Annotated in this window: 38 protein-coding genes and 1 tRNA gene; 25 read left to right on the top strand and 14 right to left on the bottom strand. The window is 67.7% G+C overall.

Translation table 11 applies throughout. From position 1 onward, the window contains the following. Positions 1-134: 134 nt before the first annotated feature. Positions 135-1,916 carry a M3 family oligoendopeptidase gene (locus QNJ67_10525; GenBank protein ID MDJ0609400.1) on the bottom strand — a complete coding sequence of 594 codons (1,782 nt, stop codon included), beginning with the start codon at positions 1,914-1,916 and terminating at the stop codon, positions 135-137. Positions 1,917-2,052: 136 nt separating this feature from the next. Between QNJ67_10525 and QNJ67_10520 the strand changes: the two genes are divergently transcribed. The 5 genes from QNJ67_10520 to QNJ67_10500 all read left to right on the top strand — a co-directional run bounded on the left by QNJ67_10520 (position 2,053) and on the right by QNJ67_10500 (position 10,719). Continuing rightward, on the top strand, positions 2,053-3,849 hold the full coding sequence (locus QNJ67_10520; GenBank protein ID MDJ0609399.1) for a long-chain fatty acid--CoA ligase: 1,797 nt from the start codon (positions 2,053-2,055) through the stop codon (positions 3,847-3,849). 87 nt (positions 3,850-3,936) lie between these two features. Continuing rightward, the gene (locus QNJ67_10515; GenBank protein MDJ0609398.1) at positions 3,937-5,901 is read left to right on the top strand and encodes an FAD-dependent oxidoreductase; all 1,965 of its coding nucleotides are present in this window, start codon (positions 3,937-3,939) and stop codon (positions 5,899-5,901) included. A gap of 215 nt (positions 5,902-6,116) precedes the next feature. Continuing rightward, positions 6,117-6,872, top strand: a complete 756-nt coding sequence (locus tag QNJ67_10510) for a substrate-binding domain-containing protein (protein ID MDJ0609397.1) — start codon at positions 6,117-6,119, stop codon at positions 6,870-6,872. A 91-nt stretch (positions 6,873-6,963) separates the two neighbouring features. Further along, positions 6,964-8,649, top strand: a complete 1,686-nt coding sequence (locus tag QNJ67_10505; GenBank protein ID MDJ0609396.1) for a methyl-accepting chemotaxis protein — start codon at positions 6,964-6,966, stop codon at positions 8,647-8,649. 375 nt (positions 8,650-9,024) lie between these two features. Beyond that, positions 9,025-10,719, top strand: coding sequence for a tail fiber domain-containing protein (locus tag QNJ67_10500; protein MDJ0609395.1), 1,695 nt, complete (start codon positions 9,025-9,027; stop codon positions 10,717-10,719). Positions 10,720-10,973: 254 nt separating this feature from the next. Here QNJ67_10500 and QNJ67_10495 read toward each other — a convergent pair whose 3' ends face one another. After that, positions 10,974-11,768 (bottom strand): potassium channel family protein, encoded by a 795-nt coding sequence (locus QNJ67_10495; protein MDJ0609394.1) that lies wholly within the window; start codon positions 11,766-11,768, stop codon positions 10,974-10,976. A gap of 255 nt (positions 11,769-12,023) precedes the next feature. Here QNJ67_10495 and QNJ67_10490 point away from each other — a divergent pair, with 255 nt between their 5' ends. After that, the gene (locus QNJ67_10490) at positions 12,024-12,371 is read left to right on the top strand and encodes a hypothetical protein (GenBank protein ID MDJ0609393.1); all 348 of its coding nucleotides are present in this window, start codon (positions 12,024-12,026) and stop codon (positions 12,369-12,371) included. A 28-nt stretch (positions 12,372-12,399) separates the two neighbouring features. On the opposite strand, the gene QNJ67_10485 is transcribed toward QNJ67_10490, so the two are convergent. Next, on the bottom strand, positions 12,400-12,951 hold the full coding sequence (locus QNJ67_10485; protein ID MDJ0609392.1) for a hypothetical protein: 552 nt from the start codon (positions 12,949-12,951) through the stop codon (positions 12,400-12,402). A 46-nt stretch (positions 12,952-12,997) separates the two neighbouring features. Continuing rightward, entirely contained in the window at positions 12,998-13,423 is a 426-nt protein-coding gene (locus QNJ67_10480; protein MDJ0609391.1) for a hypothetical protein, read from the bottom strand. A gap of 424 nt (positions 13,424-13,847) precedes the next feature. Between QNJ67_10480 and QNJ67_10475 the strand changes: the two genes are divergently transcribed. Continuing rightward, positions 13,848-17,336, top strand: a complete 3,489-nt coding sequence (locus tag QNJ67_10475; protein ID MDJ0609390.1) for an indolepyruvate ferredoxin oxidoreductase family protein — start codon at positions 13,848-13,850, stop codon at positions 17,334-17,336. A gap of 4 nt (positions 17,337-17,340) precedes the next feature. Here QNJ67_10475 and QNJ67_10470 read toward each other — a convergent pair whose 3' ends face one another. Together QNJ67_10470 and QNJ67_10465 are read right to left on the bottom strand one after the other, a co-directional pair. Then, a complete protein-coding gene (locus tag QNJ67_10470) occupies positions 17,341-17,727 on the bottom strand; it encodes a type II toxin-antitoxin system VapC family toxin (protein MDJ0609389.1) in 387 nt (128 codons plus the stop codon). Beyond that, positions 17,724-17,951, bottom strand: a complete 228-nt coding sequence (locus QNJ67_10465; protein ID MDJ0609388.1) for a type II toxin-antitoxin system Phd/YefM family antitoxin — start codon at positions 17,949-17,951, stop codon at positions 17,724-17,726. The genes QNJ67_10470 and QNJ67_10465 overlap by 4 nt, the downstream gene beginning before the upstream one ends. A 290-nt stretch (positions 17,952-18,241) precedes the next feature. Between QNJ67_10465 and QNJ67_10460 the strand changes: the two genes are divergently transcribed. After that, entirely contained in the window at positions 18,242-19,132 is an 891-nt protein-coding gene (locus QNJ67_10460) for an S-methyl-5'-thioadenosine phosphorylase (GenBank protein MDJ0609387.1), read from the top strand. Between the two features lie 120 nt (positions 19,133-19,252). Further along, positions 19,253-20,368 (top strand): S-methyl-5-thioribose-1-phosphate isomerase, encoded by a 1,116-nt coding sequence (mtnA, locus tag QNJ67_10455; protein ID MDJ0609386.1) that lies wholly within the window; start codon positions 19,253-19,255, stop codon positions 20,366-20,368. Between the two features lie 456 nt (positions 20,369-20,824). On the opposite strand, the gene QNJ67_10450 is transcribed toward mtnA, so the two are convergent. Then, on the bottom strand, positions 20,825-21,208 hold the full coding sequence (locus QNJ67_10450; GenBank protein ID MDJ0609385.1) for a hypothetical protein: 384 nt from the start codon (positions 21,206-21,208) through the stop codon (positions 20,825-20,827). A 355-nt stretch (positions 21,209-21,563) separates the two neighbouring features. Here QNJ67_10450 and QNJ67_10445 point away from each other — a divergent pair, with 355 nt between their 5' ends. Further along, the gene (locus QNJ67_10445) at positions 21,564-22,013 is read left to right on the top strand and encodes a polymer-forming cytoskeletal protein (GenBank protein MDJ0609384.1); all 450 of its coding nucleotides are present in this window, start codon (positions 21,564-21,566) and stop codon (positions 22,011-22,013) included. 307 nt (positions 22,014-22,320) lie between these two features. Here the strand turns inward: QNJ67_10445 and QNJ67_10440 are convergent, their stop codons facing one another. From QNJ67_10440 to QNJ67_10430, 3 genes are all read right to left on the bottom strand, one after another. Further along, positions 22,321-22,839 (bottom strand): hypothetical protein, encoded by a 519-nt coding sequence (locus tag QNJ67_10440; GenBank protein MDJ0609383.1) that lies wholly within the window; start codon positions 22,837-22,839, stop codon positions 22,321-22,323. A 106-nt stretch (positions 22,840-22,945) separates the two neighbouring features. Beyond that, the gene (locus QNJ67_10435; GenBank protein ID MDJ0609382.1) at positions 22,946-24,247 is read right to left on the bottom strand and encodes an outer membrane protein transport protein; all 1,302 of its coding nucleotides are present in this window, start codon (positions 24,245-24,247) and stop codon (positions 22,946-22,948) included. A 33-nt stretch (positions 24,248-24,280) separates the two neighbouring features. Beyond that, on the bottom strand, positions 24,281-26,407 hold the full coding sequence (locus tag QNJ67_10430; GenBank protein MDJ0609381.1) for an alkyl sulfatase dimerization domain-containing protein: 2,127 nt from the start codon (positions 26,405-26,407) through the stop codon (positions 24,281-24,283). A gap of 190 nt (positions 26,408-26,597) precedes the next feature. Between QNJ67_10430 and QNJ67_10425 the strand changes: the two genes are divergently transcribed. Genes QNJ67_10425 through QNJ67_10405 form a run of 5 tightly spaced genes read left to right on the top strand, consistent with a single transcriptional unit; the run spans position 26,598 to position 30,997 of the window. Continuing rightward, positions 26,598-27,503 (top strand): NAD(P)-dependent oxidoreductase, encoded by a 906-nt coding sequence (locus QNJ67_10425; GenBank protein MDJ0609380.1) that lies wholly within the window; start codon positions 26,598-26,600, stop codon positions 27,501-27,503. 18 nt (positions 27,504-27,521) lie between these two features. Continuing rightward, on the top strand, positions 27,522-28,349 hold the full coding sequence (locus tag QNJ67_10420; protein MDJ0609379.1) for an N-acyl homoserine lactonase family protein: 828 nt from the start codon (positions 27,522-27,524) through the stop codon (positions 28,347-28,349). Between the two features lie 9 nt (positions 28,350-28,358). Next, on the top strand, positions 28,359-29,387 hold the full coding sequence (locus QNJ67_10415; protein ID MDJ0609378.1) for a 2OG-Fe(II) oxygenase family protein: 1,029 nt from the start codon (positions 28,359-28,361) through the stop codon (positions 29,385-29,387). After that, positions 29,384-29,512, top strand: a complete 129-nt coding sequence (locus QNJ67_10410; protein ID MDJ0609377.1) for a hypothetical protein — start codon at positions 29,384-29,386, stop codon at positions 29,510-29,512. Before QNJ67_10415 ends, QNJ67_10410 begins: the two co-directional genes overlap by 4 nt. 15 nt (positions 29,513-29,527) lie before the next feature. Further along, complete coding sequence (locus QNJ67_10405) at positions 29,528-30,997, top strand: aldehyde dehydrogenase (protein MDJ0609376.1); 1,470 nt, start codon at positions 29,528-29,530, stop codon at positions 30,995-30,997. Positions 30,998-31,165: 168 nt separating this feature from the next. Here the strand turns inward: QNJ67_10405 and QNJ67_10400 are convergent, their stop codons facing one another. Further along, on the bottom strand, positions 31,166-31,711 hold the full coding sequence (locus QNJ67_10400) for a DUF924 family protein (GenBank protein MDJ0609375.1): 546 nt from the start codon (positions 31,709-31,711) through the stop codon (positions 31,166-31,168). A gap of 28 nt (positions 31,712-31,739) precedes the next feature. Next, positions 31,740-32,369 carry a glutathione S-transferase family protein gene (locus tag QNJ67_10395; GenBank protein MDJ0609374.1) on the bottom strand — a complete coding sequence of 210 codons (630 nt, stop codon included), beginning with the start codon at positions 32,367-32,369 and terminating at the stop codon, positions 31,740-31,742. A 208-nt stretch (positions 32,370-32,577) separates the two neighbouring features. Here QNJ67_10395 and QNJ67_10390 point away from each other — a divergent pair, with 208 nt between their 5' ends. Both QNJ67_10390 and QNJ67_10385 read left to right on the top strand, forming a co-directional pair. Then, positions 32,578-34,017, top strand: a complete 1,440-nt coding sequence (locus QNJ67_10390; GenBank protein ID MDJ0609373.1) for an NAD-dependent succinate-semialdehyde dehydrogenase — start codon at positions 32,578-32,580, stop codon at positions 34,015-34,017. A 21-nt stretch (positions 34,018-34,038) separates the two neighbouring features. Further along, positions 34,039-35,697 (top strand): alpha/beta-hydrolase family protein, encoded by a 1,659-nt coding sequence (locus QNJ67_10385; protein MDJ0609372.1) that lies wholly within the window; start codon positions 34,039-34,041, stop codon positions 35,695-35,697. 84 nt (positions 35,698-35,781) lie between these two features. On the opposite strand, the gene QNJ67_10380 is transcribed toward QNJ67_10385, so the two are convergent. Beyond that, a tRNA-Gln gene (locus tag QNJ67_10380) sits at positions 35,782-35,858 on the bottom strand. A gap of 226 nt (positions 35,859-36,084) precedes the next feature. On the opposite strand from QNJ67_10380, the gene QNJ67_10375 reads away from it, so the two are divergent. Then, complete coding sequence (locus tag QNJ67_10375; protein ID MDJ0609371.1) at positions 36,085-36,606, top strand: TIGR02281 family clan AA aspartic protease; 522 nt, start codon at positions 36,085-36,087, stop codon at positions 36,604-36,606. 331 nt (positions 36,607-36,937) lie between these two features. Here the strand turns inward: QNJ67_10375 and QNJ67_10370 are convergent, their stop codons facing one another. Continuing rightward, complete coding sequence (locus QNJ67_10370) at positions 36,938-38,326, bottom strand: PLP-dependent aminotransferase family protein (GenBank protein MDJ0609370.1); 1,389 nt, start codon at positions 38,324-38,326, stop codon at positions 36,938-36,940. Between the two features lie 93 nt (positions 38,327-38,419). Here QNJ67_10370 and QNJ67_10365 point away from each other — a divergent pair, with 93 nt between their 5' ends. From QNJ67_10365 to QNJ67_10335, 7 genes are all read left to right on the top strand, one after another. Continuing rightward, positions 38,420-38,662, top strand: a complete 243-nt coding sequence (locus QNJ67_10365; GenBank protein ID MDJ0609369.1) for a DUF1127 domain-containing protein — start codon at positions 38,420-38,422, stop codon at positions 38,660-38,662. Further along, a complete protein-coding gene (locus QNJ67_10360; GenBank protein MDJ0609368.1) occupies positions 38,659-39,585 on the top strand; it encodes a DMT family transporter in 927 nt (308 codons plus the stop codon). Before QNJ67_10365 ends, QNJ67_10360 begins: the two co-directional genes overlap by 4 nt. 22 nt (positions 39,586-39,607) lie before the next feature. Further along, the gene (locus tag QNJ67_10355) at positions 39,608-40,393 is read left to right on the top strand and encodes a PhzF family phenazine biosynthesis protein (protein ID MDJ0609367.1); all 786 of its coding nucleotides are present in this window, start codon (positions 39,608-39,610) and stop codon (positions 40,391-40,393) included. Between the two features lie 14 nt (positions 40,394-40,407). Further along, positions 40,408-41,214: a glutathione S-transferase family protein gene (locus QNJ67_10350; GenBank protein ID MDJ0609366.1), complete on the top strand. Its 807-nt coding sequence runs from the start codon at positions 40,408-40,410 to the stop codon at positions 41,212-41,214. Next, positions 41,211-41,711 carry a GNAT family N-acetyltransferase gene (locus QNJ67_10345; GenBank protein MDJ0609365.1) on the top strand — a complete coding sequence of 167 codons (501 nt, stop codon included), beginning with the start codon at positions 41,211-41,213 and terminating at the stop codon, positions 41,709-41,711. Before QNJ67_10350 ends, QNJ67_10345 begins: the two co-directional genes overlap by 4 nt. Before the next feature lie 270 nt (positions 41,712-41,981). Further along, the gene (locus tag QNJ67_10340) at positions 41,982-42,647 is read left to right on the top strand and encodes a hypothetical protein (protein ID MDJ0609364.1); all 666 of its coding nucleotides are present in this window, start codon (positions 41,982-41,984) and stop codon (positions 42,645-42,647) included. A 246-nt stretch (positions 42,648-42,893) separates the two neighbouring features. Further along, positions 42,894-44,459 (top strand): phosphoenolpyruvate-utilizing N-terminal domain-containing protein (locus QNJ67_10335; protein ID MDJ0609363.1); only part of this gene is annotated, 1,566 nt, incomplete at its 3' end.

The following is a 44,459-nucleotide window of genomic DNA, read 5'->3' as shown; positions in this document are numbered from 1 at the left end:
TTCGGGACGGGGCGCATTTGCGCCGGGGCGGCGTCGCGGAAGGCCTTGTGGGGCCCCACCCCACGGCGCCTCCCGCTCCTGGCCCCGGCGCAAATGCGCTCCCGCCAGGAGCGCGCCGTGAATGTCAACAGGCCCTAGTCCATCGCCTCGAGCTGGTCGATGAAGCCCTCGATGACCGAGAGGCCCTTGTCCCAGAACGCCGGGTCCGAGGCGTCGAGGCCGAAGGGCGCCAGCAGCTCCTTGTGCCGCTTGGTGCCTCCGGCTTCGAGCAGGGCCAGGTACTTCTCAGCGAAACCCTCGGCGGCCTGCTCGTAGACCGCGTAGAGCGAGTTCACCAGGCAGTCGCCGAAGGCGTAGGCGTAGACATAGAACGGCACGTGGATGAAGTGGGGCACGTAGCTCCAGAAGACCTTGTAGTCATCGTCGAACGCGAAGGCCGGCCCTAGGCTCTCCTTCTGGGTCTCCATCCAGATCTCGCCGATCTCCTCGGCGGTCAGCTCGCTCTCGCGCCGGCGGTCGTGCAGGCGCCGCTCGAACTCGTGGAAGGCGATCTGCCGCACCACGGTGTTGAGCATGTCCTCGACCTTGCCGGCCAGCATGGCCTTACGCCGCTTGGGATCGGTCTCGGCCTTGAGCAGCGCGCGGAAGGTCAGCATCTCGCCAAACACGCTGGCCGTCTCCGCCAGGGTGAGCGGCGTCGAGGCCATGAGCTGGCCCTGGCCGCCGGCCAGCAGTTGGTGCACGCCGTGACCCAGCTCGTGGGCCAGGGTCATGACGTCGCGGGTCCGGCCCTGGTAATTCAGCAGCAGGTAGGGGTGCGCGCTCGGCACCGTCGGGTGGGCGAAGGCGCCGGGCGACTTGCCCGGCCGGGTCGGGGCATCGATCCAGCTCCGCTCGAAGAAGCGCCGGCCCAGCTCGGCCAGCTCGGGCGTGAAGGCGCCGTAGGCCTCGAGCACGGTGCGCTGGGCCTCCATCCAAGGGATCACGCGGTCGTCCTGATCGGGCAGGGGCGCGTTGCGGTCCCAGTAGGGCAGGCGCTCGACGCCGAGCCAGCGCGCCTTCAAGGCGTAGTAGCGGTGCGATAGGCGCGGGTAGGCCGCCTTGACCGCCGAGACCAGCGCCTCGACCACCTCGTCCTCCACCAGGTTGTCCAGGTTGCGCGACGAGACCGGGGCCTTGAAGCCGCGCCAGCGGTCTTCGATCTGCTTGTCCTTGGCCAGCGTGTTGGTGATCAGGGCGATGGTCCGGACATTCTCGCCCAGCACCCCGGCGAGCGACTTGGCCGCCGCCTTGCGTACGGCCCCGTCCGGGTCGGTCAGCTTGTGCAGGACCTGGGCGCTGGTCAGCTCTTCGCCGTCGAGCGGGAAGCGCAGGCCCGCCATCGTCTCGTCGAACAGCCGCATCCAGGCGGCCCGGCCGGCCACGTACTTCTCGTGCAGGAGCTCCTCGAGCTTGTCGTCGAGCTGGTGGGGGCGGGACGCCCTGAGGTCGCGCAGCCAGGGACGGTAGCGGGCGAGCGCGCCGCTCGCCTTCAGCTTGGCTTCGAGGGCGTCCTCGTCGACGCGGTTGAGCTCCAGCCCGAAGAACAGCAGCTCGCTGCCGATCACGGTCGTGCGTTCCTGGAGGGTCTGATAGAAGCGGCCGATCTCGGGATCGCTCATGTCGCCGGCGTGGACCAGCTGGGCGTAGCTCATGGCCCGTCCGAGAATCTCGCGAATCGCCTCGTAGCGGCCGATCGCGCCTGCCAACGTGTCCCCCGCGAGGCCGGCGAGCCGGCCCTCGAAGTCCGCGCGGAAGGCCCGCGCCTCGGACTCGGCCCGGTCCAGGTCGTCTTGCAGTTGCTTGGAGTCACGCCCGGGGTAGAGGTCGTCGAGGTCCCATTCCGGAAGCGATTTGAGCGCCGTGTCAGCCGTCACCACTTTCTCCCTTGGCTCTTTTGGATTGCCGCCGCGTCTTGACCCCGGGGATATAGGGGGCATTTATGTGGCCACCAATACGAAAGGCGCCGGAGCCGCACCGTGTCGGCCACTATTCCCGGCCAGAGGGGAGATCATGGCTTTCAAGGACTGGGCGAGCCTGACCGAGCTCTTCTTCGAAAAGGCGCGCGAAGGAGGCGACTCGCCTTTTCTCTGGGTCAAGCGCGACGGCGCCTACCGCCCCCTGACCTGGCGCGAGACGGCCGACGCGGTCAGGGAACTGGCGCGCGGCCTGATCGACCTCGGCCTGCAGCCGGGTGAACGCATCGTCCTGGTCTCGGAGAACCGCCCCGAGTGGCTGATCGCCGACATCGCGATCATGGCGGCCGGCGGCATCACCGTGCCGGCCTACACCACCAACACGCCCGAGGACCACAATCACATCCTGACCAACAGCGGTGCCAGCGGCGCCATCGTCTCGACCCGCGCGCTCGGCCGGCGCCTGCTGCCGGCGGCGCTCGAGGCGCCGGACTGCAAGTGGGTGATCTCGATCGAAGATCAGGACCTGGAGCAGAAGGTCGCCTTCGACGTTCACCGCTGGGACGACGTCCTGGCACGCGGTCGCGGGCTGTCCGACGGCATCGACGAGCGCGTGGCCAAGACGGACCGCGACGACATCGCCTGCCTGATCTACACCTCGGGCACCGGCGGCACGCCGCGCGGTGTAATGCTGAGCCACAGGAACATCCTCTGCAACTGCCGGGGCGCCTACGGCCTCCTGACCGAGGTCGGGCTCGGCGACGACGTCTTCCTGTCCTTCCTGCCGCTCAGCCACGCTTACGAACACTCGGGTGGCCAGTTCTTCCCAATCGCCGTCGGCGCGCAGATCTACTACGCCGAGGGCGTCGACAAGCTGCTCAACAATCTGGCCGAGGCGCGCCCGACGATCATGACCGCGGTGCCCCGGCTCTACGAATCCATGCACCAGCGGATCGAGCGCGGCGTCCAGAAGCAGAGCAAGCTCAAGCAGCGGCTCTTCTCGCTCGCGGTCAGCCTCGGCACCAAGGCCTACAAGGACCCGGCCAGCATGAGCGTGGTCGACCACGTCCTGAACGGCATCGTCGAGGTCCTGGTGCGCAAGAAGGTGCGCCAGCGCTTCGGCGGCCGGCTCAAGGCCATGGTCTCGGGCGGCGCGGCGCTCAACACCGACATCGGCATCTACTTCGTCGCGCTCGGCCTGCCTGTGCTCCAGGGCTACGGCCAAACCGAGGCGGCGCCGGTGGTCTCGGCCAACCGGCCCTCGAAGTTCAAGATGGAGACCGTGGGCCCTCCGATGGACGGCGTCGAGGTCAAAATCGCCGAGGACGGCGAGCTCCTGGTTAAGGGCGACCTCGTGATGAAGGGCTACTGGCAGAACGAGGAGGCGACCAAGGCGGTGCTCAAGGACGGCTGGCTCTACACCGGCGACATCGCCGAGCTGGACGAGGACGGCTACATCAAGATCACCGACCGCAAGAAGGACATCATCGTGTTCTCCGGCGGCGACAACGTCTCGCCTGCCCGGGTCGAGGGCTTCCTGACGCTGGAGCCCGAGATCAGCCAGGCCATGGTCTACGGCGACAAGCGGCCCAACCTGGTGGCGCTGCTGGTGCCGGAGGAGGAGTTCGTCAGGTCCTGGGCCCAGCAGCATGGCACGGCGCACGACCTCTCGGTGGTGGCCCAGGACTCGGGCTTCCACACCGCCATGGCCAAGGCGGTCGACCGGGTCAACCGCAAGCTCTCGAACATGGAGCGGGTGCGCCGCTTCGCGATCGCCCCGGAGGCCTTCTCGATCGACAACGGCATGATGACGCCGACCCTCAAGGTGCGCCGCCACAAGATCGTCGAGGCCTACCGCGACAAGATCGAGGGGCTCTACGAGAAACGGGGGTGAGGAAGTCATCCGAAGCGCGCTAGGATAAGCTCCGTCCTTGCCCGGTTTCAAAAGCCGGCACTTGGGCACAGGGAGCGAAGATCGAGCATGAGCAGCGCGCTCTTTCCCCATCTCTTCTCGCCGATCACCATCGGCGACCTGGAGCTGCGCAACCGCATCGTCTCGACCGGGCATGAGACCCACCTGAACGACCGCGGCATGATCGGCGAAGCCATGATCGCCTATCACGAGGCGCGGGCGCGCGGCGGCGCCGGGCTGATCGTCACCGAGGTCGCCTTGGTCCATCCCAGCGCCGTTTTCGTCGCCGAGCCGATCCGGGTCGACACCGACGACTGCATTCCTGGCTACCGCGCCCTGGCCAAGGCCCTGCACGGCCACGGCTGCGGCCTGATCGCCCAACTGTTCCACCCGGGGCGCGAGATGCTGGCCTCGGAAGACGGCACGGCGCCGGTCTCCTACAGCGCCTCGGCGACGCCCAACGAGCGCTTCCACGTCCTGCCGCGGCCCATGCCGATCGAGCTGGTCCGGGAGGTGATCGCCTATCACGGCGACGCCGCCCGCCGCATGGTCGAGGCCGGCTTGGACGGCGTCGAGATCGTCTCGTCCCACGGCTACCTGCCGGCCCAGTTCCTCAACGCCCAGGTCAACCGGCGCGACGACGTCTACGGCGGCTCGCTGGAGAACCGCACCCGCTTCATCCGCGAGATCGTCGCCGACATCCGGGCCAAGGCGGGCAGGGGCTTCGTCATCGGCCTGCGGCTCTCGGCCGACGAGCTGAGCCACGAGGGGCTGGAGGCGGGCGAGATGCTGGAGGCCTGCGCGCTGATCGCCGAGCCGGGCGAACTGGACTACTTCAGCGTGGTCGCCGGCTCCTCGGCGACGCTCGCCGGCTCGATCCATATCGTGCCGCCCATGTTCGAGCAGCCGGGCTACACCGCGCCCATGGGCCAGCGGATCAAGGCGCGCTGCGGCCTGCCGACCTTGGTCACCGGGCGGATCAACCAGCCCCAGGAGGCCGAGAAGATCCTCGCCGCGGGCCAGGCCGACCTTTGCGGCATGACCCGGGCCATGATCTGCGACCCCGAGATCGGCAACAAGGCCGAGGCCGGCCGGGTCGACGACATCCGCGCCTGCATCGCCTGCAACCAGGCCTGCATCGGGCACTTCCACGCCGGCTATCCGATCTCCTGCATCCAGAATCCGGCGAGCGGCCGCGAGCTGAAGTACGGTGCCCTGCCGCCGGCCGCTGTTAAGAAGCGGGTCATGGTGGTGGGCGGCGGCCCCGGCGGCATGAAGGCCGCGGCGGTCGCGGCCGAACGCGGCCATACGGTCACACTCTTCGAGCAGAGCCAGCAGCTCGGCGGCCAGGCGAAGCTGGCCCAGATGCTGCCCCACCGGGCCGAGTTCGGCGGCATCGTCACCAACCTGACCCGGGAGATGGCGCTGGCCGGCGTCGAGGTTCGCAAAGGCGCGGCCGTGGACCGGGCGGCCATCGAGGATTTTGCGCCAGACAGCGTGATCGTTGCGACCGGCGCCACGCCGCGCTGGCCCGAGATCGAGGGCCGGGACGAGGCCCACGTGGTCGACGCCTGGCAGGTGCTCCAGGGGCAGGTCAACGTCGGGCAATCGGTCGTCGTGGCCGACTGGCGGGCCGACTGGATCGGCATCGGCATCGCGGAAATGCTGGCCGAGCAGGGCTGCGCCGTGAAGCTGGCGGTCAACGGCACCATGGCGGGACAGACCATCCAGATGTACGTGCGGGATTCCAGCATCGGCCGCCTGCACAAACTGGGCGTCGAGACCATCCCCTATGTCCGCCTCTACGGCGCCGATTCCGACACGGTCTATCTCCAGCACCTGATGAGCGGCGAGGCCGTGCTTTGCGAGGGCGTCGACACCCTGGTCCTCTGCCAGGGCCACAACCCGGCGAACGCGGTCGAGGCCATCCTGCGCGACCTCGGCCTCGACCACCACCTGGTCGGCGACTGCATCTCGCCGCGCACGGCGGAAGAGGCGGTGCTGGAAGGCCTGAAGGCGGGGGTGGCCGTTTAGGCGCGGGCCAAAAGAGTCGGGCGGACGGCCGTCGCGGCGTTTCCCGTACCCCACACATTACGACTGGAGACGCCCGCGCTTCGCGGCGGGGGCCGATTTCTTCAGAAAACGATAACATCTTTAGACTACGCCTAAAAAGCTATCACTGCGTCAAAGGCCTGAGTTCGGCGAGTGGCCGACCCATGCCGCTACCACCGCACGGGAGACTTATGACGATGATTGGAAGAACCTTCTTTGGACTTGCCCTTGCCGCGACGCTCGGTCTGGGCATCGGCACGGACGCCCGCGCCGTCGAGATCTCGGTCCATGGCTCGACCACCGTGGCCAGCAACATCATGCTGCCGCACAAGTCCGATATCGAAAAGCAGTCCGGGCAGTCCTTGAAGGTCGTCGCCAACGGCAGCAGCCGGGGAATCATGGACCTGGCCGCCGGCAACGCGAGCATGGCCATGATCTCGGCTCCGCTCGAGACGACCGTCAAGAAGGTCAACAAGAAGAAGCCCGGGGCCACGGACGGGCTGAACCTCATGGCCCACAGGGTCGGCACGACCCGCGTCGCCTTCGTGGTGCATCCTTCGAACCCGGTCAAGAACCTGAGCCTCGCCCAGATCGCCGACATCATGTCCGGCAAGATCAAGAACTGGCAGGAGCTCGGCGGCAAGGCGGCGCCGATCCTCGTGGTCATGGAGACCAAGGGCGGCGGCGTCCGCTCCATGGTCGAGAAAGAAGTGATGGGCGGCGGCGAGATCACGGCCAATGCCCGCGAGCTGCCGGGTGCCACCCAGGTCGTCAGCATCGTCGGCCAGGTGCCTCAGGCGATCGGCATCGCGGTCAACAATACGGTCAACAATAAGGTTGCCGTGGTCGGCACCGACCGTTCGATCGAGCAGCCTCTGATCCTGGTGACCGCCGGTCAGCCGACGGCCGAAATGGCCAAGGTCATCGAAGCCGCGCGCAAGTTCGGCGGCTAACTGAGAACACGGCAACCGGGACGGAAGGCGGACCCTTCCGTCCCGTCTGTCGCACCGGGACATGAGTTGCCCGGTTGAAAGGATCCGAGACGTGGTCAAGGTATTCGGTACGATCGGAGCCAAGCTCTATCTGATCATCGGACTAGCGGCGGTCGGCATCGTCGTGCTCGCCGTAGCCGCCCAGATCGGCGCTTCGCGTATGGCAGCGTCGGGCAAGGTGCTCCACGAAGTCGGGCTCCAAGGCACGTCGCAGGTCGCCCGAATCGAGCTGCTTCTGGAGCGCAGCCGCGGCTTGGTCGCGGGCGCGCCGGCAGAGCTGGATCTGGAAAAACTCGCGCGGAAGCGGCTCGAAAATGACGCTTTGCTGGCCGAGATCGACACGGCGATTGAAACCTACCAGCAGGGCGCCGACCAGTTCGGCTACGAGACCAGCGAGGCGCTGCGGGGCGACTTGGCACTGGTCAAGGAGGCGGCGGGTCAGGTCTTCGACTTCGCGGGAAGCTTCGCGCAGGCGCAGGCGATCGAAGTGCTGACCGGAGCCTTCGCCGCGGCGGATGCCGAGGTCACCAAGCGCATCCGTGCTCTGGTGGACCACACGGGCGAGCGCGCCCAACAGGAAATGGCGGCGCTAGAGGCGGCCGGAAGCGCGATGTCCCTGATTGTCATCTTCGTGGGCTTGGCCGCGCTTGCCAGTGCCGGCGGCGCCGGATTCGCGATCAGCCGCAACATCACCTCGCGCACCAAGTCGCTGACTCAAGCCATGACCGCCCTCGCCAACAACGATATCGAGATCGAGATCCCGGCTACCGGTTCGGGCGATGAGATCGGCGCGATGGCGCGAAGCGTCGAGGTCTTCAAGGGAAACGCGATCGAGAAGCGGCGTCTGCAGGCCGAACAGGCGGAAAACGAGAAGCGCGCGGAGGAAGAGAAGGCCCGGGCGATGCGGCAGATGGCGGACGAGCTGGAGGCGAGTGTCAAGACCGTGGTCCAAAGCGTAGCCCGGGCTGCCGGAGAGCTTCAGTCGACGGCCAAGGACATGTCGGGCAACGTCGATCAGACCAACCAGCAGTCCAACGCCGTGGCCAGTGCGGCCGAGCAGGCCTCGGCTAACGTTCAAACGGTGGCCGCGGCGGCCGAGGAGATGTCGAGCTCGATCAATGAGGTCAGCAACCAGGTGTCGCGTTCGACCGAGATCGCGTCCGAGGCGATCGGCACGGCGGAGAAGACGAATACGACGATGCAGAGCCTGGCCGAGATGAGCCAACAGATCGGCGAGGTGGTCAGCCTGATCAACGATATTGCCGAGCAGACCAATCTCCTGGCGCTCAACGCGACCATCGAGGCGGCGCGCGCCGGGGACGCCGGAAAGGGCTTCGCCGTGGTCGCCTCCGAGGTCAAGTCGCTGGCCAGCCAAACCGCCAAGGCCACGGAGCAGATCGCCGCTCAGATCGGCGAGATACAGTCGGTTTCCCAGGAGGCGGTGACCGCTATCGACCAGATTCGCAGCGTGATCGGCCGGATGGGCGAAATGGCCACGGCGGTCGCGGCGGCGATCGACCAGCAGAGCGGAGCGACCCAGGAAATCTCGCGAAACGCCCAGCATGCCGCGACCGGAACCCAGGAGGTGACGGACTCCATTTCCGGCATCCGCGAGGCCACCGAAGCGACGGGGCAAGCCACAAATCAGGTGGTGGGCGCCGCCGACGCTCTCAACGGCATGGCGGACGAATTGAGCGGGAAGATCGACAGCTTCGTCGCCGGCATTCGGGCGGCCTAGATGTGAGCCTGCAATGGGTTGTCTATTCAGCCCTTGCCGATAAAGCTGACGAGGCTGCCGCGCGCGGCCCTGAGGCAAGCGGCTGATTGCAGTCAATCAAGGCTTGGGTTATATATTCCTGTTGTTGAAAAAACGGCCCTCAGAGCGATGAGCCTGACCATAGGAGCAGGCAGCGAGTAAACTTCTCATCTCCGGGCCGCTGAGAAACAAATTACAAGACAGGCAGTCATCATTAGCCCAAACGGGTTAAGGCGATGGCACACAACTTTTTCGAGAGATCTCAACTGACGGGCCCCGCCCGCCATCGGGACCACGTGTGCCGAGAACCCCGACGGATTCTCTTTTCAGCAATGAATTCAATCCAGGGAGACTATCATGATCAGAAATCTTGCAGCCGCAGGGCTCTTGTTCCTCGCGGCCGGGTCCGAGCGCGCTCAAGCCCAGATCATCGACTGCGATAATCCAGCGACCTCGCCCACCGCCCTGCAGGACGCCATTCATTCCGGATTTTACCTCATCGAGTTCACCGGTACCTGCGACGAGTTTGTGTGGATCTACAGAGACGACGTGCATCTTCGGGGCACGAACATGGATCCAAACCTGAACGTGATCAATGGCGAGGTGAGCGTTTCGGTGGCGCAGGACATCAAGCTCGACAACCTCAGGATCCAGGGCGATGGCTTGTTCATCACGAACGAGGCCTTCGTTCGGATGTGGGACATGGTCGTCGAAGACACCGATTTCGGAGTTTTCATTGCGCGGAACTCCGGGGCGATCATGGACAACGTGACCATTGGCCCCGCGCTGATCGACGACGGCAGTCAGTCCTGCACCCCGTTTTGTATCGGCGAGAACAGCTACGTGCGCATGTTCAACAGTACGGTAAACGGCGCGACGAACGATGTGCGCAACGGTGGAGCGGTCGTCGTCTACCGCGGCTCCACCCTTCTGCTGCGCGGCGGCAACACGATCACCAACTCCGGCGATCAACCGGCCCTGGCCGCCTTCAACAACTCCCTGATCCGCCAGGACGACCCCGACAACATTGGCACCGGCTCGATTGCCGCGCTCGGCACCGGCCTGGCGGTTTCGGCGTACCGAATGTCCACCTTCGACACCCGGGAAGCCGTGATTACCGGCGATATCGAGGTCGGACAGCATGCCTTCATGAACGTCAGCAGCGATGCGCTCTTCAGCGGCGACCCGAACCTCATGACCATCAACGGCGATATCGAGCTCAGCCAGGACTCGGCGCTCACCGTGTCGAGCCCGCTGGTCACGATCAACGGCGCGATCACCTGCGCCGACGACGAGTCCAGCGCCGCAGGCAGCTTCGCGGGCAGCGGCACCAACAGCTGCTCGGGCTTCGACGCCGAGGTGGTGCGCGACGACGGCACGGCCCAGTTCCTGGTCGACGAGAATGCGGTCGGCACCGCTTCGCGCCAGCTGCTGCGGCTGGAGAACAACGGCAACCCGCAGATCGAGCTGACGAACGCGGCCACCGGCGTCAACTGGCGCGTCGGCATGGGGCCGGCCAACTCCTTCTTTGCCAAGAAGGGCTCGCGCGAGCTGCGCTTCACCCAGGGTGGCGGCCTCAAGGTGATCAACTCGGGCAATCAGGTCTTCAACCTGCTGCCCAACGGCAACCTGGTGATCGACGGCAACCTGACGCAGCTCTCCGACGCCGGGGCGAAACATGACGTCACGCCGCTCGACGAGGCCGAAGTGCTGGCCCAGGTGGCTTCGCTGCCGGTCTCGGCCTGGTCCTACAAGGACGACGACACCGGGGCGCGCCACGCCGGGCCCATGGCCCAGGACTTCCACGCCGCCTTCGGGCTGGGAGAGGACGACACCCATATCTCGCCGATGGACGCCGCCGGTGTGGCGCTTGCCGCGATCAAGGCGCTGCAGGAGGAGTCGCGCCAGAAGGATACCCAGAACGAGGAGCTGATGCGCCAAAAGGACGCCGAGATTGCGACGCTGAGGGAGCGTCTCTTGACCTTGGAAGATCTGGTGGCCGGCCTTCGCGGCGATCGGAAGATGGTGACCGATCTGACCGACCACAGATAGCGGAAGCGATCGACCGCAGTGTTCAATGCGATGGTCGCGACCCTTCTTGCGTCGGACGGGCCGGTGTCTCCGTTCGGCAAGGAGCGGGCGTGACCATCACAAGCTATCTCGGCTTGGCGTAGAGGCTGAGCTTCCGCGCCACCTCTATCGGAGGACACCAGGAGTGAACCCGCTGCAACATCGACCGTGGAAGTCCTTTGTCACGGCCGGCTAAGGCCCAGGCGGCGCCTGCCCCCGTAGCCCGCGGCCCTCGCCTAGTCGCCTTCGGTCTCGATGAAGACGGTCGCCCCGCAGTGCTTGCAGTGGGTGGCGTCCGGGTCGTGGCGCGAGAGTCCGCAGTCGCCGCAGGTGTAGCGGACCTTCTGGGGCCGGAAGATCGTCTGAATGAGGCGCAGGAACAGGGCGACGCCGACCACCATGATGACCACCGCCAGGAGCCGGCCCGGCGTGCCGGTCAGAGTGATATCGCCGAACCCCGTGGTGGTCAGCGTGGCGACCGTGAAGTAGAGGGCGTCGACGTAGGTCCCGATTTCCGGATGGATGTCCTTCTCGACGACGTAGACGAAGGCCGTCACGACGAAGATGAAGACCACCAGATTGAGCGAGCTGACCAGGGTGTCCTCGTTGCGGGCGAAGAACTTGTAGCGCCCCCTGAGATCGCGCAGGACGTGGTAGGACCGCAGCAGGCGCAGCGCCCTCAGCACCCTGAGAAAAGCCCAGTCCTGGATGAACGAGGCGGCCAGAAGGGTGGCGATCACCACGATGTCGGCTAGCGTCGTGATGTCGGCGAGGAAGCGCAGCTTCCGGGGCGCGATCCACAAGCGGCTCGCGAGATCGGCCGTGAGGACGACGGCGATCGCCGCCTCGACGCCCCACACCCAGGGCGACGGCTCGATGACCGTGGCGAGCAGGAAGAACAGGATGGTGAAGAGGTCGAAGGTTAGGAGCGCCAGGCGGAATCGCGTCGCGCGCTTGCTGCGGCCGGTATAGAGCCTGGTCAGCGTCGTCTTGAGCCGCGGCGCCGCGGATTCCGATCTCTGGGCGTTCATGGCGCCATCCTTGAGCCTCGATGACCGGCCTGTCCAGAGCGCGAAGCGGCCAAAATCTGAATCTTCGAGGAACTGCTCCAGGCGGGCCTCATGCCCTGACGCCGCTTGATCCGCGCTAGGCCGGTCAACGCAAATCGGCGCTTTACCGCCGCCGCCGGGAGCCTATGCTGGTTCAAGCGCAGGTTACGCGGAAACGGCTCGCGGATGCGGGCTCGGCAAGCCTCAACAAGGACCGGGGAAAGCACAATGGCATCCGTGACCAGACTCTTCATCCTTATCCTCTGCCTCGCTTGGGTGCCGGCGGCCAGCGCCGGCCAGTCGGACCGGGATGATCCCGTCGAGCTGATCAAGAGCACCGACTGCGCCCAGGCCTTCCGGCGCTACGACACGGCTTACGACCCGCGTCACTTCGTCATATCCGAGGACGGCCGTGCCTGCGCCTTCACCTACTGCATTTCGGGCTGTGCGCGCACGGCCACGCCCTACGCCGCGCTCGAGGCCTGCAAGAGCATCAGCAACGGCAGCCCCTGCGGGCTCTTCGCCTATCGCGGCCGGGTCGTGTCGGATACGCTCAAGATCCCGACCAGCGGTTCCGAGCAGTAGCAAATCCTGCGCCGCGGCAGGACGCCGCTTAGTCCGGCGCGGACCGCGCGCGGCCGGGGATCCGAACGAACTGCTCTTCCGAGTACAAGCATCCGGCCGCGATCGTGGCGAAGACGATCACGGCCGTCGCGACGTGGAGGAAAGGCGGCAGGAACATGGCCCCGGTCAGGACCAGCGCCAGGAAGCCGAACGCCAGGGACCAGACCAGGCTGATCTTTCGGTGCACCGGACGGAACCCGGGCGCGCTCCAGGTATCGGGGTGCACGCGTTCCCGGCCGTAGGCAAGGGTGAAGGGGCGCCCGACGACGACGGAACCGGCCGCGAAGACCGCAAGACCTGCGTAGACCAGGATTCCGGGCCACACGCCGGGCGCCCGACCGAACACCAGGTCGAAGACGGCGAGCGCAGCCAGTATCACGAAGACCGCGAGCTCGAAGGACCTGAAATTCCCCCGCAGCGCGCCATTCGCCACGATGACGCCGGCCAGGCCTAGGCCCGTCAGGAGCGCGGCCTCCCAGTCGACCAGATAGCCCAGCAGCCAAATCGCGATCAGGGGCAGAAAGCCCCGAAGCATCATCATCGCCCGCGTCCGCGAAACCAACGGCGTGTCGCGCTCTGATAGTGGTTCAGGCGGGTTGCCTTGTCGATGGCAACCCCTGGGGCGTGCTGAGCCCGGTACTCTCGGTCTCGGTCAGACAGAGCAGGATCTCGATCAAGGCATCGGCGCGCAGGACCGTGTCCTGGTGGTAGCGCAGCTCCGCGCCCAGGGCGCCGGCGGCGATCCGTCGCTCGGCGTCGGCGCGGGTCGCCTCGGCGATGGCGAAGGCGCGCTCGATCCCGCCCATGAATTCGAGGATCTGGGCGATGGGCATCCGGATCGCCGCGCGTTGCTGCTCGTAGAGCAGTCCGTCTTCCGGCCGGGTCTGTAGCAGGGGCGCCACGAACTCGCGCGTTTCGGGGCAGAACCCGGGGCCGGGGTCGCGCGGCGCCTGGGCCGTATCGGCCCAGGCCGCAACCGAAACGAAAAGCGCCAGTGACAGCTCGAGCAGCATCGCCGCTTCCTTTCCCGGTCAGTCCCACCCTAGAGCGGATCATGTTTTGACGGAAACGCTTCGCGGTTCCGGCAAAGACATGTGAATCCGCTCGATATCAATATTGTTAGAGCAGCAACGGGTTTGTCGGATCGCCTCTGGCGATTCGTCAAACACGGATCTGCTCTAGGTGGAGGGCAAGCTAACAGGCTCTTGGCCGAGATTCCGTTCACAACTCGGCGAGCCCGCGTCGCGTCCGTTTGCCCTCTCTGCTAGAATTCGTGCGAGCCAGATTGTTCCAAAGAGATACGGCTTTTCGGAAAGGAAGCGTCGGGCCGGCCCGCGATCGCGTTGCATCCTTGCTTTTTGCGCGCCTGCCATTGCTGAAAAGGTCAGCAATTGATACCTTTTTTAGGCAGCTCCCAACCCTGCTGAGGTGACTTCCATGGCACTGGCGGCGGTCTCGCTCGAAGACAAGTACGCGCTCGAGAGCGGGCGTGTCTTCTTGACCGGGACACAGGCGCTGGTGCGGCTGCCCATGATGCAGCGCCAGCGCGATCAGGCCGCCGGGCTGAACACGGCCTGCTTCATCGCCGGTTATCGCGGCTCGCCGCTCGGCGCCGTCGACCAGCAGCTCTGGGCGGCCAAGCGCTTCCTCGAGACCAACCACATCCACTTTCAGCCCGGGGTCAACGAGGACCTCGCGGCGACAGCGATCTGGGGCAGCCAGCAGTCCGCGCTGTTCGGCGACTCGAACTACGACGGCGTCTTCTCCATGTGGTACGGCAAGGGCCCCGGCGCCGACCGCTGCGGCGACGTCTTCAAGCATGGCAATTCGGCCGGTTCGTCGCGCCACGGCGGGGTTCTCCTGATGGTCGGCGACGACCACACAGCCAAGTCCTCGACCCTGGCGCACCAGTGCGAATACACCTTCATGGACGCGATGATCCCGGTCCTGAACCCTGCCGGCGTCCAGGAGTTCCTCGACCTCGGGCTCTACGGCTGGGCGCTCAGCCGCTATTCCGGCTGCTGGGTCGGCTTCAAGACAATCGGCGAGACGGTCGATTCCTCGGCCTCGGTCTATGTCGATCCGCACCGCATCGAGATCGTTCAGCCCGACGACTTCGAAATGCCCGAGGGCGGTCTCAACATCCGCTGGACGGGCGCAACGCGCGCCGGCGTGCTTGCCCAGGAAGAGAACCTGCATCGCTACAAGCTCTATGCCGCGATCGCCTTCGCCCGCGCCAACAGGCTGGACCGCCAGGTCCTGGGCAACGCGAAGACCCGCCTCGGCATCGTCACGGCGGGGAAGTCCTATCTCGACGTGCGCCAGGCGCTGGAAGACCTGGGCATCGACCAGGCCCGGGCCGAGGAGATCGGCCTGGCGGTCTACAAGGTCGGCATGACCTGGCCGCTCGAGCGCGAGGGCATTCGACAGTTCGCCGAGGGCCTGGACGAGATCCTGGTGGTCGAGGAGAAGCGCGCAGTCATCGAGAACCAGCTCAAGGAGCAGCTCTACAACTGGCGCGCCGACGTGCGGCCGCGGGTGATCGGCAAGTTCGACGAGGAAGGCGACTGGATCCTGCCCTCGACCGACGAGCTGACTCCGGCCCGGATCGCCCGGGTGATCGCCCGGCGCATCGCCCGCTTCCACTCGAGCGAGGACATCGAGACCCGGCTCAAGTTCCTCGCCGATAAGGAAGCGGAGGTCACCCGGGAGAAGGCGCCGATCCAGCGCATTCCCTACTTCTGCTCCGGCTGTCCGCACAACACCTCGACCAAGGTGCCGGAGGGCAGCCGGGCGCTGGCCGGCATCGGCTGTCACTACATGGTCCAGTGGATGGACCGGGAGACCGCGACCTTCACCCAGATGGGCGGCGAGGGCGTGCCGTGGATCGGCCAGGCGCCGTTCAGCAAGACTAGGCACGTGTTCGCGAACCTGGGCGACGGCACCTACTACCACTCGGGCATCCTGGCGGTCCGGGCCTGCGTCGCAGCGAAGGTCAACATCACCTTCAAGCTGCTCTACAACGACGCGGTCGCCATGACCGGCGGGCAGCACGTCGACGGCCCGCTCGACCCGGCGATCATCACCCGGCAGCTCTACGGCGAGGGCGTCGAGGAGATCGTCGTGGTCACCGACGAGCCCGAGAAGTATCCGATCGGCATCGAGTGGGCCCCCGGCGTCACCGTGCACCACCGTGACGAACTGGACAGCATACAGAAGCGGCTGCGCGAGACCTCCGGCGTCACCGCTATCGTTTACGACCAGACCTGCGCAGCCGAGAAGCGCCGCCGGCGCAAGCGCGGCCTCTACCCCGATCCGCCCAAGCGCGTCTTCATCAACGACCTGGTCTGCGAGGGCTGCGGCGACTGCTCGGTGCAGTCCAACTGCCTCTCGGTGATCCCGATCGAGACCGAGTTCGGCCGCAAGCGGGCGATCGACCAGTCTTCCTGCAACAAGGACTTCTCCTGCCTCAAGGGCTTCTGCCCCAGTTTCGTGACGGTGCACGGCGGCAAGCCGCGGAAGTCGCGCGGCGACAAGGGCAGTGACGGGCCGGCCTGGGAGGCTCTGCCGGAGCCGCGGATTCCCGAGCTTGCCGAGCCCTACAACATCGTGGTCACCGGCGTCGGCGGTACCGGTGTCGTCACCATCGGCGCGTTGCTCGGCATGGCCGCCCACATCGAGGGCAAGGGCGTCTCGGTGCTAGACATGGCGGGCCTTGCCCAGAAGGGCGGCGCGGTGGTCAGCCACGTCCGCTTCGCTGACACGCCGGAGGATCTTCACGCCGTGCGCATCTCGGCTGGCGGTGCCAACCTGATGCTCGGCTGTGACCTGGTCGTGGCGGCCGGCTTCGAGGCGCTGTCCAAGATCACCAAGGGCGAGACCCACGCGGTGGTCAACAGCCACGAGACAGTGACCGGCGAGTTCACCAGCAACCCGGACTTCGTCTTCCCCGATCAGAAGCTGCGCGACCTGATTGCCGAGGCCGCCGGCCCGGGCAAGAGCGACTTCCTGGAGGCGACCCGGCTTGCAACGGCGCTCTTGGGCGACTCCATCGCGACCAACCTCTTCATGCTCGGCTTCGCTTGGCAGAAAGGTCTGGTGCCGGTCAGCGAGGCGGCGCTCAACGCCGCGATCGAGTTGAACGGCGTCGCGGTCGCAGCCAACAAGGAAGCCTTTCTCTGGGGTCGCCGCGCCGCCGTCGACCTGAGCCGGGTCGAGGCCCGGGCCGCGCCCAAGCAGGAGCCGCGGAACCACCACCTCTCCCAGAGCCTCGAGGAGGTCGTTGCGCGCCGGGTCGGCTTCCTGACCGACTATCAGAACGCGGCCTACGGTGCCCGCTACAAGGCCCTGGTCGACCGGGTCCGCGAGGCGGAAGCCGCCAGGGCGCCGGGCTGCGAAGGGCTCGTCGAGGCAGTCGCGCGCAACTTTTTCAAGCTCCTGGCGGTCAAGGACGAGTACGAGGTCGCGCGTCTCTACGCCGCGCCCGAGTTCATGGCCAAGGTGAAGCAGCAATTCGAGGGCGATTTCAAACTCAGCTTCCACCTCGCGCCGCCGGTCGCCGCGCTGCGCGATCCCGAGACCGGGCACCTGACCAAGCGGGAGTTCGGCCCCTGGATGATGCGGGCCTTCAAGCTTCTGGCCCGCCTCAAGCGCCTGCGCGGCACGCCCTTCGACCTCTTCGGCCGCACGGCGGAACGCAGGGCGGAACGCCGGCTCATCGCCGACTACGAGACCCTGATGGAAGAAGTGATCGCCGGCCTCGACCACGAAACCCACGGCCTGGCCGTGGCGCTCGCGTCGGTGCCCCAGGACATCCGCGGCTTCGGCCACGTCAAGGAAGCCAACATCGCGGCGGCGAAGGCCCAGGAGGCGGCGCTGCTCGAAGCCTTCCGCAACCCCCACGCCGCCCAGGACGCGGCGGAGTAGGGACCTACCAGATCAGCTCGACAGAGTAGTTATTGAAGACCGGATCGTTACTCACGAGAGGCAGGCGCTCCAGGTCGGCTTGCGCGATCAGCATGCGATCGAAGGGATCGCGGTGCGGGCCCGGCAGGGCGCCGGCGGCAAGGGCGTGTGCGGCCGTGATAGGCAGATCGCGCATGCGGGCCTGGCGCAACAGCTGAGCGAAGCGCGCGACGGGAGCGCCGGCCTCCGGCAGCTTGCCGATCCGGTGCTTGGTCGCGATCTCCCACGCGCTACCGCTGCTGACCAGAAGTTCGTTGCTCGGGTCGGCGATGAGCGCGGCGGCGGCCTCTGAGATTCTCGGATCATCGAAGAACCACCAGAGGACGACATGGGTGTCGAGCAGCGCCCTCATTGCCGCCAGGCTTCGAGTTCCTCGTCTGGCAGCGGATCGAAGAAGCTGTCCGGCAGGCGCCCTTTCAAAAGGCCGGGACGGCGCGGCGCCATCTCCTCCATCGCGGTCAGGCGGGCTATCGGCTTGCCGGCCTTGGCGATCACGATCTCCTCTCCCGCCGCGACCCGGTCTAGCAGGCGCGACAGATGAGTCTTGGCCTCGTGGACGTTGACGACCTTGCTCATGACTCGGATCCCTCCTGGAGCCAATATGACTAAGTCATAGAACTAAGTCAAAGACCTCTAGCCAGGGTACGGAGAAACAACTCTTTTCACCACAGAGACACAGAGAAACAAATCTGGTTGCGCGCAAGCGCGCGATAAAAACTCTCTGGTTTTTTCTCTGTGTCTCTGTGGTGATCCCTTCTTGTCTTTGTTTTTCGACCCTTGGGTCTCCCCTCGGTGTGGGGAGTCCTGGAAATCCGGGGCGGCCCGGCCTATAGAGGGCGGTCCCTTCCATTCTCCGGAAAGTCTTCATGACAGCACCTGGAACCCCGCCGGTGATCGGCGTCATCGGCGGCAGCGGCGTCTATGCGATCGAAGGCCTGGAAGACGCCCAGTGGCGCAAGATCGAGAGCCCCTTCGGTGAGCCCTCCGACGAGTTTCTGTTCGGCCGGCTGGACGGCCAGCAGGTGGTGTTCCTGCCGCGCCACGGCCGGGGCCACCGGATCCCGCCGTCCGAGCTCAACTTCCGCGCCAACATCGATGCCCTGAAGCGCGCGGGCGTGACCGAGATCATCTCGGTCAGCGCCGTCGGCTCGCTCAAGGAGGAACTGCCGCCCGGGACCTTCGTCCTGGTCGACCAGTTCATCGACCGCACTTTCGCGCGCAACAAGTCCTTCTTCGGCACCGGCCTGGTCGCCCACGTGTCCATGGCCGAGCCGATCTGCGGCCGGCTTTCCGGTCACCTTGCCGAGTCCTGCCAGTCGCTCTCGATCCCCCATTCGACCGGCGGCAGTTATATGGTGATGGAGGGCCCGCAGTTCTCCAGCAAGGCCGAGTCCGAGCTCTACCGTTCCTGGGGCTGCGAGGTGATCGGCATGACCAACATGCCCGAGGCCAAGCTGGCCCGCGAGGCGGAGCTCTGCTACGCGACGGTCGCCATGGTCACCGACTACGACTGCTGGCACGATCACCACGAGGACGTGACCGTGGAGGCCGTGATCAAGGTCCTGATGGAAAATGCCGACAAGGCGCGCGCCCTGATCAAGGACGTGGTGCCGCGCCTCGCCGGCCGCGCCGAGTCCTGCGAGAGGGGCTGCCACATGGCCCTGGACGTTGCGCTGATCACCGCGCCAGAGGCCCGCGACCCGGCGATGGCGGCCAAGCTCGACGCGGTCGCCGGGCGGGTGCTCGAAGCAAGCTAGCCGGGCGTTCAACCGGGCAAAGCGGCGGTTCCAGAACGCTCCGCTTGACATCGCGCCGCCGAGGCGGTCTTGCTGAACGCCCCGGCGACACCGCGCGCTCTTCGAAGAGGCTTCGTTGCGATGCAGGTCGGCGACCGCCCCATGCGCACCATCTGGCTGGCCGAGGACGGCTGGTCGGTCGAGATCATCGACCAGACCCTGCTGCCGCACGAATTCACCACGCGCCGTTTGGAGAGCCTGTCTGACGCCGCCGAGGCGATCGTGACGATGCGGGTGCGCGGCGCGCCCCTGATCGGCGCCACGGCGGCCTACGGCATGGCGCTCGCCCTCCGAGCCGATGCCGGCGACGAGAACCTGGCGGGCGCCGCGGAGACGCTGCTCGCGACCCGGCCCACGGCGGTCAACCTGCGCTGGGCGCTCGACCGGGTGCGCGCCGAGGTCGCGCCCCTGCCGGCGGACGGGCGCGCCGATGCGGCCTACCGCCTGGCGGCGCGGATCTGCGACGAGGACGTGGCGACCAACCGCGCGATCGGCGAGCACGGGCTCGCGCTGATCCGCGGAGCCTGGGAAGAGCGCGGCGAACGCGGCCGGGTCAACGTGCTGACCCACTGCAACGCCGGATGGCTCGCCACGGTCGACTGGGGCACGGCGATCGCGCCGCTCTACATGGCCCACGATTCGGGCGTCCCGGTCCACGTCTGGGTCGACGAGACCCGCCCGCGCAACCAGGGCGCCGGCCTGACCGCCTGGGAACTGGCCCAGCACGGCATTCCCCATACCGTGATCGCCGACAACGTCGGCGGCCACCTGATGCAGCACGGCGAGGTCGACCTCTGCATCACGGGCACCGACCGGACCACGGCCGAGGGCGACGTCTGCAACAAGATCGGGACCTACCTGAAGGCCCTGGCGGCGCAGGATACCCAAGTGCCGTTCTATGTCGCCCTGCCGGGCTCGACCATCGACTGGAGCCTCGGGGACGGCCTTAGTGAGATCCCGATCGAGCAGCGCGACGGCCGCGAGGTCTCGGAGATCACCGGCCGCACCGCGGCCGGCCAGGTCGAGACCGTGCGCATCACGCCCGAGGCCAGCCCGGTGGCGAACTACGCCTTCGACGTCACGCCGGCGCGGCTGGTGTCGGGCCTCATCACCGAGCGCGGCGTCTGCCCGGCCTCGCGCGAGGGCCTCCTCTCGCTCTACCCGGAGCGGCGGGGTGGTGGTGACGCTGAGGGCTAGTCCACGGTCGTCTCCCACTTTTGTCATGCCCGGACCCCGCTTCGCGCCCTGCTACGCAGTCCGGGCATCCAGGGTTTCGGTTGCTCTGGATTGCCGGAAGCGCGTAGCGCTTGGGCTCCGCCCGTCCGGCAATGACAATTGGGGGAATGGCTCCTTGCCGGCAGCACCCGATCTGCGGTGGCTCTGGATGGCCGAATCACGTCCGGCCATGACAACTGGAGTGGTAGGTTACTGCGCCGCCTCGGTCAGGAGCTCCCGGTAGAACCGGACGGAACTGGCGTAGTCCGCGACGGGGAGGCGCTCGTTCACGCCGTGGATGCTTGCGAGCTCCTCCCTGTCGAGGGACACCGGCAGGAAGCGAGGCCTCGGGTGCGCGCTGGCCGGTTCCCTAGGCGGCGAGCGCCGCGACGACGAGCAGGATGCACGCTGGCTCCTTGAGGACGGCTGCCGCCGGCATCAGAAGCAGTATTCCAGGCGCTGTTTCTTTGAACTGGGCGCGGGAGGGCTCGGCTCGGGAAGGCGCGGCGTGATCCAGACCCGCGCGGTCACGCCGCAGTCCACACCCAGGTCTTCTTCCAGGCGGGGCATGGCGATCAGCCGCTCGCGCCGCACCAGCCCGTCAGGCGTGGCCTCGAAGGTGGCCGGCTCGAGCTCGTAGAGAAAGCGTTCCTCGCCGTGCGGAGCGGTCGTGAAGAGCTGAACCTTCTCCTTGAAACGCAGACCCGGGACCCGCCGCTCCCGCGCGTTCAGGCAGACCTCGAAGCGGACCCGAAGTCTCGTTTCGTCCTCGCCGCGGCCGGCGGCCGCCCGTTCGACCGATAGGTTTTCCAGCACTGCCATCTCTCACCCGTCCCTTTGCGCCTTCGCGCTTTCTTGGATCGCGGTATGTCGTTCGAATGCGATCGGAAGATGACACGGCCCCCTTTGGGCGCCTGTGAGTTTTGCCACGGCGGTCCGACAAATCCGGAGAGGGAGGACGCTCTGGCGGGGCGGCGCCCTGCTGTGGTTAACTCGCTCTTAACCATGAGGGCCGATGATCCGACCGGCGCGCCCTTGTTGCGGAAGACGGCCCGGCGGGCGGGACTCCGGTGTCAATTGTGTGTTTACCTCGCGGCTTCGGCGCCCTTTTTCCCGAGGCTTAACCAGCCGGGACCAAACTTGGCAGACAGAACTTCTGCGATATAGGAGACAGCCCATGTTCCAGAGCAACCGCACAGGCGAGACGTCACAGGGCGGGCAGCCGGCCGCCAGCACTTCGACCAACAAGCGTCCCCAGCATTCGATCATCGGCACCGATCTCAAGATCACCGGCGACATCGAGAGCTCGGGCGACATCACTGTGCACGGCACGGTCGAGGGGTCGATCAAGTGCCGGACCCTGACCTTGGGCGACGCGCCGGTCATCAGCTCCGTCGAGGCCGAGACTGTCCGCATTTCGGGGTCCTTCGACGGCGAGGTTCGCGCCAAGAAGGTTTCTCTGACGCGCAATGCCAAGGTGAAGGGCGACATCTACCACGAGAGCCTGGAAGTCGAGGCCGGCGCGACGATCGAGGGCCGCCTCGCGCGCCTCGAGAGCCCCGCGGCCAAGGAAAGCGACGACGACTCCAAGGTCACCGACCTGAAGGCGGCGCAGGCCGCCAGCTGACGGCGGGTCCCAAGTCTCCGGGCGCGGCGCCGACATGGGCGCCGCGCGGGACCTCCTTCACGCATTCTCGAAGTTCTCGCTTACCCTGACGGGGGGCCGTTTCGGCCCGGGTCTGCGTTCGTTTTTGCAGGCTGCCGAGAAAGCCTGGAGCCCTTGATCACCCGTCATCCTTCGACAAGGGGCGCAGCCCGGCGCTTCGCGCGGATGAGGGTAAGTGCCTGAAACATATCGCCCTCACCCTGAGCCTGTCGAAGGGTGACGGTGCAGGCGACACACTTCTTCAGCAGCTTGCTAATGCAGATCCACCCTAGCCCAGATCCTCTGGGCGGGTGATCCGCGGCCCCAGGGTGCTGACCAGCTCGCGGGCGTCGAAAGCCGGCCCAATGCCCTCCGGGGCCTCCCTACGATAGAGCCGGATGGTGATCAGGCCGGTATAGCGGTTGACCGCGTGGCTGGGCCCGCCGTCGTAGAAGCCGCGCGACCGGTAGCCGTTGCGGCGGCCGTTGCTGAAGCCGCGGTAGAAGACATAGCCGTAACCGCTGTAGGGGTAGCCGGTGCCATAGAAGGCGACGTCCTTCTCGATGTCGTCCATCAGCACCACGAAACCCTGGGCACCCTGCTCCAGCGCCAGCTCGGCGGAGCGGTAGAGCACGTAGTCCTCGACCCGCGTCCGGTCGGTGGCGGCGTTTCCCTTGAAGCTGATTCGCCAGGTGGTCGGGTCGATCGGCGCGCTGCTGTAGCCGTAGCTCGCCTCGCTCACGGCAGGCTGGTAGGGCGTCGGCGGCGCGGCGCAGGCGGCCAGGGCGAGCAGGCTCCCCAAGATCAAGGCTCTGGCCAAGCAGTGCATGGCAAGAGCCTAGAACGCTTGACTTTTCTCCGCAAGCCCGTCGGGTGGGGCCGGCCTTGCCCGCGGATCATGCGAGCTGGCTCCGCTACCAGCGCAGATTGAAGTAGGCGGCGATGAAATGGATGTCGTTGCGCTCGTAATTGCCGACCAGGTCGCCTCTGAGGGCCCCGGACTGGCGGATATCCGCGTCGCCGCCGTTCAGGTAGGTGTAGGCTAGGCCCAGGTCCATGGTATCGGACAGCCCGTACTCCACGCCGCCGGAGAGGCGGATCTGCCGGTCCAGGGGCGCGTCGGGGGTGCGGTCCTCGTTCCTCACCGGCGAGGTGTCGAAGGCGACACCGGTGGAGAGCTTCCATTGCGGCGTAGCCTGATACTTGGCGCCGACGGCGAAGTGCCAGGTGTCGATGAAGTTCCGGTCGAGCGTCACGTCTCTGGTCGTGACCGAGGAGATCGTGACGTTGGTCTCGCCGAAATCGCTCCAGTCCTGCCAGGCCACGTTGCCCATCAGGGCCAGGTCCGGGGTGACTTCATGATAGGCGCTGAACATGACCTGCTGGGGCAGGTTGACGTCGAGATCCGCCCTCGCGTTCGCGGCGGGTCCCAGGGCGGCGGCCAGGTTGGGCCCCAGGCCGTTGATGCTCAAGGAATCGTCGAACTCGTGCTCGACCTTGCTGGTGTAGGTGACGCCGATGCGGGTCCCGGGTTCCGGCTCGAGCAGGAATCCGGCATTGCCGAAGGGCGCCCAGCTGTCCGCGTCGAGCTTGATACGGCCGTCCGCGAAGCCGGGGTCGGTCAGGCTGTTGTTGATCGCGGCTCTCTGGTCAAGGGTCCCGTAGTTCAAACCGACGCCGCCGCCGATGGAAAGCCAGTCTGTGACCTGGAAGGCGACGGTGGGCAGGGCGCCGACTGTCGCGAACTCGGACTCCTGGACATAGTAGCGCCCGGCCCAGTCGTCGTCGTAGTCCACGCCGAGGCCGAGCGCTGAGCCGACCGCCAAGCCGACGCTCCAGTTTTCGGTAAGCTCCCGGACATAGTAGAGACCGAGACTCGGATAGACGCCGCCCGCCTCGCCGCCGTTGCCGCCGCCGAAGGTGCCGGGCTCGTCGCGGTCGAACTTGGCGGTGTAGACGATCGGCTGCGCGCCGACCACGAAGTTGTTGCCGGTCAGGCGCGTCATGCCTGCGGGGTTGCCCCGGGCCGTGGTCGCGTCCTCGGCAATCGCCGCCCGGCCGGCGCTCGCCGTGCCGACCGTCGGGCCGGCATCCTCGAACATCCACAACCCGCCGGCGCGGGTACCGGTCGCCGCGGCGCAGAGACCGATCCAGGCCGCCAGGGCGGCGAGCAGGGACGGGCTAGCGAGCGGCTTGAACGGCCTGTTCCTGCTCATCGCTCGTCTTAGGCGCGGCACGAAAATGCGCGTTTACTCCTCATGGATGATGATGACTTCGTCGGGCACCTCGTAGGGGTTGAGGTCGCGGGCGACCTTGGTGCGCGCGGTTCCCGGGAAGACCTCGAAGCCGATCTCGAAGGTCGTGAGCGTCGAGGCGATCTGGTTGATCGCTTCCACGTCGCCCTCGGCCTTCGCCGTGCCGTCCTCGATCGACGCGATGAAGGTCTTCTTGCCGATCATGATGTCTTCGAGGTCGGAGCGATTGATTGTAAGCGCGAGATCCGGCTTCTCGTGCAGGAAGCCCTCGACGTTGGTCATGGTCTCGTTGCTCACCGCGATCGCGAACTTCTCGCCGTTGTCCGGCGTGATCAGGTTGATCTCGAGGTCGAGGCCGGCCGCCTTCTTGCCGTCCATGCGGATGGCGATGAAGTCGAGGAAGAGCTCCGTCGACATGGCGCCGATCATGTCCGGACCGGAGGTCTTGGGCGAGGCCCCGGCCGGAATGCCCGACCTCAGCTCGAAGGCCCCGGCCAGGAAGCTGTTGCGCAGCCCCGGGTTCTCCTGCTGGTAGCCGATCTGCTCGAAGACGTCGGCCAGGAGGTTCTTGGCGTCCTGGTTGTCGGGCTCGGCCCAGGCCAGCTTGTTCAGGATCTCCTGGGCGAGGAGATACTTGCCCTCGTCGTGGAGTTCACGGCCGCGCGCCATGATCTTCTCGGCGCCACCCATCATCTCGACATAGAGCGGCGCCGAGTCCTCTGGGGACAAGGGCATCAGCGTGGCCGGATTGGCGTCCCAGAATCCGAGCAGACGCTGGATCACGGCGCGGCTGTTGTGCTCGGCCGACCCGTGATAGAAGCGGGTCGTCCAGCCGTCCTGCAGGCTCTTCGGCGGCTCGTAGACGTTGTGGATCTGGTTGATGGTCACGCCCTGGTTGGCGTAGTGCAGCACCTGATTGTTCAGGTGCGCGTACTGGTCGCGCTGGTCCTTCAGCACCTCCTGGACCCGCTCGTTGCCCCAGCGCGGCCAGTGGTGCGAGGCGAACATGACCTCGGCCTCTTGGCCGAACAGGAAGAGCGCGCGGCTGATGTACTTGGACCAGACCAGGGCGTCGCGCACCAGGGCGCCGCGCAAGGTGTAGATGTTGTGGATCGTGCTGGTCACGTTCTCCGCCATCCACAGGGCCTTCCGGTCCGGCAGGTAGGTGTTCATCTCGGACGGCGCCTCTGTGTCCGGCGTGTTCTGGAAGATCATCTTGATGCCATCGACCTCGAACTCCTCGATCGGCTCCTCGACGACGCGGGTCGGCGGGAGCAACCCGATCGTGCCGGCCGCGACGTTCTGGGCGAGGCCCTGCCCGGCGTGGCCGAAGGGGCTGGCCGGCAGCAGCACGCCGTACTGGAAGAACAGGCGCCGGTTCATGGCGTTGCCGGCGTAGATGTTCTCCGAGACCGTGTGCAGCATGAAGTCCCGCGGGACGATGATCTCGGTCTTGCCGGCGGCGAGGCGATCCCGATCGACCACGCCGCGTACGCCGCCGAAGTGATCGGCGTGGGAGTGCGAAATGATGACCGCGGAGACCGGCAGGTTCTCGATCTCGGCGTTGATCAGTTCCAGACCGGCCCGCGCCGTCTCGCGCGCCGTCAGGGGGTCGAACACGATCCAGCCGGTCTCTCCGCGCACGAAGGTGATGTTCGCCAGATCGAGGCCGCGGACCTGGTAGATCCCCGGGATCACCTCGTAGAGGCCGGTGATCTGGTTAAGCTCTGACTGCCGCTGCAGCGAGGGATGGATGCTGTCGAAGTCTCGGCCTTCGGCCAGGAACTGGTAGCGCTGGATATCCCAGGCGGTGGGCCCGGCGTCGCTCTTGATGATCTTGGACTTGAGCGGGGCGATGAAGCCCTTCTTCGCCTCCTCGAAGTCCCGCTTGTCGGCGAAGGGCAATGTCTCGCGGGCCTCGCGGATCACCTTTAGGGTGTGTTCGGACGGCGGCTTGCCCAGCGGATGGAAGTGCTCATCGGGGGATTCCGCGTAGGGCAGGGTGCTCGCCCCCGGACCCGCGGCTTCCGCCAATCCTGGCAGAGACGCCGCCAGCGCCAGTGTGATTACGAAGAACGCGCCAAGCGCACGGGCATGCGCACCGTCTGAACGGTCGAGCATTTTCGCTCCCTTTCTGACTGTGATGTCTCCCCACACGAACAGTGTCGCCTCAATAAGCAAGACGATGCAATGAGATATGGCATGTATTGTCAGGTCTAGCGCCCGAGCCTTTTGCTCCCTTGTCGGACCCGGGCTATGCTCGCCTGGTATCGATCGACCGGTGTCGTCAAGACGGGGACTGAGGGAATCCATGACGGATCAGAAGCCCGCGCTCGGTTTCGTCGGCCTCGGGAAGATGGGCGGCGCCTTGGCGGCGCGGCTCGCCGAAGCGGGGTTTCCGCTCAACGTCTTCGACATCTCCGAAGCGGCGACGGCGGCCTTCCTCGCCGATCACACGGCCGCGGCCGCCGACGATCTGCCTTCTCTCGCCGCGGCTGCGGACATCGTCATCACCTGCCTGCCGAACGGCGAGGTGGTCAGGGAGGCCGTGCTCGGCGAGGCCGGGCTGCACCAAGGCCTGTGGTTCAACGCCCTGCTGATCGACATGTCGTCCTCGGACCCGCGCGGCACGGCGCAACTGGGCGAGGAACTGAAGGCGCTCGACTGCCGCATGCTCGACGCGCCGGTCTCGGGCGGCGTGCCCAAGGCGCGCCAGGGCAGCCTGACGATCATGTGCGGCGGCGCCGCGGAAGACCTCGAGGAGGCGCGGCCGGTGCTCGCCGCCATGGGCGAGAACATTCTCCACCTCGGCCGGCTCGGTTCCGGACAGGCCATGAAGGCGCTCAACAACCTCTGCTCGGCCGGCGGCTTCCTGATCGCGCTCGAGGTGCTGGCGGCGGGCCGGCAGTTCGGCCTGGAGCCCGAGACCGTGGTCGACACGCTGAACCTCTCGACCGGCCGAAACAACTCGACGGAAAACAAGATCAAGCAATACATCCTGTCCGGGCGCTTCGACGCCGGCTTCGCCATGGACCTGATGGTCAAGGACATCGGGACCGCGCTCGCGCTCGCCAGGGACCTGGGAACGCCGACCCTCCTGAGCGCCGCTACGGTCTCCGCCTGGGCCGAGGCGCTGGAGGCCCTCGGCGAGGGGGCGGACCATACCGAACTGGCTCGGTGGATCGAGACGAAGCTGCCGGGACAGAGGCTCGAATAAAGCGCTGAGGCAGCAAGCATGACCGCAGACGAAACCTACGAAGTTCTGGCGCTGCGCTACGCGATGCACGACCGCAGGCGCCAGGAGAATTTCCTGGAGCCGGTCGACGACCACGACACGGCCATGCCGATCGACTACTTCGTCTGGGTGGTGCGCAACGAGAAGCGCACCATCGTGGTCGACACCGGCTTCGGCCACGCGGAAAACAAGCGCCGGAACCGCACGCTGCTGCGCCCGCCTCGGGAGGCTTTGGCCGCCGTGGGGGTCGACGCCGCCCAGGTCGAGGACGTGGTGATCACCCACCTGCACTACGACCACGCCGGCTGCCTGGGCGATTTCCCACGGGCCCGCTTCCACGTGCAGGAGGCGGAGACCCGTTTCGTCACCGGCCCCTGGATGCTGGACGAGGCCGAGCGCCACGCCTACACCGCCGACCACATCGCCGAGCTGGTCCAGACCCTGTTCGAGCAGCGCGTCGCCTTCTACGACGGCGACGGCGAGATCGCGCCGGGCCTGACGCTCCACGCCCTGCCCGGGCACACCATGGGCATGCAGGCACTCCGGGTGCCGACCAGGCGCGGCGTGGTGCTGCTCGCGTCCGACGCCTCGCACTACTACGAGCACTGGTTCAAGCGGGTGCCCTTCTCGATCTGCTGGTCCAAGCCGGCCCTGATGGAGAGCTACGAGGCCATGGAGCGCCTGGCCGACAGCGAGGACCATGTGATCCCGGGCCACGACCCCCTGGTGCGGCAGCTCTATCCCGCCGCCGACAGCTCGCTGGGCCGGGACGCGCTGCGCCTGGACCAGGCTCCTCTGCGCAGCCTGCGCCAAGTCTTCAAACGCTGAGGGAACGCCATGGCCGATCTCGTCACCATCGACATCGCGGCTCTGTTTTCCGGCGGCCCGGCCGAACGGCAGGCGACGGACGCCTGCATCGGCCGCGCCGTCATGGAGCACGGCGGCTTCGTGATCTCGAACTATCCCGACGCGGATAAGGTCGACGAGCGCGCGCTGACCATGCTGTCCTTCTTCGACCTCTCAGAGGCAGGCAAACACGCCGTCGCCTCGAAGGCGACCGTTCCCGAGGGCAAGACGGTATACCGCGGCTACGCGGCGTCGCTCGGGCCGGATGACTGGGCCTACAACGAGATCTTCGACATCGGGCCGGAGAAGCCATTCGGCGGCCCGGCGATCGAGGGCATGGCGGTATTTTCCGAAGAGAATGTTTGGCCGGACCCGGAGCCCTGCCCCGGATGGCAGCAGGCGATGCGCGATTTCTATGACCATCTGCACGGCGTGGCGACGGCCGTCATGCTGTCGGCGGGCCGCTTCGCGGGTTTTTCCGATCGGGAGCTCGAGGCGCGCTTTCGCGAGGGCAACTCGACCCTGCGCCTGCTCAACTATCCCGTTCGGCCGAGCGGCAGCCGCATCGTCAACGAGATGCCCGACGCACGCTTCGCCGAGGACGACGATCCGCCGCTCTCGACCGGGCGGCACACCGACGCGGCCGGGGTTTCCATCCTATGGCAGCGCGAGCCGGGCCTGCAGGCGCAGGCGCCGGACGGCACTTGGCGCGACGTGCCGGCGATCGCGAACTGCCTCTCGGTGCATTTGGGCACGGTGCTGGAGATCATGACCGAGGGGCGGGTTCCCGCCACGCCGCACCGGGTCGTCGACAGCGGCACGCCCCGCCAATCGATCGGCTTCTTCCTCGAGCCGGGCCTGGGCGCCCAGCTCGCGCCGATCAGGGAGAGTTCGGCCGCGTCCGATAGCGTGACCGGCACCTATGGCTGGCATTTGCAGGAACGGTTTCACGAGCAGAAGGGCTATGAGCAGCTGGTGCCCCGGCCCCGGCTTGCGACCGAACCGGACGGCCGGCCATGACCCATCGCTTGCAGTGGCTCGACGGCTACAACACCGCCCTCCATGTCGGGGCGGTCTATCGGGTCTATGACGCGGAGATCGAGCCGCGCGCCGGCCCGGCCATCGCGGCCCGGGCGTCTGGCTAGCTGAACGGGGAGGCGATGAAGACCTACCGCTACTACGCCGGCGGCGCCTGGCACGAGCCCGCCTCCGGCCGCTGGATAGAGAGCGAGAACCCGGCGCTGGGCGAGGCCTGGGCGCGGCTGCCCGACTGCGGCGCCGAGGACGTGGACCGCGCGGTCCGGGCAGCGCATGGCTGTTTCCATAACGGGCCCTGGCCGCGCATGAGCCTGCGCGACCGGGCCCGGCTGGTCCGCCGCATCGGCGACGTCATCGCCGCCAATGCAGAGCGCCTGGGCGCGGTCGAGACCCGGGACAACGGCAAGCTGCCGGCGCACATCACGCCGGCGCTGACGACCTGGCTCTACGAGAGCTTTCCCTACTACGCCGGCATGATCGACAAGTTCGAGGGCGCGCTGATCCCGGCCGACGCCCCCGACATGCTGAACTACCTGCGCTGGGAGCCCTTCGGGGTCGCGGCGCTGATCACCGCGTGGAACTCGCCGCTCGGCGTCCTGATCTGGAAGCTGGCGCCGGCGCTGGCCGCCGGCAACACGGTCGTGATCAAGCCCTCGGAGCACGCCTCGGCCTCGACGCTGGAGCTGATGGCGGTTCTGGAGGAGGCCGACCTGCCGCCGGGCCTGGTCAACGTGGTGACCGGCTACGGGCCGACCACCGGCGAGCCCCTGGTCGACCACGCCAAGGTCCGCATGGTCAGCTTCACCGGCGGCGTGCCGGGCGGCCGCGCGGTCGCCGCGGCGGCGGCCCGGCAGGTCAAGCCCGTGGTCATGGAGCTGGGCGGCAAGTCGCCCCAGATCGTGCTCGAGGACGCGGACCTCGAGCTCGCGGTCAACGGCGTGGCCGGCGGCATCTTCCCGGTCAGCGGCCAGAGCTGCGTCGCCGGGTCGCGGGCCCTGGTCCACCGCAACCTGGTCGAGGCCTTCAGCGAGCGCCTGGTCGCGGCCGTGGAAAAGGCGCGGATCGGCGACCCCGGCGACCCGGCGACCCAGATCGGCCCGCTGGCCAACCAGCCGCACTACGAGGGCGTGCTGGAAGAGATCGCCAAAGCGGAGCAGACCGGCGCCCGCCTGCTGCTCGACGGCCGCGGCAAGGGGCCGGACAAGGGCTACTATCTCGGCCCGACGATCTTCGCCGAGGTCACCAACGACATGCGTCTCGCCCAGCACGAGATCTTCGGCCCGGTGGTCGCCGTCATCCCCTTCGACGACGAGGCGGAGGCGGTCGCGATGGCGAACGATTCGATCTTCGGCCTGGCCGCCGGCATCTGGACCCGGGACACGGCCCGGGCGATCCGCCTGGCCGACCGGATCGAGGCCGGCACGGTCTACATCAACAACTACTTCAACGCCGCGACCCAGTCCCCGGTCGGCGGCTTCAAGCAGTCGGGCTACGGCCGCGAGAACGGCTTCGAGGGCCTGCGCTGCTTCATGCAGACCAAGTCGGTCTGGCTCGCCACGAACCCGAACGAGCCCGCGCCCTTCGGCGGGTGAGCGGGACTGCTGCTAAGAAACTCTTGAGCCCTTGATCACCGTCATCCTTCGACAAGGGGCGCAGCCCGGCGCTTCGCGCGGATGAGGGTTAGTGCTGGAAACATATCGCCCTCACCCTGAGCTCGTCGAAGGGTGATGGTGCCGGCTAGGCACCCTTTCAGCGGCCGCCTAGAACGACGAATTGGGCCCCTTGAGGAACTCGGCTTCCTCTTCCGTGGTCTCGCGGCCGAGGGCCTCGTTGCGGTGGGGGAAGCGGCCGAAGCGGGCGATGATGTCGTGGTGCATCTTGACGTACTTCAACCACTCCTCGGCGTCTTTCAGCTCGCCCATGAGCTCGAGGCAGAGCTCCTGGCCCTCCAGGGTCTCGCAGTGCTCCAGCGGCATGTAGACGAAGACCCGCTGCAGCTGGGGCAGGCCCCGGTCCCAGCCGCGCTCGAGCATGCGGTAGGTCAGGCCGAGCGCCTTCTCGTCGGTCGCGAAGGCCTTGGCCTGGCCGCGGAAAAGATTGCGCGGCACCTGGTCGAGCAGGACGATCAGCGCGAGGCAGCCCTCGAAGTCGTTCTGCCAGTGGTCCAGCGCCCCGGCGGCGGCCTGCTCGTAGAGCGCCCCGAGCTTCTCCTCGACCTCGCTGTCGAAGGCCTCGTCCTTCTTGAACCAGCGGTCCTTCATGCCCTCGGCGAACCAGAAGTCGAGCACCGCGCGGTGATCAGCCATGGTCGTGCTCCGCTCCCCTAGAGTTTCGTTAAAGGTAGCCGCCGGCCTCGAGGGCGCGGCGCACCGCCGGCCGTTCGGCAACCAGATCCGCGCAGCGCCCGACCGCGGGACAGGCCGCCGGCAGCTCGTCCTTGGGATCGAACCAACGGGCCAGCATCAGAAGATAGATATCGGCAGCGCTGATCTGGGCGCCAAGGAGAAAAGGGCCGCTCTCGGCGAGCTGCGCCTCGACCGCCTTCCAGCGGGTCAGCAGGTCGGCCTTGGCCTTGGCCTTGATGCGCGGCGCGTCGGCGGGCTCGGTCGAGAAGCGTTCCGGGTAGTAGTAGCGCCGGTAGGAGGCCTGGACCGTGTTGGTGAGGTAGAACAGCCAGCGCAGGAGGGTTGCGCGCGCGGCGCCGCCCGGCTCGGGCAGCAGGGCGGTTTCCGGGTGCCGCTCGGCGAGCCAGAGCAGGATCGCCGCCGACTCGGTCACCACCAGGCCGTCCTCGGTCACCAGGGTCGGCACGGTCGCGCCCGGGTTGAGCGCCCGGTAGGCGGCGCCGTCCTGCTCGCCCCGGTCCAGGTCAACGGCCACGGTCTCGTAGGCCGCGCCCGCTTCCTCCAGGATCGCCTGCGGCGCGAAGGCCGCCGTCCGCGGCGCCCAGTAGAGCGTGTACATGGCGACTCCCTCGATTCGCGACCAATAGCGTGCCACGGCGCGGCGGGTTTGGCACGGCTCCAGATGGAAGCGGGATGGGTAGGGGCCCGCTCCGTCGCGTCGCGCCGTTACGCCAAGAGGGGCTTTCCATCCCGGGGGGAGGTTCTCTATATCAAGGCGAATTGGCGCCCGAAGCGGGCATCCGCGCAGCAAGGACAGAGGCAGGACCATGGCATACGAGAAACTCGAGCTTTTCATCGGCGGTGAATGGACGGCGGGCACCTCGGGCAAGACCGAGGCGGTGATCAACCCGGCGACGCTGGAGGTGCTCGGCCAGCTGCCCCACGCCAGCCCCGCCGACCTCGACCGGGCGGTCGAGGCCAGCGTCGAGGGCTTCCGGGCCTGGCGCAGGATGAGCGCGCTGGAGCGCCAGAAGATCATGGAAAAGGCGGCGCGCCTGATGGAGGAGCGCCTCGAGGCCATCGCCGAGAACCTGACCAAGGAGATGGGCAAGCCGCTGGCCGAGGCCCGGATGGAGCTCGGTTTCGTGATCGACGTGACGCGCTGGTACGCGGAGGAGGGCAAGCGCGCCTACGGCCGCCTGGTGCCGCCGCGCATTCCCGGCATGCGCCAGATGGTGACCAAGGAGCCGGTCGGCCCGGCCGCCGCCTTCGTCGCCTGGAACTTCCCCGGCGTCAACGTGATCCGCAAGGTGGCAGGCGCCCTGGGCGCCGGCTGCTCCATCGTGATCAAGGCCAGCGAGGAGACGCCGGCCACCTGCATCGCGATTGCCCGCTGCTTCGACGAGGCCGGGGTGCCGCCGGGGACGGTCAACGTGGTCTTCGGCGTGCCCGACGAGGTCTCGCGCCATATCCTGGCGCGCCCGGAGATCCGCAAGCTCTCCTTCACCGGCAGCGTTCCGGTCGGCATCCACCTGCAGAAGCTGGCGGCCGACACGCTGAAGCGCTGCACCATGGAGCTGGGCGGCCACGCCCCGGTGATCGTGTTCGACGACGCCGATGTCGACAAGGCAGTCGCCATGACCGTCGGCCACAAGTTCCGCAACGCCGGGCAGGTTTGCATCTCACCGACGCGCTTCTACGTCCAGGACAAGGTCTACGACCGCTTCACCGCGAGCTTCGCCGAGAAGGCGGGCGGGCTCAAAGTCGGCAACGGCCTGGAAGCGGGCGTGGAGATGGGTCCCCTGGTCGACAAGCGCCGGCTCGACGTCATGGACACCTTCATCAAGGACGCCGTCGACCACGGCGCCGAGCTGATGACCGGCGGCGAGCGGATCGGCAACCAGGGCTACTTCTTCGCGCCGACCGTCCTGCGCAACGTGCCGGAAGACGCCATGATCATGAACGAGGAGCCCTTCGGCCCGGTCGCCCCCATGACCTCCTTCGGCGACTTCGACGAGGTCCTGGAGCGGGCCAACAAGCTCGAGTTTGGCCTCGCCTCCTACGCCTTCACCGGCGATCCGGCCAAGTCCAAGGCGCTCGCCGCCGAAATCAACGCGGGGCTGCTGGCGGTCAACAGTGTCATGGTCTCGACCCCGGAGACGCCCTTCGGCGGCGTCAACGCCAGCGGCTACGGCTCCGAGGGCGGTATAGAGGGCCTCGACGCCTTCCAGCGCACCAAGTTCGTCACCGAGCTCGATCAGATGTAGGCGGTGGAGCCTCGCGGCGCCGTGTCGGTTCTGAGGTGGTCCCGCCGCCGGTTCCTGGCGTACGGCGCCGGTTTCTCTCTGCCGGGACTGATCGGCGCTGGGGTGCTCTTCGCCTTGTCCCTGGCGCCGTCCTTGATCCCCCGGGACGCGCTCACCCAGGGCATCTTGTCGGGGGTCGTCGCAGCGATCGGCTACTGGCTCGGACTGGCGCTCGTCTGGCTGTGGACCTTTCTCGAGTTTCCTCTCCCGGCCGGGAAGTGGGTCAGGGCCGCGCGCATCGTCTTGTCGGCCGCGACGATCCTCTTCGTCGGCTTTCTCTTGTGGCACGGCGCGGCCTGGCAGGACTCGCTCCGCAAGTTCCTGGGTCTGGAGCCCCTGGAAGCGATCTACGCGCCCGTCGTGCTCCTGACGGCGGTACCCCTTGCGCTCCTGCTCAGGGAGATCGGACGGCTCTTTGCCTGGACGGCGGGAGGCATCTCGCGCCTGCTGGACCGGATCATGCCGCGTCGCGTGTCGTTGTTCCTCGGGGTCCTGCTCGCGGCCTACCTCTTGACCCAGCTCGTATCGGGAACGATTGGCCGCTTCACGGTGGAATCTCTCGACGCGATGTTTCTCGCCCTGGACCAGTTGATCGACGACGAGATCGCGCCGCCCTCCGAGGACCTGGCGACCGGCAGCGCGAAGTCGCTCGTGTCGTGGAAGAATCTCGGCCGGCAGGGCCGGAACTTCGTTTCTTCCGGCCCCAGCCGCGAGGCCATCGAAGACGTCACGGGGGCGCCGGCCAAGCGGCCCCTCCGCGTCTATGTGGGCCTCGGCGCCGCCGAGACGCCGGAGGAAAGGGCGGCACTGGCGCTCGAGGAGATGAAACGCGTCGGCGCCTTCGACCGCGCCGTGCTCGTGGTCGCCACGCCGACCGGCACGGGCTGGGTCGATAACGCTGCCGTCGACACGCTGGAGTACCTGCACCGCGGCGATACCGCGATCGTCGCCCAGCAATACTCCTATCTGATGAGCTACGTCTCGCTGTTCCTCGAGCCCGGCTATTCCAAGGCCTCGGCACGGGCGCTGTTCGACGCCGTCTACCGGCATTGGACGGGCCTGCCCCGTGACGACCGGCCGCGCCTCTATCTGCAAGGCCTCAGCCTCGGGTCATCGGGCTCGGAGCAATCCATGAACCTCTACATGGTGCTCGCGGACCTGATCCACGGCGCGGTCTGGAGCGGACCTCCCTTCACCAATCCGGATTGGGCCGCGTTCACCCGAGGCCGCAATCCGGACAGCCCCTACTGGCTGCCGCGCTATGGCGACGGGTCCCTGGTCCGCTTTACGAACCAGGAGAACGCGCTCGATATTCCGGGCGCGCGCTGGGGCCCCGTGCGCCTGGTCTATCTGCAGTATGCCAGCGATCCAATCACCTTCTTCTCCACCGACCTGTTCTATCGCGAGCCCAGTTGGCTGACCGGTGAGCGCGGGCCCGACGTTTCGCCGGATTTCCAGTGGTTTCCCATCGTCACCGGCTTTCAGGTCGCCTTCGACATGATCGGCGCCTCCGCAATCGGCCACGGGCGGGGCCACCTCTTCGCCGCGGCGCACTACATCGATGCCTGGATCGCCGTAACGGAACCCGACGGCTGGACGGAAGCCGACCTGGCGCGGCTGAAGGCCCGCTTCGAGGAGTGAGACGGGGTACGCGAACGTCCAGGCGCGCCAGGGCCGCCGTCCGGCCAGGTCCGGAGAAGCCAACTCTGAAAATAGCGTGAGAACTGGCTGGGGCGGTAGGATTCGAACCTACGAATGCCGGTACCAAAAACCGGTGCCTTAGACCACTTGGCCACGCCCCACCCTTGCCGGCCCGCGGGGAATCGGCCCCCGCCGCCCTTGACGCGGCGGAAAAATAGCCGCCTTGGAGACAGCCTGCAACGCCTGGATGCGGGGCCGCTTAGCGAAGCCTTAGAGGTTTATCGGGCACAATCACTCGGTTGTCGCCGGCCCTTCGCGGGCGGGCGGCGAGACAGGGTTAACGAGCCGGCCGAAAAGAGGCCGGCCGCTCTCCGGGGGATGGTCCTAATGTTCAACCTCGCGCGCAATCTCGTATTGGTGACCTTCGTCGCGGTCGTCCTGGTCCTGGCGTTCAAGCCGGGCAGCGGCGGGCGCGAAGGAGTGCAGGAGCCGCGCGGCCAGGCGCGCGTCGCCTCGGTCAAGCCGGATCAGTCCTCACTGATCAACCAGCTGGTGCTAAAGCGCCGCCGCGACGGCCACTACTACGTCACCGCCGAGGTCGAAGGCGTGCCCGTCGACTTCCTGGTCGACACCGGCGCCAGCATGATCGCGCTGACCTACGAGGACGCCGAGCGGATCGGGCTGCGGCCGGCCCAGCTCGACTATTCCATGCGCGCCCAGACGGCCAACGGGGTCGCGTTCTTCGCGCCGGTCACCCTGGAGGACGTGGCGATCGAGCAGCTGGAGATCGACGACGTGCGCGCCGCGGTCGCCAAGTCCGACATGGGCATGTCGCTGCTCGGCATGAGCTTCCTGGGCCGCGTCGACCGCTTCGAGGTCGAGGACGGGGACCTGATCCTCTACTGGTAAACGCCTGCGTCTAAACTCCTCGCGGGAGCAAAGGGATAGATGGCTGACATCATGGACCGGTCGCATCGCTGACGGTAGCGGGCACGCCCTGCTGCGGGATGGTGCCGCGGCAAAAACACCAAAAAGGATTCACCACAGAGACACAGAGATCACAGAGGAAAAACCCACAAGATTCTGGCGCGCTTCGCGCGCAACCAACTGCTTGGTTGGTTCTCTGTGCTCTCTGTGTCTCTGTGGTGAGAAGTTTAGGCCCTCTGCCACGGGCACGGCCTTGGCCCCGAACATGCAAACGAGATCTGATCGCTATGATCAGAATTTCTTTCTCGGCCTGCTAAACCACCGGCAGGAGCGTCTCCGGCTGGCCGGCGAGAACCGCCGCGAGCCGGTCCAGCGCGGTCTCTAGCTCGGCCCGGTCGCGCGCCGCCTGCAGGCAGAGGCGCACGGCATGGGGCAGGGGCTGCCGGCCGACCGCGAAGAGCTCGGCGCTGGCCACGCCCACGCCCCGGGCCCGCGCCTGGTCGCAGAAGACCTCGCGGCGCCAGGGCTCGGGCAACTCGAGCCAGCCGTGGAAGGCCTGGGGATGGCTGCGCCAGGTTCCCGCCGGCAGGCAGCGCCGGGCGATCGCCTGGCGCGCCTCGGCCTCGTCCCGCTGCCACAGCGCCATGCGCCAGGCCGCGCCGCTCTCGATCAGGCGGGTGGCGGCCTCGGCCATGAGCGGCGGCGCCATCAGGGTGCTGGCGCGCAGCCCCTGGCGCAGCCGGTCGAGCAGGGTGCCGGGCGCGCGCAGAAAGCCGACCCGGAGGCCCGGCGAGACCGACTTCGAGAGCCCGGTGACGTAGATCGCGCTGTCCGGCAGCAGGGTCGACAGGGGCGGCGGCGCGCGGTCGACCAGGAAGCCGTAGACGTCGTCCTCGATCACCGGCAGCGCGTGCTCGGCGCAGATCGCGGCAATCTCGCGGCGCCGGCCTTCGGACATCACCGCCGCCGTCGGGTTCTGCAGGGTCGGGATGCAATAGAGCGCGCGCGCCTTGGTCGCCCGGCAGGCCTGGGCCAGGGCATCGGGCCGCAGCCCTTCCTCGTCCATGGCGAGGCCGTGCAGCCGGATGTCGAGCATGGCGGCGATCGACTTGATGCCGTAATAGCTGAGCTCCCCGGTCAGGATCACCTCGCCGGGGCGCGCCAGGGCCCGCACGGCAAGCAGGACTCCGTGCTGCCCGCCGGCCGTCAGCACGACCTCCGAGGGGTCGGCGGCGAGGCCCGTGTGCGCCATCCAGCGCGCGCCCGCGGCGCGCTGCCGCGGTTGGCCGAGGCCCATCTCGTAGCGCATGTAGGGCCCGAGCGACTCTTCGCGGCAAATCTCTAGGAGAACGTCGGCGAGTGCACGCTCGTTGAGGTTGTCTGGCGGAAAGTTGTAGGATAGATCGATAAGGCTGCCGTCGCGGGGCGGCCGAGTCGCGGGCGCCGGCGGCTCCTTGCGGGGCGCCTGGACGAAGGTCCCCCGCCCGACCTCGCCGGCGATCAGGCCGCGCCGTTCGGCCTCGGCGTAGGCGCGGGTCACGGTGCCGACCGTGACGCCGAGCCGCCAGGCGAGGTCGCGGTGGGTCGGCAGGCGGTCGCCGACCGCCAGGCGGCCGGTCGCGATGTCATCGGCCAGTGCCTGGGCGATGGCCTGATAGCGCGGGCCGCTTCGGCCTTCGAGAGTGGGTTGCCAACTTGTCACGGTGACAATGTATCAATTGACCAAGAATGTCACTATGACATATAGCGAATAGGGAGACAATAATTCAGTGACAACCCGTTTTTCGAGGTCGAAATGAGTACAATCGCGCCAGCCAAGCCCCAATTGGCCTTTCCGATCCTGCGCCCCGACGCGCGGCGGAACCTGCCCGGCCGCAGCCGCCGCCTGCCGTGGGTCGTGTCGCTCGTGCTGCTCTGGGCCGAGCGGGCGCAGCAGCGGCGTGTCCTCGCCCGCCTCGAGCCGCACGAGCTCGCCGATATCGGCGTGACCCGGACGGCCGCCCTGGCCGAGGCCGCAAAACCCTTCTGGCAAGCGTGACCGTCCCGGTAGCCTCGACGGAACGTCTCGAGACGGCGGTCGTCGCGGCCGCCGGCTTGACCGTGGCCCTGTGGGGCGGGACGCCCCTGGTCACCAAGCTGGCGGTCGGCAGCATCGACGCCGCCGCGGTCGGCATGCTGCGGACCCTGCTGGCCGGCGCTCTGGCCGTGCCGATCCTCCTGCTGTGCCGGCTGCGTTTCCCGGCCACGGGCGAGGGCCGCAGCCTGCTGGTGATCGCGGCGCTGGGCGGCTTCGTGTTTTTCCCGCTCCTGTTCAGCCTGGGACAGGCGCGCACCACGACCGCGCACGGCGCGCTGATCCTGGCGGTGCTGCCGGTCCTGACCGGCGTGATGGCCGCCGCGGTCGAGCGCCGCCTGCCGAGCCGGCGCTGGTGCGTCGGGGCTTCCGTGGCGGGCGTGGGCACGCTGATCCTGGTCTCCGGACAGTTCGACCTCGCGCTGACGGGCGCCGACCCGCTCGGCGACCTCCTGATCCTGCTCGGCGCGGCGGGCGCGTCGGCCGGCTATGTCGCCGGCGCCCGGGCGGCGCGTTTCTCGGGCGCCTGGTCAGTGACCTTCTGGGGCCTGGCGATCGGCGGGCTCGCCCTGCTGCCGGTGGCGCCCTTCCTGCTGTCCAACGCCCGTTTGCCCGAAGCCGATGTTTCCGTCTGGGCCTGCCTGATCTATCTGGCGGCCGGTTCGTCGATCCTCGCCTACGCCGCCTGGTACTGGGCGCTGGGACGCGGCGGGATCGGCCGGGTCGGCGTGACCCAGTACTTCCAGCCACTGGTGAGCCTGTTCCTGGCGATCCTGGTGCTGGGCGAGGAATTGCGGCTGCCTACCCTGCTGGCCGCCGCGCTCATCCTGGGCGGCGTGCTCTTCGCCACCCGCCCGGTTCCCTCGCGCGCCGCCGACCCGCACTGAACCGTTTCGCCAGGAGGCCGCGATGCCCCAGGAACTGCCGATCTTCCAGGTCGACGCCTTCACCAGCCGCGCCTTCGCCGGCAACCCGGCCGCCGTCTGCCCGCTCGACGACTGGCTGCCGGAGGCGACCATGCAGGCGATCGCGGCCGAGAACAACCTGTCCGAGACCGCGTTCTTCGTCAGGCGCGAGCGCGACTACGAGCTGCGCTGGTTCACGCCGCTGGCCGAGGTCGACCTCTGCGGCCACGCGACCCTGGCGAGCGCCTACGTCATCGCCACCCAGCTCGCCCCCGACACGGCGCGCATGGTCTTCCGGACGCGCAGCGGGCCCCTGACGGTGACCCGTGACGGCACGCGCTTCACCCTGGACCTGCCGGCCCAGCCGGCCGACGAGGTCCCGCCCGAGCCCGCCGTCGCCGAGGCGCTCGGCGCGGCGCCAGAGTCGCTCTGGCGCGCGAACAAGGCCATGGCCGTGCTGGCCGACGAGGCGGCGGTGCGGGCCGCCGACCCGGACCTGGCCAAGGTCGCGGCGCTGCCCGGCGACGGCCTGCTGATCACCGCGCCCGGCGCGGACTGCGACTTCGTCTCGCGCTACTTCGCGCCCCACGTCGGTATCCCCGAGGATCCGGTGACCGGCTCGACCCACTGCATGCTGACGCCCTACTGGGCCCGGCGCCTAGGCAAGCCGCGGATGAGCGCGCGCCAGCTTTCCCGGCGCGGCGGCGAGCTCGCGGTCGAGGACCGGGGCGCCCGCGTCCTGGTGGCGGGCGAGGTCGCGCCCTACCTGCAGGGCACGATCCAGATCTGACCGGAGGCGGCCCCTTGCCCCTGATCCTGGTCGGCCAGTTCGATTCCCCCTTCGTGCGCCGCGTGGCGGTCGCGCTGAACCACTACGGCCTGCCCTACGAGCGCAACGTCCTCTCGGTGTTCCGCGATTTCGAGGCCATGCTCGCGGTCAATCCGCTGGGCAAGGTGCCGAGCCTGATCCTAGAGCGGATCATGTTTGGTCGGAACCAGTTCGTGGTTCCGACCAAACATGTGAATCCGCTCTACATCCTAGAGTTAGAGCAGATTCACGCGATTGAATGGATCGCCTCGGGCGAATCCATTCAATCACGATCTGCTCTAGAGGACGGCGCGCGGCTCTACGAGAGCCGGGCCATCATCGAATACCTGGAGGGCGTCGTGCCGGCGGCGCGGCGCCTGACCCCGGAAGACCCGGCCTTGCGCGCCGAGATGCTGCGGGTTGAGGCGATCGCGATCGGCCTGGCCGAGAAGTTCTACGAGCGCGGCATAGAGTTTTCCCGCAAGGAGCCCGAGAGCCGCGACGCGGCCTGGATCGCCCGCCTGGAGCGGCAGATCGAGAGCGCCCTCGGCTGGCTCGAAGCGCGCGCCGGGCCGCCCTGGCTGGTCGGCGACCGCCTGACCCGCGCGGACCTGGCCCTCACGGTCGCCGCGACCTTCGGCCATGAGAAGCAGCCCCAGCTGATCGACCCGGAGCGCTTTCCGCGGGTCGCGGCGCATTGCCGGCGCTGCGAGGCGCTGCCGGTCTTCACGGCGGCGGCCTACTCGGCCGACGAGGCGGCGGCCAGCGGCTGGCGCCCGGAAGACCAGGGAGCGGCGCCGTGAAGGCGGCGCAAGGCGGGGCGCCGGTCATTGCGGCGGCCGAGGGCGCCCGGGACCTGGAGACGGTCCGGTCGCTCTTCCTCGAATACGCCGACTGGCTGGACTTCGACCTCTGCTTCCAGGACTTCGACGAGGAGCTCGCGACCCTGCCCGGCCGCTACGCCCCGCCGGGAGGCGGTCTCTGGCTCGCCCGCGCCGGCGCCGAGGCGGCCGGCGTGGTCGGCATGCGGCCGCTCGAGGCGGGGGCCTGCGAGCTGAAGCGGCTCTGGGTGAGGCCCGGCTTCCGCGGGCTCGGGCTCGGCCGGACCCTGACGGAGACCGCCGTCGCGGCGGCCGGGTCCGCCGGTTACCGGGTCATGCGCCTCGATACCGTCGGCGCCGCGATGCGGCGCGCCGCCGCGCTCTACGAGGCCCTGGGATTCCGCGAGATCCCGGCCTACTACGACAACCCGCACCCCGAGGTGCGCTACCTGGAGCTGGCGCTGTCCCACCCGGCCTGAGGCGGCTTTCCCTAGAGCTGTTCCGCTTCAGCAAGCTGAAGAACCGCCGAGCCTTTGATCACGGTCATCCTTCGACAGGCTCAGGATGAGGGTATCTTCTTGATACATTTCCCCCTCACCCTGAGCTTGTCGAAGGGTGATGGTGCTGGCTAGGCAATTTCCTGGAAGCTTAGCGGAGCGGATCTCCCCACGCCCGGCGATTTTCGCCACAATTGGACACTTTGGCGCCAAAATGATCCCCTATATCGGCCTTGTGTGCTGGTGCGGATCATGTTCGGGACGATGCGGAAGTTCCTTCTCCTGGCCGGTCTCGGCTTTCTGACCTCGGCGGCCCTCGCCGCCGTGCTGCTCGGCGTCTTCGAGGCGCCGGCGCACACCGACTACGCCCTGGAGAAGGCGCTCCACAGGGAGAAGAGCGGCGGCCGGATCCTGTGGCACGCGATGTCGGTCGAGGCGGCCTACCAGGCGGTCGGTCAGCGTCGCACCTCCTTCGCGCCGGCCCAGGCGCAGTCGTCCCGCGACCGCAAGGAGTACCTCGTCTCGCTGCTCGCGCTGACCGACGCGGCCCTGGCGGAGCGGGTCTCGACGCAGCTGCGGCTGCAGGGCGGGGCGGGCGAAGCGGGCGCGGGGGCGCTCGGCGGGACGGCCTCGAACTACGAGGCGATCCTGGAGAGCATCAAGGGCCTGCCCAGCCCGCGCGCCCTGTTGCCGGCGGAGGCCCTGCTCTATCAGGCGATCGACGAGCAGCGGCGCTACCTGGCGCTCTGGGAGAGCTCCGGCGAGCGCGGCTACTTCAATCCCGAGGCGCCCCTGGTAGTCAGCTCCCACGAGAAGATCGCCGCCGCCCGGCAGAAGCTGCTGCACGCATTCCGTGAGGAAGGCCTGCACAACCGCCGGGCCGTCTCCGACCACCTTACGGCGCTCGACTTTCGCTAGTGTGATGGTTCCGCAGTTCAGTACGACAAGCGTTCTGAACTTCGGAAGCTGAATCACACTGGACTCCTAGGCATAACTGACGCTGCCTAATTTCTAGCCATCGGTGCGGCAGACCGGCTAATCTGGCGCCGCCGGCGGGGTGAAGAACCGGCGGTTCGCGCAAGAAAACCGCCACGCAATCCTGGTATGGTTCTTGCGGTTCCCGTTTCGCGCCCAGAACCCCTCAACCCGGCGGACGTCCCGGTCATGACCATCGAAGATAGAATCACGACGCCGGGCACCACGGTCGATTTCCGCGAGCTCTTCCGGGACCTGCGCGCCACCCTGATGGTCGGCGGCGCGGACACCCTGGAATCCCTGCAGGCCGTGGTCGAGCTGGTCGCCCAGCACTTCCACTCGGACGTCTGCTCGCTCTACCAGCTCGACGAACGGCAGAACGGGCTGTTCCTCAGGGCGACCAAGGGGCTGAGGGCGGAAGCGGTCGGCCGCACGGTGATGCAGCCGGGCGAAGGCCTGGTCGGCACGATCGCGCAGACCCGGCGGCCGCTGGCGCTCGAGGACGCCCAGGCCGACGCGCGTTTCATGTTCCGCCCCGAGACCGGCGAGGAGATCTATCACTCCTTCATGGGCGTGCCCCTGATCCGGGCCCGCAGCCTGCTCGGCGTGCTGGTGATCCAGCATCGCGAGCGGCGCCGCTACCGGCCTGAGGAGGTCGAGGACTGCGAGACCGTCGCCCAGTTCCTGTCCGAGATGCTGCGGCAGGCGGCCGAGGACGCGCCGCACGAAGCGCCGCCCGCCCGGGACACGCTGCGGCTTCCCGCCGTCCCGCTCAGCCGCGGCCTGGGCGTCGGCAAGGTGGTCTTCGCGCTCAAGGACATCGTGATCCGCCGCTGGCGCGTCGCCGATCCCGCCCCCGAGCTGGACCGGGTGCGGGCCGCGTTCCAGGTGCTCGAGGACTCCCTGGCGGACCTGCCGCCGGACGCGGCGGACCGGGAGACCCGCGAGCTGCTGGAGGCGGACCTCATGCTGGTCCAGGACAAGGGCTGGCGCGAGCGAATCGAGGCCGCGATCGGGCGCGGCTTCTCGGCCGAGGCGGCGGTGCAGCAGGTGCGCGAAGACCTGCGCGCGCGCATGAGGGCGGTTGCCAACGACTACATCCGGGCCCGCCTGCTCGATCTCGACGATCTCAGCCACCGTCTCCTGACGGCGCTCTCGGGCCGGGAGGGGCGCGCGCTCTCCGATCTCGGGCCCGACACGGTCCTGGTCTGCCGCTCCCTCGGCACGGCCGAGCTGCTGCGGATCGGCCGCAAGGGGCTGGCCGGGCTGGTTGTGGTCGAGGCGACGCCTTCTTCCCACATTGCGATCGTCGCCAACGCGCTGAAGATCCCCGCGCTGGGCCAGGCGCCCGCGGCGCTCACCGAGCTGCGCGAGGACGATGCCGTCGTTCTCGACGCGGTCAACGGGCAGCTGATCGCCCGCCCGAGCCCGGACGTGCTGGCCCAGTACGAGAGCCACGCGGCGGCCGACCGGAGCCGCGCGGCGCACGATCCCTGGCGGTCTGACCAGCCGTGCCGAAGCCGCGACGGCGTGACGGTCGAGCTCCTGGCCAACGCCGGCCTGCTGCTGGACCTGGACGAGATCGACCAGCTGGAGTCCGTCGGGGTCGGCCTCTACCGGACCGAAATGGCCTTTCTGGTCCGCGCCCGCATGCCGAGCGTCGAGGAGCAGGCCGCGCTCTACCGCCGGATCCTCGACCGCATGGCCGGCCGGCCCGTGGCCTTCCGCACGCTGGACGTGGGCTCGGACAAGGCG

This window comes from Kiloniellales bacterium, from assembly GCA_030064845.1.
Classification (GTDB): Bacteria; Pseudomonadota; Alphaproteobacteria; order Kiloniellales; family JAKSDN01; genus JASJEC01.
The sequence above is the reverse complement of the archived record's forward strand: the minus strand, read 5'-3'. Positions and strand labels throughout refer to the sequence as shown.

Excerpts from the sequence above, each read along its gene's own strand:
- QNJ67_10475 (MDJ0609390.1), top strand. The coding sequence starts at position 13,848 with ATGGCACTGGCGGCGGTCTCGCTCGAAGACAAGTACGCGCTCGAGAGC.
- QNJ67_10400 (MDJ0609375.1), bottom strand. The coding sequence starts at position 31,711 with ATGGCTGATCACCGCGCGGTGCTCGACTTCTGGTTCGCCGAGGGCATG.
- QNJ67_10500 (MDJ0609395.1), top strand. The coding sequence starts at position 9,025 with ATGATCAGAAATCTTGCAGCCGCAGGGCTCTTGTTCCTCGCGGCCGGG.
- QNJ67_10340 (MDJ0609364.1), top strand. The coding sequence starts at position 41,982 with ATGTTCGGGACGATGCGGAAGTTCCTTCTCCTGGCCGGTCTCGGCTTT.
- QNJ67_10520 (MDJ0609399.1), top strand. The coding sequence starts at position 2,053 with ATGGCTTTCAAGGACTGGGCGAGCCTGACCGAGCTCTTCTTCGAAAAG.
- QNJ67_10445 (MDJ0609384.1), top strand. The coding sequence starts at position 21,564 with ATGTTCCAGAGCAACCGCACAGGCGAGACGTCACAGGGCGGGCAGCCG.
- QNJ67_10415 (MDJ0609378.1), top strand. The coding sequence starts at position 28,359 with ATGGCCGATCTCGTCACCATCGACATCGCGGCTCTGTTTTCCGGCGGC.
- QNJ67_10495 (MDJ0609394.1), bottom strand. The coding sequence starts at position 11,768 with ATGAACGCCCAGAGATCGGAATCCGCGGCGCCGCGGCTCAAGACGACG.
- QNJ67_10420 (MDJ0609379.1), top strand. The coding sequence starts at position 27,522 with ATGACCGCAGACGAAACCTACGAAGTTCTGGCGCTGCGCTACGCGATG.
- QNJ67_10375 (MDJ0609371.1), top strand. The coding sequence starts at position 36,085 with ATGTTCAACCTCGCGCGCAATCTCGTATTGGTGACCTTCGTCGCGGTC.
- QNJ67_10430 (MDJ0609381.1), bottom strand. The coding sequence starts at position 26,407 with ATGCTCGACCGTTCAGACGGTGCGCATGCCCGTGCGCTTGGCGCGTTC.
- QNJ67_10390 (MDJ0609373.1), top strand. The coding sequence starts at position 32,578 with ATGGCATACGAGAAACTCGAGCTTTTCATCGGCGGTGAATGGACGGCG.
- QNJ67_10435 (MDJ0609382.1), bottom strand. The coding sequence starts at position 24,247 with ATGAGCAGGAACAGGCCGTTCAAGCCGCTCGCTAGCCCGTCCCTGCTC.
- QNJ67_10480 (MDJ0609391.1), bottom strand. The coding sequence starts at position 13,423 with ATGCTGCTCGAGCTGTCACTGGCGCTTTTCGTTTCGGTTGCGGCCTGG.
- QNJ67_10460 (MDJ0609387.1), top strand. The coding sequence starts at position 18,242 with ATGACAGCACCTGGAACCCCGCCGGTGATCGGCGTCATCGGCGGCAGC.
- mtnA (MDJ0609386.1), top strand. The coding sequence starts at position 19,253 with ATGCAGGTCGGCGACCGCCCCATGCGCACCATCTGGCTGGCCGAGGAC.
- QNJ67_10395 (MDJ0609374.1), bottom strand. The coding sequence starts at position 32,369 with ATGTACACGCTCTACTGGGCGCCGCGGACGGCGGCCTTCGCGCCGCAG.
- QNJ67_10450 (MDJ0609385.1), bottom strand. The coding sequence starts at position 21,208 with ATGGCAGTGCTGGAAAACCTATCGGTCGAACGGGCGGCCGCCGGCCGC.
- QNJ67_10510 (MDJ0609397.1), top strand. The coding sequence starts at position 6,117 with ATGATTGGAAGAACCTTCTTTGGACTTGCCCTTGCCGCGACGCTCGGT.
- QNJ67_10410 (MDJ0609377.1), top strand. The coding sequence starts at position 29,384 with ATGACCCATCGCTTGCAGTGGCTCGACGGCTACAACACCGCCCTCCAT.
- QNJ67_10465 (MDJ0609388.1), bottom strand. The coding sequence starts at position 17,951 with ATGAGCAAGGTCGTCAACGTCCACGAGGCCAAGACTCATCTGTCGCGC.
- QNJ67_10515 (MDJ0609398.1), top strand. The coding sequence starts at position 3,937 with ATGAGCAGCGCGCTCTTTCCCCATCTCTTCTCGCCGATCACCATCGGC.
- QNJ67_10470 (MDJ0609389.1), bottom strand. The coding sequence starts at position 17,727 with ATGAGGGCGCTGCTCGACACCCATGTCGTCCTCTGGTGGTTCTTCGAT.
- QNJ67_10405 (MDJ0609376.1), top strand. The coding sequence starts at position 29,528 with ATGAAGACCTACCGCTACTACGCCGGCGGCGCCTGGCACGAGCCCGCC.
- QNJ67_10365 (MDJ0609369.1), top strand. The coding sequence starts at position 38,420 with ATGAGTACAATCGCGCCAGCCAAGCCCCAATTGGCCTTTCCGATCCTG.
- QNJ67_10485 (MDJ0609392.1), bottom strand. The coding sequence starts at position 12,951 with ATGATGATGCTTCGGGGCTTTCTGCCCCTGATCGCGATTTGGCTGCTG.
- QNJ67_10355 (MDJ0609367.1), top strand. The coding sequence starts at position 39,608 with ATGCCCCAGGAACTGCCGATCTTCCAGGTCGACGCCTTCACCAGCCGC.
- QNJ67_10425 (MDJ0609380.1), top strand. The coding sequence starts at position 26,598 with ATGACGGATCAGAAGCCCGCGCTCGGTTTCGTCGGCCTCGGGAAGATG.